Source organism: Acinetobacter sp. AOR34_HL (assembly GCF_027854795.1).
Classification (GTDB): Bacteria; Pseudomonadota; Gammaproteobacteria; order Pseudomonadales; family Moraxellaceae; genus Acinetobacter; species Acinetobacter junii.
The window spans coordinates 1-57,326 of record NZ_JAKTID010000047.1 but is presented as its reverse complement, the minus strand read 5'-3'; the positions used below and the strand labels follow the sequence as shown (position 1 = coordinate 57,326).

Sequence of the window (57,326 nt, the reverse complement as noted above, 5' to 3'; positions counted from 1 at the left end):
GGTGGTGTTTCAAAAAGTATGCTGGCGTTAAACAAATCCGTTATTAAGGTAAAAGAAAGTCAAATCAAAGGCTTTAAAATGATTTTCGAGCTTTTTAGAAAAGTTGCAACTTCTCCTAAATCCACGCCTGATTCGATGACGAATTCTACAGTTGTTACCTTCAATACCGACGGTAAAAAACTTACCGATCACTTGCTTGCAACATTGAAATGCTGTGATAAAACTATCCCAGGGATCACTCGCAATTCGAGCATATTGAACCCCAAGCTTTTTAAGTCTAGCTTTAAGACGTTGAACCGTTGCTAAATCCCGCTTACCCCAAACATAAGCAACAATTTCTCCAGATTCTCGATGGTAGGCATAAATAAGCCATTGTTTATTTTTCTTATTCCCTACAAAAGTCCAGAGTTCATCGACTTCAAGACATTCGTAGTTGCTTTGTTTAGGCTGAATCTGATAGATCGATTCACTTAAGGTTCGTAATACCTTGCCAATGCTGATACGCTCGACTTCAGCAATATCTCTTACACCGTTTCCTCTGACCATTAAATGTAATATCTTGCCGGTAATACCTGAGTTACACCCTTGATAGCTTAATGCATGATCACCAATAAACTGACGTTTGCAATCTTTGCATTGATGGTTTTGTTTCCCATCTACTTTGATGCCATTTCTCTTTATATTGTTACTTAGACAGGTAGGACATTTGATTTGTAGCGTTATTTTCATACCTCTATTTTATCAAAAGCCATATTGTTTTTTTCAGCATACTTTTTGAAACACCACCGACTTTTTTACCTTTGCACTGCTCGCTCCGGGTTTCGCCTGCCTGTGTATCGTATTAACACAAGGGCCTATTCACTGGTGGTTTGATAGCCCTTGGTTAGCCTATACCTTGATCGTCGGTTTTTGTTTAATTGTGTTTGGTTTGACTTATGAACATTATCGTCGCAATCCACTGATCATGACACGTTGGTTGGCGACAGGCGATCTTTTGAGTTTCATCGTCAGTGCCTTTGCGCTCAGACTATTAATGTCTGAACAAAGCTACGCTGCGGTCAATTTTCTAAAAACTGTTGGTATGGGTCCTGATCAATTTGTTCCGCTTTATGTGGTTATTTTCTGTGGAACGATTGCAGGTTCGGTATTTAGTGCGCTGACATTTCATCGTGAGCGTTTAATTTTAAATTTATTTCTGGCTGAAGTTTTAATTCTGATCGCCTGTGCTTTGGATTATCACCTGACCAGTGATGTACGACCTGCAAACTTTTATCGAAGCCAGTTCTTGGTGAGTTTTGCAGGGGGCGTATTTATTGGTCCACTGCTATTGATGGGTTTTATGCGTACCTTACAACGTGGTCCTCAATATGTCGTGACCTTTATTGTATTGTTCTCAGCTACGCAAAACTTTGGTGGTTTAGTCGGTTCATCATTTTTCAATACCTATCAGCAACGCCACACTTATGATTATAAAGTTGAGATTAGTAGAAATCTCGATCCTACCGATCCCCTTGTCGCACAGCGTTTGCAAAGTTATCAACATAGTTCAATGCTCACAACGAATGACCCTGTTTTACAAAACAATCAAGCCCTACAGAATTTAAATAAGGTGGTGACTCGTGAAGCTCAGGTTCGTGCCTATAACGATGTGATTGCCTTAAATGGCATCTTTGCCGTTATTTTGCTGCTTTGGGGCTTATTTAAATATGCTCGTAATAAGTACAAAACCCATAGAAGCTTGCAAACAGCAAATTAATTTTATTGTATTTGATTGAGAAAAAATTATGTCTGAACAAGAGAAACCTGAAAGTTCCAAGATCGAAAACGCTGAGCAGAATAATCATGCTCAGTCTGACAAAGCAGTTGAGTCCGTGCCAAAAATGCCACCACCACCGCCACCTACAACCAGTAAATTGATTAAAACCAAACGCTCTACCTTATGGTGGATGCTTTTAGTATTAATTGTGGGGATTACCATTATTTTATGGGCGTGGCGAATTGGTCCATTTCATACGGCGATTGAGCAAACTGACAACAGCTATGTGAAAGGCAAAACTACCATTCTTTCCTCACAGATTAATGGCTATATCAAGGATGTATTGGTCAAGGACTTTGATCAGGTCAAACAAGGTCAAGTGTTGATGCATATTGATGCAACCACCTATGATCAAAAAGTCACGCAGGCTGTCTCAGGTGTAGAACAAGCAGAAAATAGTCTAGCCAATCAAACTCAAGCCATCGCCCAACGCCAAGCTGATGTGGTTGCAGCGCAAGCCAAACTTGATCAAGTCAAAGCGCAATACGACTTATCCATCGCACAACTTAAACGCTATCAACAACTTGGAGATAGCGGTGCAGCATCAAAATCTGAACAAGATAAAGCGGCTGCGGATGTACAAAATAATCTAGCTTTGCTCAAACAAGCGCAGGCGAATATCCTCGTTGCACAAGAAGCATTAAAAACAGCACAAGTCGCGCAAGCTGGACTAAGAGCACAAGTGAATAGTGCTCAAGCGCAATTGGATCAAGCCAATACCACAAAGGATTACAGCACGATTGTTGCACCATTAGATGGTCAACTCGGTGAGGTCAATCCACGAGTAGGTCAATACGTGGCAGCAGGAACACAATTATTGTATTTAATCCCGAAACAAACATGGGTGATTGCGAACTTTAAAGAAACGCAAATTGCCAATATGAAAATTGGGCAAAAAGCGTATTTTACTGTGGATGCCATGAATCATCAGAAATTCACAGGACATGTAGAGCAAATTTCCCCTGCGGCTGGTTCCGAATTTAGCGTACTAAAACCTGATAATGCCACAGGTAACTTTACTAAAGTGGTGCAACGGATTGCAGTGCGTATTGCGATAGATCCAAACCAAAAAGGCATCGAAAATTTACGTCCTGGTATGTCCGTGATGAGCTCTGTAGATACCGACTCTTAATGCAGCACTGACATTCTCAATCAAATACATTTACAATGTGATCAAATCCAATTTTTGTTTATTCCAATGTTTGATCAAATTGCTTTTCCAACCCCTTATCAAACATTAGACCTTCCCTTTCCTGTGCAATTGACGGTGAAGCGTCTTGATCTCATTCACCCTCAGATTTCAGGGAATAAATTTTTCAAACTGAAATACAATCTACTCGAAGCTAAGCAACAAAATTTAAATCAAGTACTGACCTTTGGCGGGGCCTACTCCAACCACATCGCTGCAACAGCTTATGCAGCACATTATTTTGGTTTTCAAAGTATTGGCATTATTCGTGGTGAGGAGTTAGCTAAACAAGCGTTCAATCCAACCCTGCAAACCGCACAAGATTTTGGTATGCAACTGCATTTTGTCAGTCGAGCTGAATACCGACTTCGCCATGAAGTTGAGTATTTACAACAATTAAAACAGCGTTATCCAAATACTTTGATTATTCCAGAAGGCGGGACTAATCAACTTGCGATACAAGGCACGAAAGAAATTCTGTCTGCTGATGATCGAGAAAATTATGATGTGATTGGTTGTGCTGTCGGTACAGGTGGCACGATTGCAGGGATCATCGAAAGTAGTTCAGATCAGCAACATATTTTAGGCTTTTCGGCACTTAAAGGTGATTTTCTCAAGCACGATATTCAACAATGGACCAATAAAACCAACTGGTCTTTAACAGATAAATATTGTTGTGGTGGTTATGCCAAAACCAATTCTGAACTGCTGCAATTTATGCAGCAATTCGAACAACAATATGCTGTTCCACTAGAGCAGGTCTACACAGCTAAAATGATGATGGGATTATTTGATTTAATTCAACAAGGGAACTTCCCTGTGAATACGAGAATCTTAGCGATTCATACAGGTGGACTACAAGGACGCATGAAATAAAAGTCACCCTGAAGTGACTTTTGATCTACTGATTCTAACGGCTTAAAACCATCCATCACCGATTGGTTTATTATCCATAAACACCACAAGACCTTTTACGATGCGATAAATAAACCAAATCGACACCGCAAACAAGATTGGAATGCCGATGAGGACAAATGACAATACGAAACCAATCACAGCACCAATGAGCGTGAACCAAAAGGTTTTGATTTGCCATTCAAAATGGCTCGCCAACCACGTACCTTGTACTTCATTTCGTTTCATATAGTTCATGATGACAGCTGCAATACTGGTCAAACCCACAAAAATACTGGCTGCATATAAACCATAGGCAATTAAAGTATATTGTCTTAGTTGATCTTGGTTGTTGGGCTGAATATCGTTTAAAAATATTTTATCGTTCATTATTTTTACCCCTCTATAGAATTCAACTTTATAGCATGCCTTGATTTTAAAGGCATATTTTTTAATCAAACAATCGACGTACTCAAAAGGCTTTAAATCTTCTATAATTGCCCGCTTTTCGTATTCTATCGAGTAATGCTCATGGTTCATCAAGTTGATGTGGTTGTTTTAGGTGCAGGTGCATCGGGCTTGATGTTAGCTGCTGAGGCAGGCAAACGTGGACGTTCAGTCGTCGTACTTGAAAAAGCCAATAAAGTCGGTAAAAAAATTCTGATGTCAGGTGGTGGTAAATGCAACTTCACCAATTTAGAGGTAGAGCCTTCCAACTATCTTTCAGAAAACCCGCATTTTGTGATTTCAGCCTTAACCCGTTATACCAATTGGGATTTTATTGGTTTGGTCTGTGAATACGGCATTGAATACGAAGAACGTAAACATGGTCAGCTCTTCACGTTGAAAGGCTCTAAAGAAATTCTTGAATTGTTACTTTCAGAATGTAGCAAATCAAAGCACGTTGAAATTCAAACACACTGCGAAGTTGAACAGGTAAAAAATAAAGCAGATTCAGGTTTTATTATTGAAACCAATCAAGGCACTTATCACTGTGAGTCGTTAGTAGTTGCCACTGGTGGTTTATCGATTCCAACATTAGGCGGTTCAGGTTTTGGCTATGAACTGGCAAAGCAGTTCGGACATCATGTATTTCCAACCCGTGCTGGTCTTGTTCCCTTTACTTTTTCAGATCAGTTTAAAGAAGTAACCACTCGCTTGAGTGGTAATGCATTAGATGCAACCTTGATCAACGATCGTCATCAATTTACTGAAGCACTTTTATTTACCCATCGCGGTTTAAGTGGTCCAAGCTCCTTGCAACTATCCAATTATTGGCATGTTGGAGAAAGTTTTAAAATAGACTTTTTCCCAAGCCAAGATTTATTAGATTTTTTCAAAGCCAAGAAAAAATCACAACCTAAAGTTCTACTCAGAACTTTACTCAATGAGTTCACTGCAAAAAGTATTGTTATTGAGTTACAACAACTCATTTGGGCGGATCACAGTGAAACTGCGATTGGCAATATCAGCGATGCTCAACTTGAGCACATTGCGGCACAATTACATGCTTTTACTGTCAAACCATCAGGAACAGAAGGTTATCGAACTGCAGAAGTGACTCTCGGTGGCGTAGATACCAGCGAGGTATCCTCCAAAACCATGGAAAGTAAAAAACAAAAAGGCTTGTACTTTATTGGAGAGGTTCTCGATGTAACAGGTCATCTTGGGGGATATAACTTCCAATGGGCGTGGTCATCAGCACAAGCCGCTGCTCAATTCGTCTAGAAAATTCAAATTGAGCAGATCATTTGATGAACTAAGAGTGATGCTCAGGAGAATTCGCTGCTTCAACAGAAGAGGATTGCGAGCTATTTGATGTTGATTTTTCTTTGCTCGTGCCAGACTTTGCAATCACGAATTTATATGCACTTGCCAAAAATCCTACAGTGATTCCAGCAATAATAATCGGTGCAAATACGCGGTTAGGCTTCTTCATTTAATTCTCCTATAGACTTTTTATTTATTGAAAAAACAAAACGACCACCCTGTTAAGAGTGGTCGAATTGATCAAAAAAATCAAAGATTATTTTTTCTATTCATCTGAATATGGAGATGAAGGAGGAGTTGGATTGTTATTGGTACTGATTGTAGGTTGATTTTGATGAATTGGATTTGGTTGCTTAGCTTCGGTTTTTGCTTTATCCAATAAATCTGTCAATAAACGTTCAGCGGGTTGACGACCGCCTAAACCAAATGCCAATGCAAAAGCAACTGCAACAGAACCCAACGTCAAACCAAATGCCAAGTTAACGATCGAATCGGCAATACCCATTGCTTTTAGACCCATCGCAATGACTAAGCCCATGATCAAAATGCGAACTAGATTACCTAACCAACGTGAGCTGTTGTATTCACCACGTTGCACGACATTCGCAACCACATTTGCAAGCCAAAAACCGATGACCAAGATCACAGCACCGAGTAAAATGTCTGCACCGAATTGGATAAACATGGCAATCAAGCCACTCACCTGTTCTAAACCTAAGCGATTCGCTGCTTCAGAAACAGCAAATAACATAGTAAAGAACACGATCAAATAGCCAACGATATCAGAAACACGTGTTTGTCCAAGAAAACGTTGTACATCCAGTTTCATCGGAACTTCGTCAACACCAGCACCTGATATTAATTCAGCGACCAAACGTCCAACAAATCTCGATACCACATAAGCCACGATTAAAATCAATCCAGCCGCGATAATTTGTGGAATTGCATGCATAATTTCATTCAACATCGCTGTTGCTGGTTGTGAAATTGCTTCAACACCCAATGCTTCAAATGCCACAATTAATGCTGTGATGATAATAATTGCAAATACAAATGAACCTAAGAATTTAGAAACACTTGAATTTTTAAATAATCCGATCTTTGCTGCTTGAGCCTGTAAACCTAAGCTATTGGTTAAGCCCTCAACAATACCACGAACGATTTTCGCTAAAATATAACCAACAAAAATGATTACGCCTGTAATGAATAGATTCGGTAAGAATGCAATTGCTTCATTTACCATATTCTGCACAGGAACAAGTAGCCCAGTTAAACCGAGAATAGATAAAACAATCGGCAAGAATAATAATAAAACTAACCAATAAAAGATCTCAGCAATATTACCGCTCAGTGAACTAACACCAACTTCACTACTTAACTTATCGTCTAACTGAGTTTTGGATAATACATTGGTCAAGCCTAGACGCACCAAACGTGCAACAATCCAACCAATAAATCCGACGGCAACAGCAGCTAACAGATTTGGAATATAAGCCAGTACACGACCAACCATATTGCTAAATGGATCGCTTACACCACTAATATTTAAGACATTTAATGCACCAACAACGGCCAAAATCATCACAAACCAAAATACAAGTTTGGAGATGAGACTTTCTATATTGGGCGCTCTACCAGTCGCCGATGACAATTTATGATTGGTATCAAATTTTTGTAATAACTTTTTCACGCCTGCTGCAATCACTAGGGCAATAATCCAACCCACCAGTAGAATAACAATTGCGGCTAATATTGGCTGAAATTGATCCCAATAATACATTGCATCAAATCTCCCTCTTTGGGATGGATCACTAAAAATTTCATTCATGTCATGTTATCCTTTTATGTGTTTTTTAAGTCAAATACAGCTACCCAAACTCATTCTGTTAAGAGAACATCACGAATGGATATCTAGACCATAATTTTTGTTTAATTCTCAATCAACGAACAGCATCACTAATACAACAAAAATTACGCATAATTTTGCAAAAAAAGCCCATTAGTTCACACCAATGAGCTCGTTAAATCGATTAGGTTTGGTCTAAGATAGATTGCTTACGCATTTAAAAGGACCGAATGCAACTGTGAAATGATCACTTGTGCAGTAGGTTTATTCGAATGGTCTGCAACCATAAAAATTAATAATGCTAGCAAGAACAGCCCTACGATAATGAGCATATAGACTGGTAATTTCCTTTTCCTTGCTATTTCTTCTTTACTGGCCACATGAGGCTGTGGCTTACTAAAATCATGCATCATAGTTTGCCCTCATCCTTTTATTGCTTAGACCTTTATATTAGCAATGGACTGTGTTGCATTGTGTGACAAAGCTTCGCACTATCGTTGTTTTATTTGCATAACTCTACTTTTTATTATTTGCATTCTTGTATAAAATATAGGCGGTTTAGAAAATTATAAAAATAAGCTATAATCCTCTGTCACGTTTCTGTTCTGTTTTTAATTACTGTATGTCCTATAGCCAACAAAGTGTTTCTCTAGATTTAGACACTGATGTCACACATCAATGTTTTTTACATCACACACGCGATGAACATTTGATTGGTATTATCGAGTTCAATAAACCAAGCTATATTTTAAAGTGGGGTGATCTAGAATATTTCCGTCGACGTACTGAAGAATTCTCGGTTATGCCCTTACCTGATTGCATTAATGCAATGATTATCGATATTCGGAATGTACAACCATTTCTCGATAATGAAGTTCCGATTTTACCTTGGCGCTTACTTGAAGAAGATTGCCCAGTTCGACTGGTTGTTCCCCATGATCGCTTAGAGCACTACACTGGACTTTTTGAGCCAACATGGCTGAATACAGATGTTGATACCGCAATTCAAGAAATCCGCGAATTTATGGATATGTTTGTTCACTAATAACATATCCATGCGTACCTATTACCAATAGTTCTCTACAGCAATATTTCCCTCACCACGACGATTCATCGTCAGTCCACGTTGTTTTAATGCATCCTTGGTATCTTCTACCATTTGTGGATTACCACATAACATCACATGGCTAGTAGCAGGATTGAGTGATAGGCCAACCACTTTTTCTAGCTCACCATTTTCAATCAAAATAGGTAAACGATCATGTAGGGTCGCATTTGGATCACGGGTAATAATTGGTACAAATTTGAACCCTGTATGCCCTTCACCAAAGCTCTCAGCAAGCTCTTGTATACGATCTACATAAGCCAGTTCAGCTGTAGATCTCACACTATATATAAGATGAATATGCTGATATTTCGTCCACGTTTCAAAATCTTGGAGCATAGATAAAAAAGGAGCCAATCCAGTACCCGTGGCTAGTAACCATAAATCATGAGCTAAAGGCAATTGATAGCGAGCTAAAGTTAAATACCCATACGCAGTTTTGTCTAGATATAACTCATCATCGACTTCAAGATGTTGAAGGTTTGAAGTAAACGCACCATCAGGTACAACGATAGAAAAGAATTCCAGATTTTCATCAAAAGGTGAAGAAACGACTGAATATGCACGAACCACCAATTCACCATTTACCATCAACCCAATACGAGCAAATTGACCTGCTGTAAATTTAAAATGGGCGGGTCTCGTCATCGTGAAACTAAAAAGATTGTGAGCCCAACGATGTACAGATAAAACCTTTTCTACGGTAAATTTTTCAATTGACATGATTTGAACGTGGCACGAAACAGTATGCTCATGTTAGCATGATCGAATATTTGATGGATACTCAAAACATTAAGGCTATATAACATGCGAATGACCTTACGCCAATTGGCTGTTTTTGTGGCGGTCGCTCAGGAAGGAACCGTAACCAAAGCCAGTGATGCTGTTAGACTTACTCAAAGTGCAGCAAGTATGGCTTTAGCTGATTTAGAAGATGGTCTTGGTGCGCCATTGTTCGATCGACTCGGCAAGCGTTTACAGCTTAATGATTTGGGACGCTTTTTATTGCCACAAGCATTAGAAATATTAGGTCGCTGTGAATCTTTTGAGCAAGCAGCCAAAGGTGAATTACAAAGTATTGACCTTAGATTGGGAGCAACGCTCACAATCAGCGACTACTTGATGCCTGATTTAATGGCTGATTTCTTACAAAAACACCCACAGGCACACTTACAATTACAAGTGGGTAATACTCGTCAAATGATTGAAGCAGTCAATCAATTCCAACTGGATTTAGCTTTAATTGAAGGTTCTTGTCATTTGCCACAATTACAGTGTATTCACTGGCGTGATGATGAATTAGCCGTTTGCTGTGCACCTTCACATCCTCTTGCTCAAATTCAACGTGCATTAAGCCCTGCTGACTTTCTAAATGTTGAATGGATTTTACGTGAAGAAGGCTCTGGTACACGTGAAGTTTTTGACAATGCAATTTTACAAGATGTTCCTGATGCGAATATTCGTTTGACCTTAGGTCATAACGAAGCAATTTTAAAAATTGTAGCGGGTGGGCTTGGGATGTCCTGTGTATCAAGATTAGCGATTGAGCCTTTAGCTGAAAAAGGTCAATTGGTCATCCTTGACACACCGTTCTGGCAACTGACAAGACCACTTTATATGCTGGTACACCGCCAAAAATATCAGGGGCCAGGATTAAAAGCCTTTCTACAATTTTGTGAAGATCAGATTTAAATCTGATCTTTTTAATTTACCATCTCGAATCATTCTCACACGGTTCACCATCATTATCACCATCCATTTTGGTATTAGGACAATTGCGCACAAAGAACTCTGCTTCTTCACGTGATCTCATTTGCGAACAATGTTGGCGTCCATCACATTTAAATTGAGTCTGATTCGCTGTCGATTGTTGTGATTGTTTATTCATGACAGGAACAGATGTTGAGGCTTGCAGAGCGTTTTCTGTCTTTTGAGATAATTTAATTTCCGGCAGCTCACCCAAAGCATCTCGTTGCTGTTGCACAATTTTCTTCTGCTCTGCAATCAGCTGTGCTGTTTTTAATTCTTTTGATTCTGCATACGACTGATATTTTTTGAAAACTAATCCTCCTAAAATTGCAATCACAATCAAGCCAATAATCATAAAAGTCATACCTTTATGATTTGCATGTTTTTGCTGTGAGACCGATTTATTTTGAGTAGATGAGTTGTTGGCATAGTTTGGATAATCAATATATGCTTGTTTTTGATCTAAGCGCACAATATTTGCAGCTTTAAACTTTCCATTATTATCTTCAACGATCAAAAATTTTAGTTTTTCACCAATTTTAGGTTCACCAGATGCTTTTGGAAAATCTTTGATATGGAAGAAAACATCAGTTTGATGACCATCTACCTTAATAAAGCCAAAACCTCTTTCTGTATCGTATTTTTTTATTTTTCCTTCAACAAACATTTTGCACTCAATTTTTCATGTTTTGGTTATTCTAATAAAAAAGAGACCGTAAAGCCTCTTTTCTCATGATATTTCAATCAAAGATTACTGTAAGGATCAACGTCTTAAGTTTGATAACAATTCATTGGTAATCGACTTATTGTGATCCATGATTTTGTTTTTCTTAGTTTTAGCGGGGTTAGGATCAACGCGCTCAATTTTAATTGCTTTATATTTACCTTGATTTTCTACAACTGAAAATTTCACTTTTTCATTGCGCTTAGGTTCACCTTCAGCTGCAGGGTAATCTGAGATATGAAAAAAGATATCTTCACCATTCGATGCAATAAAACCAAATCCTTTCTCAGGATTATATTGCTTAATTTTCCCGTGGTAGAGCTCTTGCTTCATGACATTTATCCTACTTTACGATGATGCTCATCATACTATATAGATAATAAAAAAGAGACTTGCTATTTCCCTTTCAAATCACAGAAATAAAAAGTCTCTTTTCATATTTTAAAATTAATCTTTTTGCACACTACCAAAGATTTTATCGCCTGCATCACCCAAACCAGGCACGATATAACCTTCTTCATTCAGGCCTTGATCAATTGAAGCCGTATAAATACGAACATCAGGGTGTGCAGCTTCAACTTTTGCAATCCCTTCAGGAGCAGCAACCAAAATCATCACTCGAATATCTTTACAGCCACTAGCTTTCAATACATCAATTGCAGCAATCAATGAATTACCCGTTGCAAGCATAGGATCAATAATCATCGCCAAACGATTAGCGACATCTGGTACTAGCTTTTTATAGTAAGTGCGAACTTCTAAAGTTGCTTCGTCACGCTCTAAACCTAAAACACTCACCTTTGCACTTGGAATCAGGTTAAGTACACCTTCTAGCATTCCAATTCCTGCACGAAGAATCGGAACAATCGTGATTTTTTTCCCTGCAATACGTTGAGTTGTTACTTTCCCTGCCCACCCATCAATTTCGTGATCCACAACAGATAAGTCCTTTGTTGCTTCATACGTCAATAGCATCGTAACTTCTTGCGCTAATTCACGGAAGTTCTTAGTACTAATGTCAGAGCGACGAAGTAAACCAAGTTTATGGCGAATAAGCGGATGACGAATTTCTTGAATCGACACGAGTAAGTACCTAGCTAATATAAATATTCGCTTATTATAAAGTGTTTTTTTACTATTCAATAAAAAAGCCCCCAGTTTTGGAGGCTTTTTTGTACAAATCAGATTATCGGATGATTACTGTTGCTGAGATAACATGAAATGTAATGGAGAAAGAATCTCTGATTTTAATGCTAAATTGATCATTGGATCTGGATAGATACCTAAGAACAATACCAACAATGCAGCACCTAGTACCATGATCCCACCAACTTTAGTTCCCCAATGCGCATCAGCATCAATACGAGGAGTATCTGGTGAAGTCATGTACATCACAACCATGACACGCAAATAGTAGTACAAACCGATACCACTACCCACAACGATCATTGCAGCTAAGAACCAGTGTTGAGTTGTTACTGCAGCCATAACCACAAGGAACTTACCAATAAAGCCCGCTGTTAATGGGATACCAGCTAGCGATAACATCATCACAGTTAATGTTGCAGTCAAAATCGGACGGCGCCAGAACAAACCACGGTAGTCAGCAAGACTTTGTGCTTCATCCACGTTGTTATAAGGGCTCGACATTAACGTAACTGCACCAAACGCACCGATTGTTGTAAGTACATAAGTAATCACATAGACCGTCACGCTACCAAGGCTCGCATAAGTCATGCTAATTAAAGCAATTAACAAATAACCAAAGTGAGCAATCGATGAATAACCAAGAATACGTTTCAAGTTTACTTGGCGTACTGCAAGTAAGTTACCTACTAAAATTGACAATACAGCAATAATTGTAAGCACTGTTACCAGCGATTCAACTAGGATTGCACCTGATGCCAATAAGTAACGTACAAACAAACCGATCGTTGCTACTTTCGCAGCTGTCGCCAAGAATGTTGCCATCGGTGCTGGAGCACCTGCATACACATCTGGTGTCCATTTGTGGAATGGAGCAAGTGACAGTTTAAACGCAACAGCAAAGATGATTAAGCCTAAGCCCAATAACACCATTGGCTGTTTGATTGCAGTGAATAACGCTTGTACAGAATCATAGAATGATAATGAACCTGTATAAGCATAAATATACGCCATACCCATTAACAACATTGCAGATGCCGTCGCTGAAAGCACAAGATATTTAATCCCTGCTTCCAAAGATTGGCTGCGCTGATGGGTATATGCCAACATACCATATACTGGAATTGACATTAATTCTAAGCTGATAAAGAACGAAGCATAATGAGAGCTAGCAACCATCAACATCGCACCTGCTACTGAACACAGTAGCAAGATGTACAACTCTTCGCGATTGTCTTTATATGTCTCAATATAAGCATGTGACAAAGTACAACATGCCAAAGCTGCGATCAAAATCATGAATTGATAGAGCATGGTAAATGGATCAACCATAAACATGCCCATCACGTTTACAGGTGCATAGTGACCTGTATACGCAGTGTATGCGATAAAAATTGCAGCGAGGTTAAGCCCCACAACTGAAGTTGTTGCGATTAAATTATGATTACGTTTAATCGAAATCAATAACATCACAACAATTGCAGTCAACGCCACAATCATCACAGGGACGAGCGGCATAAGTTCAGAAAAAGAAAGTGTGAAGTTCATGGTTTATTGCATCTCCACATGCTCAAGTTGAGTTGTTGTCTGCTGAACAGTTTCAACAACTTCTTGTACTGGCATATAACTATTTACTAACCATTGCATGCTTGAATGAGATACATCCAAGAATGTTTGTGGGTAAATACCTAACCAAACCAAACCGATCACACAGATCATCAAGATAGTAACTTCACGTGCTGATAAATCTTTTAATGGGCTTGTATAGTGCTGCTGTTGCTCTGGATTTGGTGTACCAAACAATGCTTTATGAATCAAAATCAAGCCATAAAGACCAGCAAACACCAAGCTTACTGCCGCAATAATCGTGAATACAGGATAAGCTTTGAATGAACCCATCAAGATCAGGAATTCACCAATAAAGTTACCTAAACCTGGTACACCAACAAGTGCAGCTACAAAGAACATTAAGAAAAATGGAAGGTACTGCAACTGACCGCGTAAACCACCCATTAAGCGTAAGTCACGTGTATGTAAACGCTCATAAACCTGACCAGACATGATAAATAATGCAGCAGATGACAAGCCATGTGCCAACATCATGATCATAAGACCCTGGAATGTCAGGATATTACCTGCGTAAATAGCAAGTAAGATGAAACCCATGTGCGAAATAGACGTATACGCAAGCAAACGTTTCATATCTGTTTGCTGATACGCTAAGAATGCACCGTAGAAAATACCAATCAAACCAAGAATGATCGCAATATCAGCAAATTGTGCTGATGCTGCTGGGAAGAATGGGATAACGAAACGAAGTAAACCATAGGCTGCTGTTTTAATCAAAATACCAGCTAAGTCCACAGAACCTGCAGTTGGTGCTTGTGCATGTGCATCAGGTAACCAACCATGTAATGGGAACACAGGTAATTTCACAGCAAAACCGATGAAGAAACATAGCATAAATGCATAAGCAACTTCAGGCGGTAAGTGGTTCGCCACAGCCAATAGATAGTTGTAATCGAAGCCAATCATACCTGTCATCATGTATCCATAAACCACAAGGCCTAAGATACCGATCAACATGATCAAACCAGCAATTTGCGTGTATAAGAAGAACTTGGTTGCAGCATAAACACGTGAACGACCATTCGAGCCTTTATGACCCCATAACGCAATCAAGAAGTAGATTGGTACGAGCATCATCTCCCAGAAGAAGAAAAACAGGAATAAGTCAATCGCTAAGAATACACCGATAACACCACCTAAACTCCACAGGAGGTTTAAGTGGAAGAAACCAACATTCTTTTGGATCTCACCCCATGAACAACCAACCGCAAGTACACCAAGTAATGCAGTCAGTAATACCATGAGTAAAGATAAACCATCCACTGCCAAGTGAATGCTAATGCCTAGTGTCTGAATCCAAGGTAAATGAAACTCAGCCGCCCAAGTTGGGACTTTACCACCCAGCTCGTAACTAAATGTACCACTCTGCCAAAGTGCAATGCCTAAACCAAAGGTAATAAGCATACCAATTAAGGCAATCCAACGCGGTAATTGTTGGTCGAATTTATCAACCAACCAACAAATAAAACCAGCAATGAAAGGAACTAAAATCAGTGCGGGTAAAATTAAATTGTTTTCCATTTTATTTCCCCACAACCTGAATCACGATCAAGATCATCAATAGCACCACTACACCGAGTGACATGCTTGATGCGTATTCACGTAATGAACCTGTTTGACGCGAGCTAGTAAAGGTATTACCACCTTTTACAATCGCAGGTAGTACTAGCCATAAACCATCAACTGGATCACGGCCTAAGATTTTCGCAATCAATAAATAAGGTTTGACGAATACGATGTCATACAAAGCATCAAAACCAAATGCGGTACGGCAAATATGTGCTAAACCAGCGCCCAATGATGTTTGAGCAAATGATTTAACAGCACCATATGCAAAGGCAAATAGGAAGATACCTACTGCTAAACCAGCAAGTGCAATACCACTCGCCAAATGTTCTGCATGTACAACAGCTTCATGTAAAGCTTCAGGGATAACAAAACTTGGAATGCTTGCAGCAGTCAATAAATTTGCAACTGGTGCTTGCAAGAAGTAACCAATTCCTGTGGATAACACAGCAAGAATCGCAAGTGGTGCCCAATATGTCACACCATGAATTGCATGCGCATGTGTTTTTTCTTCACCGAAGAATACGACCCAAATTAGACGGAACGTATAAATAGAAGTTAAGAAAGCACCCGCTACACCAACCCAATACAATGTATTGTAAAGTGGAATGTTTGCAATTGTAGACTGTGCATATACTGCACCTAAGATGGCATCTTTAGAGAAGAAACCAACAGTTACGATTGGAAGTGCAGCCAATGCACCACCACCGATGACGAAACACCAAAATACGAATGGAATCTTTTTACGTAATCCACCCATTTTGAAAATATTTTGTTCGTGATGACATGCAAGAATTACAGCACCTGAAGAAAGGAACAATAATGCTTTGAAGAATGCATGAGCCAACATGTGGAACAAACCAGCTTGGTAAGCTTCAGCACCTACAGCCATAAACATATAACCTAACTGACTCATAGTTGAGTAAGCCAAGATACGTTTGATGTCGGTTTGAACTAGCGCTGCAAAACCAGCCACAAGCAATGTCACAGCACCTGTAATCGAGATGAACTGCATCACTTCTGGTGCCATTTCCATCACGGAGAACATACGGCAGCATAGGTACACACCTGCTGTAACCATTGTCGCAGCATGGATCAATGCAGATACTGGTGTCGGACCTGCCATCGCATCAGCTAACCATGTTTGTAATGGAATTTGCGCTGATTTACCTGCTGCACCCAAGAACAACATTAATGCTGTCCAAATTGACAATGATGAGCTTTGCGTCATTACAGTCGCTGCATTTTCAACGATGTACTGAGTATTCAAAGTACCAAATTGTTGATAAAGCAAGAACAATGCGATGAGTAGGAATACGTCACCGACACGTGTTACTGTAAATGCTTTGATTGCTGCCCAACCATTTGCAGGATTAGAGTAATAGAAACCAATCAGTAAGTAAGAGCACAGCCCCACGCCTTCCCAACCTAAGAACAATAACGCTAAGTTATCACCAAGTACCAACAACAACATGCTGGCAACGAATAGGTTGAAATAAGAGAAGAAACGCGCGTAATCTTCTTCACCACGCATGTACCATGATGCAAAGATATGAATCAGAAAACCTACACCTGTGATCATGCCCGTCATTAATAATGACAAGCCGTCAAGATGTAAGCTAATACCTGGCTCAAAACCGCCAACACTGAACCAAGTCCATAAATGTTGAACAAAAACGGTTTGACCACTGCTCGTAAAAGCAAGACCAGCAATTAAAGCAAATAGAGCAGATAAACCAACTGAACCAACACCAATGATGGCAGCTACATTTTCAGAAAGTTTATTGCGCCCTGCCGCTAAAAGGATAAAACCAATGAGCGGGAATAAAACGGTTAAATATAATGTACTCATCCGCGCATCTCACTAGCAGCATCAACATCCAAGTGATGGAAGCGATGATAAAACTGAAGGACGATCGCAAGACCGATACACGCCTCGGCAGCAGCAAGTGTCAAAATTAAAATAAACATCACTTGACCATCTGGCTGAGACCAAACGCTACCTGCTAGGACAAATGCTAATGCAGCAGCATTCATCATGATTTCAAGGCTCATTAGCATAAATAATAGGTTGCGACGCACCATTACACCGTAAAAACCCAGTGCAAAAAGGATGGTTGCGACAATCAAACCATGTTCTAAAGGGATGTGTCCCATTATTCTTTATCCTCTTCTGCACTTGGTTCACGTTTGCCTAAGTGATATGCAGCAACTAGGGCTGCAAGCAACAACATCGCGGCAACTTCTACCAATAATAGATAGTGAGTAAATAACGCTTGACCTACGGCTTTAGGACCAACGATTTCTAAGCCCATTGGTGCAGAAATCGTGGTGTATTCACCATTTAACATCCAAACAAGTGTCAAACCTAAGATAAAACTCAACATTGCAGGATATGCCCATGCATCTGAGGTTAACCATTTACTTTCTTGTTCAACTGTTTCTTGACCTAGGTTGAGCATCATCACAACGAAGACAAACAAAACCATGATCGCGCCTGCATAGACAATGATTTCAAGTGCAGCCGCAAACGGTGCACCCACAATCATGAAAATACCAGCAACAGCGAGCAATGAAACAATCAAGCTTAATAACGCATGTACAGGGTTCGTGTTAGTTACAACACGAACTGTCGAAACAATGGCCACAAGTGCCATCAAATAAAATGGCCACATCATGGTAATAAGCTCCGTACATCAACTGGTGCACTTTCTTTTTGTGCTTGGCCTTTGTCTTTACCTGTTACAGCCATACCTGTTACACGGTAGAAGTTATAATCAGGATATTTACCAGGACCTGAGATGAGTAAGTTTTCTTTCTCATAAACCAAATCTTGACGAACGTATTCAGCAAGCTCGAAATCAGGCGTCATTTGAATAGCAGTTGTAGGACATGCTTCTTCACACATACCGCAGAAAATGCAACGTGAGAAGTTAATACGGAAAAATTCTGGATACCAACGCCCATCTTCTTTTTCCGCTTTTTGCAATGAAATACAGCCTACTGGGCAAGCAACCGCACAAAGGTTACATGCTACGCAACGCTCTTCACCATCAGGATCACGCGTCAAGATAATACGACCACGAAAGCGTGGAGGTACAATTTGTTCAGCTGGTACTTCTGGATATAAAATCGTGTCACGTTTACGCGTGGCATGGCTAAACACCATCCACAACGAACGTACAATCGATCCAAATCCAGCTAGAATTTTATACATTTTGTACTCCCTGCTGTCCTAGGCCTGATTCATCAGAATCACAGCACCAGTCACTAACAAGTTGACCAACGCCAATGGCAAACAAACTTTCCAACCAAAATTCATGACTTGGTCATAACGTGGACGCATTAAAGATCCACGCGCCAAGACAAACATCATTACAAAGAATGCTGTTTTAATTACGAACCAGAAAACTGGTGGAACAAATGGAATTTCTAAGTTAAATGGAGCTAACCATCCACCGAAGAATAAAGTGACGATCAAAGCTGAGATTAATACCACGTTGACATACTCTGCAACGAAGAACATCCCCCACTTCATACCACCATATTCAACATGGTAACCTTCAGCTAACTCTTGTTCAGCTTCTGGTTGGTCAAATGGATGACGGTGAGTCACTGCTACACCTGCGACCACGAAGATCAAGAAACCAATAAATTGTGGAATGATGAACCACATATCACGTTGAGCTTCAACAATCTCACGAAGGTTAAAAGATCCCGCAATCGCAACCACACCCATTAATGAGATACCCAAGAACACTTCATAAGAAATGGTTTGAGCAGCAGAACGAAGACCACCAAGCAATGAGTATTTGTTGTTAGATGCCCAACCACCAAATAACACTGCATAAACTGCGATACCCGCCATTGCCATAAAGAACAACAGACCGATGCTCATATCAGCAACGCCCAAATATGGACTTACTGGGATAACCATAAATGAAAGTACCGCAGTTGCCATTGCAACTGCTGGTGCTAGACGGAAAGTCAATTTATCAGCAAACTTTGGTGTCCAGTCTTCCTTAAACATGATCTTAAGCATGTCAGCGACGATCTGGAACATACCTCCAGGACCGACACGGTTAGGACCATAACGATCTTGCCACAATGCCAAGAGACGACGTTCGATAAATGACATCAATGCAGCGATAAGAACCACAACCAACAAGATCACGATCGCTTGAATCACTGAATAAGCGATTGGCCAGTTCTCAGCCCAAAGTGGCGTTTGACGTATAATTTCTTGATTCATGAATTACACTCCTACCGCCACAGACACAGGCTCAGCCAATGAAACTGTTGGTGCTAAACCAATTGGATAACCAATATAGCCTGTTGGTAAATATTCAATCACTTGTACAGGTAAACTAATGCTTGTTTCGCCTGCTTGTACTGTAATACGTTGACCGTCTTGAACATTTAAACGTGTTGCATCTTGTTCACCAACAGCAAACATCGCTTCAGGAATACGAGATTCCATTGCAGGTGTTTTAATCGTAAATTCACCAGAACCAAAGATATGGTGCATTGGTACAAGACGGAAACTTTCAGGGTTCACAACAACAGCAGTTGGTGCCACATAGCTACGTGCAGGACGTTTAGCTAAACGATCAAATAAACGCACACCTGAATCACCGCCTTTTAAGTGACCACCCACTTCATCTTGGTATTTATTCCAAGCTTGTGGTGAGTTCCAACCTGCAGACCATGCGAAAGGTACTAGCGAAGAAGCTGTCTGATTACCGACATAACCTTCCATAGAGAATGTTAATGCTGAATCTAGATCAGTTGGCTGTTTAGGTTCATGAACAGATAATGGCGCGCGCATTGCTGTACGACCAGAATAACGACGTGGTTCACGCGCAATCTTCAAGCCATGGATACGATATCCTGCATCAGGTGCAACATCTTGAATGGCTTCAAGCACAGGAACATTCTTCACGATGTCATCAATCACATCATCAAGCAGTGTCCAATCTACAGCTTTGCCTTTGAGACCAGTCTCAACGGCATGTAACCAACGCCAAGATTCTTTGATTGCATATTCAGGCTTGTAATAGCTTGGGTCATATACTTGATAGAAACGTTGCGCACGACCTTCTTGGCTCACAACAGTACCATCACCCTCTGCAAAACTTGCAGCAGAAAGAACGATATCTGCTAGTTTCAGAGTTTCTGTTTCACTATGATCCAATACAATTACAGCTTCAGCTTTCTCAAGTGCAGCTTTGACTTGTGCAACTGGTAAACGACGAGTTAAGTCATTTTCAACCACAACAACAGCATCATACTCTTGAGCAAATGCCTGTTCTAAGCTTAAACCACCGAATAATGCTAGACCCATTGAGTTCACTTCAGGAACCGTCAAAGATAAACCAGCATTTTCACCAAGATTCTGTGCAACTTGTGCAGCAGCTTCCATAATCGCTGAGTCTTGCAAGCTTGTACCAGAGATAATCAATGGTTTTTTCGCCGCTTTTAAAGTGTCAGCAATCGTTTGTGCAAATGCTTTTGCATCATCGTCAAGACCAGATACTGTTTCACCTTTTATAGCAGCAGCGACAGCAAAACCTAAACGTGCAATATCGTTTGGAGAAGCAACAACTTCACCTGTTGCAACATCCGCTAAACGCGTTTGTGTTGCAGCAAGAATATAAATCGGTGATTTTGCTTTTTGGCCAATACGTTGCACAGGCTCTGCTAACCAGTCAGGAGTACGCGTTTTCGCAGCCATTTCTTTCGCTTTATTTTTCGCAGCTTGGCGAACTGATAAAGCCATACGTGGTGCTGTTTGCGTTAAGTCTTCACCCAAGATTAGAACTGCATCATAGCTCTCAATTTCACGCATGTTCGGGTTATAGATACCCTGTGTTTGCATGATTGAAGCAGCTAACTCAACCAAGTTCTGCTCTTTTTGAGACATACCTGTTGAATAGTTGGCTTGACCAACAAGTTGGCGAAGTGCGTAGTTTGATTCCAAGCTTGCACGAGGAGAACCGATACCTAGAACTTTCTTACCTTTAAGCTGTGCAATGACTTGATCAAGTGCCTGATCAACACTCACAGTTGCAACAGTTTCACCGTTACGGAATTGAGGTTGGCGTGGTCGATCTTCACGATTGACATAACCCGTACCGAAACGACCTTTATCGCAAAGGAAGTATTGGTTTACTGAACCATTAAAACGGTTTTCGACACGACGGATTTCACCATAACGCTCACCTGGAGAGATGTTACAGCCCGAAGAACAGCCATGACATACGCTCGGAGCATACTGCATATCCCATTTACGGTTATAACGTGCAGAGTGTGTTTTATCGGTAAATACACCTGTTGGGCAGACTTCAGTCAAGTTACCAGAGAATTCAGATTCTAATGTACCTGATTCTGGACGACCGAAATAAACACGTGATGCATTCGCATAAACACCAAAGTCGGTACCACCCGCATAGTCTTTATAGTAACGAACACAACGGTAACAAGCGATACAACGGTTCATTTCATGTGCAATAAAAGAACCTAACTCTTGGTTATGATGTGTACGTTTCGTAAAGCGATAGCGACGACGATCGTGCTGAGTCATGACCGTCATATCTTGTAAATGACAGTGACCACCTTCTTCACAGACTGGACAGTCATGTGGGTGATTCGTCATCAAGAATTCAACAATCGATGCACGAAACTCTGTTGCTTCTTTGTCTTCAATCGAAATGTAAGTATTGTCAGCGGCTGGTGTCATACAAGACATTACCAAACGCCCACGTGTGTCCTCAGGATTCGCGTATTGAGTTACCGCACATTGACGACAAGAACCAACAGAACCTAAGGATGGGTGCCAACAAAAATACGGGATATCGATGCCAAGGCTTAAACATGCTTGTAGCAAGTTCTCTGAGCCATTGACTTCATACGATTTTCCATCGACATGAATTGTAGCCATAGTCGAATTCCTTAAACCTGTTCTACATCGCGAGTAGCGGCATGGGTTTTAACCTTTGCCTCAAACTCATGACGGAAATATTTTAATGCGCCCATCAGTGGCTCCATCGCACCTGGTGCGTGGGCACAGAAAGTCTTACCAATCCACAACTTTTTAGTGAGTTCAGATAGATGTTGAATATCTTCCATCTTACCTTCACCACTTTCGAGTGCTTTCAGTGCTTTAACAGCCCATGGCAAACCATCACGGCATGGCGTACACCAGCCACACGATTCACGCGCAAAGAATTCTTCTAAATTACGGGTCGCTGAAACCATACATTGGGTTTCATCTACGACCATCAACAAACATGTTCCTAAACGTGAACCTGCCTTCATGATGCTTTCAGCATCCATTGGTAAGTCAATATGTTCAGCAGCTAAAAAGTCTGTTGATGCCCCACCCGGCAACCATGCTTTCAGTGTTAAACCATCACGCATACCACCTGCATGATCTTCAATCACTTCACGTGCAGTTGTACCAAATGGCAACTCCCAAAGACCAGGGAATTTCACCTTACCTGATGCACCGTAGATCTTCGTACCAGGATCTTTAGACTTATGTGCAGAAAGGTTGATATACCATTCTGGACCACGCAACATAATCGCTGGCAAGTTATTGTAGGTTTCTACGTTATTTACAATCGTTGGACGACCCCATGCACCCGCAACTTGTGGGAATGGTGGTTTAGTACGTGGATTGGCACGACGACCTTCAAGCGAGTTGATTAATGCAGTTTCTTCACCGCAGATATAACGACCTGCACCTGTATGAACATACATTTCGAAGTTCCAGCCACTACCTAGGATGTTTTCACCTAGATAACCTTTGGCACGAATTTGCTCTAATGCTTCATTCAAGTATTGAGCAGCTTCGATATATTCACCACGAATGAAGATATAACCATGAGTTGCCTCTAGGGTATAACCAGCAATCAACATACCTTCGATCAATTGATGTGGAAGCTTTTCCATCAACAAACGGTCTTTGAATGTTCCAGGTTCCATTTCATCAGCATTACAGATCAAATATCGTGGACCACCATCATTTGGTGCCATCAATGACCATTTAATACCTGCTGGGAAACCTGCACCACCACGACCTTTAACCGTTGCAGCTTTAATGACGTCGAGTACATCTTTTGGAGGCATACTAAGTGCTTTTTTAAAGCCTGCATAACCTTCTAAAGCTTCGTATTCATCAGCATTGCGTACTGCATCTTGCTTACTCAAACGCCAAGTTAGCGGATGAGTTTCTGGATTACCGTCGCCATAAATTGGTTTTGGTTCAGTATTCATACATACTTCTCCAATAACTGTTTAACTGATGATACATCCACTAAACCGTGAGTATCTTCATCAATCATTAACGTTGGACCTTTGTCACAATTGCCTAAACAGCAAATTGGAAGCAAGGTGAAACGACCATCTGCTGTAGTTTGTCCGTATTGAATGCCTAACTCGCGCTGAAATGCTTCTGCTAAAGTTTCTGCACCCATTAAGAAGCAAGCAATCGAATCACATAATAAAATTACGTGACGACCTACAGGTTGGCGATAAATACGATTGTAGAACGTTGCTACACCCTCTAAATCAGCCACACTGATAGTCAGCAATTGCGCAATTGCATTCATTTGAGCGTCATCTACCCAACCATTACGGCGTTGTACACACTTTAAAGCATCCAAAGAAGCTGCGCGTGGATACGGATAGTGACCAATGTGATGTTCAATCTCATGGATTTCGTCAGCAGTCAAAATCCCTTCAACATTCACACGTGGTTTTTTATCAGTCAAAATCATCATAATCGTTTACCCCTAGCGATCCACGTCAGCCATAACTACGTCAATGGTCGCCAAATAAATGATCAAGTCAGATACTAAGCTGCCGTTAATAACAGAAGGCATTTGCTGTAAATGAGTGAATGTTGGCGTACGAATACGAGTACGGTAGCTCATTGTTGACTTATCAGAAGTGAGGTAATACGTACTCGCACCTTTCACTACTTCAGTCATGAATGAAGACTCACCAGCAGGCATAACAGGACCCCATGACACGCTCAAGAAGTGCGTAATCAAGGTTTCAATATCTTGTAATGTCTTATCTTTCGGTGGTGGAACTGCCAATGGATGATCCGCTTTATATGGACCAGAAGGCATATTATCCAAGCACTGTTGAATGATTTTTAGTGATTCAGTAATTTCACGGAAATGCACTAAAACACGCGCATATGCATCGCCTTCATATTCCACTGGAACATCAAAGTCGAAGTTCTCATAACCACTGTATGGACGATATTTACGGACATCAAAATCAATACCCGTTGCACGTAAACCAGTACCTGTCACACCCCAAGCTAACGCAGACTTAGCATCGTATTGCGCTACGTTACGCGTACGACCGATAAATACTGAGTTTTTAAGTGCAGCTGTGTAGTACTCGTTCAAACGTTTCGGCATCCACTCTAGCAACTCTCTAACAAGTTTTTGCCAGTTGTTTGGAAGGTCATGCGCCGTACCACCGATACGGAACCATGCTGGATGCATACGGTAGCCCGTAATCGCTTCAACGATGTCATAGACTTTCTGACGGTCTGCGAACATATAGAATACAGGCGTCATACCACCGGCATCCTGAATCGCTGTACCACAGAATAATAAGTGGTTATTGATACGGAACAATTCGTTCAACATCACACGAATCACTTGCGCACGCTCAGGCACTTTAATCCCTGCGAGTTGCTCAACTGCCATTACATATGGCATGTTTTGCGCACAACCACCTAAGTAGTCAACACGATCCGTATAAGGGATGAATGAATGCCAAGTTTGACGTTCAGCCATCTTTTCCACACCACGGTGGTGATAACCGATATCAGGCACACAGTCTTTGACTTCTTCACCGTCCAACTGTAAAACCACACGGAAAGCACCATGTGCAGATGGATGGTTAGGACCTAAGTTGAGGAACATGAAGTCTTCATCAGCGTTACCGCGTTTTAGACCCCAGTCTTCTGGTACGAAACGTAAGTGTTCTTGTTCGAAATCTTGTTTCGCTTGATCTTGCATATATGGCGTATATTCTGTCGCACGCGCAGAATATTCTTTACGCAACGGATGACCTTCCCAATAAGTCGGCAACAAGATACGACGGAGCATTGGATGCCCTTCGAAATTGATCCCGAACATATCGTAAGCTTCACGTTCGTACCAGTTGGCATTTGGCCAAATATTGGTTGCCGTTGGAATGTTTAAATCATTTTCATTCAACGCAACTTTGATACGGATATCACTATTACGCTCAAGCGATAATAGATGATAGAACACTGTGAAGTCAGATGGAGGCAACCCATCACGGTGAACACGTAAACGCTCATCAACCGCAGACAAGTCAAACAGCATCACATAAGGACGTTCCACTTTGCGGAGGAACATGAGGACTTCTTGCACGCGTGCGCGCTCAACCCAGACAGTTGGAAACTCTTCACAAGTCGCCTGCACGTAGAAGTTCTCACCAAATTTGGTTTTGAGCTCTTCCACAATTGCAAATGCTGGGCGTGAATCAACCTGAGTCGATTCTGGCATAGCAATGTCAGTTTCAGCCATTGGCTTGGCTTCCTATTTAATACAAATTCTGTCAATTTCCACGATGACCATATCCAATAAGCGATATGTCAAAAACTCATCGTTTAAATTATTTAATTTCATCCATAGAGCGTAGGTTTTTCACCGCAATACGATCAGCATTTTTACGGTCACGTTCTGGCATCATCTTTGGCTTATAAACAGGCTGAAGATCATCACCAATAACCGCTGAAAGTGGACGGCGCTCTAGTTGAATTTGGTCTTGAAGTAACATCAATGCTTGGATTAATGCTTCTGGACGCGGTGGACAGCCTGGGATGTACACATCAACAGGAATAATCTTGTCTACACCTTGCACCACAGAATAGATGTCGTACATACCACCAGAGTTTGCACAAGCACCCATTGAAATCACCCATTTTGGCTCCAACATTTGTTCATACAAACGTTGAATTACAGGTGCCATTTTGACAAAGCAAGTTCCTGCAACGATCATCAAATCCGCTTGACGAGGTGAAGCACGAATAACCTCTGCACCAAAACGTGATAAATCATGAACGCCAGTTAATGTAGTTGCATATTCAACGTAGCAGCATGATGTACCAAAGTTGAATGGCCACAAGGAGTTCTTACGCCCCCAGTTCACAGCTGTATGCAACACATCTTCAAGACGTGTCATCATCACACTTTTATTAACTTCTTCCTCTAATGGATCAGTTACGATCTGACGATCTTGCAATGGATATTGATCGGCATCTGGATTCGCACGGGTTAAAGTATATTTCATCCCGACTTACTCCTGTTTAAATGATGATGTAGTCGGTGTTTTAGATTTAACACGACCAGAAGACTGTGCTGGAATATGACCTGTAGGATCGACAACCAATTCTTCAATGTTATTGAATCGAGTGATCTCAGCAATATTCATATTTGGCGAACCAATTTTCATTGCAACACCTGCAGATTTACGACGATCTACTGGCGCCCAGTTCAACGCACCAACAGAAATGGCATAAATCAAGGCAATCAAGAGATCAACCACAAAAATCACAACCGTGGTAAATCCAAACCACCCTACTTCACGCACAGATGTAGACCACGCGTAGAGATAGAGAGCTTCAAGATCAAAAACAACAAAGAAAATGGCAACGAGATAGAATTTGGCTGACAAGCGAATACGAGCACCGCCCGCACCTACTACGCCTGATTCAAACTGCTCTTGCTTGGCACGCCCCCATGCTTTACCCCCAAGGAGTAAAGGGACTGTCAGCATAAAAACGCAAAGAAATGTAACGCCGATCACGAAAGCGATAATCGCCCAATCGTATGGAGTAATGGCACTCATGCGGGGATAACTCCTGGCAGGCCTATTTTTAACAAAGAATGTATGTATTGGCCTTCAAATACACCAAACACAAAATTAATCCCGCCAATTGTACCTGATTTCTAATTTCTCATGCTAGTTGAAGCGCTTTAGTCTTTTGGATGATTTTGTTCATAAATTTACTGATATATATAAGATCAGTGTTAATTCACCCTCAAAAATCGATTAATCAAATCACGTATAAGTTATTAATCATTTTTTTCTATATTTATGCGCCAAAAACATTCTTCTTTTACAAGCCATGCGCAAAAATATAACAACATGAACCAAATGATTGTATAAGCATAAATTTATGGTGAAATTTTAAACAAAATTTATATAATAGCGCCACTCAAAAGCCATCAGGAACAGCGTTAGAATGCCCTCACTTAAAGTCGCATCAAAATCTCTTTCGCTTTCCCAATTATTTCTATTGTTTAGTGCAGTTATCTTGCTCTGCTGCTTACTTGGCATCGTAACACGCCAACTTACATTTTTAGCTTCATTTTGGCCAGCGAACTCCGTTCTTTTAGGTATCCTGATTCGCTTCCCTAAAACACGCCACCCCGTCAGTTTTATTGGCGCTATAGCTGGGTATTTAATTGCAGATTCAATGCAAGACACCCCTTTTTTTGCTGAATGTATGTTTAACCTCAGCCAATTTACTTTATGTCATCACCACATTGGCATTTTACATTAAATTTAAAAATTACATTCGCTCATTACATCAAGGTTACTTTTATCTATTTTTATTTAGCTTTTGCTGTATTGGGGCTTTATCTAGTTCATTATTCGCTGCGATTTCACTCCCCTATTTTAATACTAAATTTGCTTTGGGTACGTTTTGGATCGATTTTGGCTATTGGTTTACTGCTGAAATCCAAAATGCCCTCTTACTTCTTCCTGCACTACTTAGTGCACCAAACTTTAAAGAGTTAAAACAACAATTTATAGAATTTAAAACTCAAACTGTTCAACAGAGTTTTCCGCTATTTGCAGTTCTTATTTCAATTGTGATTGCATATTACGATACAGGACCAGGTTCGCTACTTTACCCAATTGCACCCTTGATTTGGTGTGCGCTTGCTTATCGACATTTTTCTGTTGTGATCATTACTTCGATAACCTGTGCTTTTATCATTCATCATGTTTCAGAAAATTATTTACAACTCTATCCACATGAATATTTAAACAATACCATCTCTATTCGATTTGGCTTGATTATGATGACGATTGCACCTCTTACTGTGTCCAATATCAATATGGTAAGGTCAAAGCTCATTCAAGAATTACAACACATCATTGCACATGATGAACTCACCTCTAGTTTAACTCGACGGCAATTCCTCCAGTCAGTACAACTACTACATGCACAAGCTCAAAAAGCACAACAAACCACTGCATTTTTGATGCTCGATCTCGACCACTTTAAAAAAGTGAATGATACCTATGGTCATCAAATGGGAGACAAAGCACTGAAATATTGCGTACAGGTGATTCATTCATTACTCAGACCAAATGATTTACTTGGACGTTTAGGTGGTGAAGAATTCGCAATTTTTATGAGTGACATCGACCCTGATACAGCTTTTCAATATGCTGAAAATATACGTTTAAACATCAGCAAGATGCCTATTCCACTCAATGATCGGCAGCAGTTTTACATACAAGTCAGCATTGGGATCTGTTTGTGTACTCCTGAAAATCAACAATCTATTGATGCACTATTTAAACAGGCTGACGATGCGTTGTATCAAGCCAAACATCAAGGGCGAAACCAAGTTGTGATATCGACATAATATGTTTCAATTCAGCTACATGCTTTAATTAAGTTTATACACTCTTGTCTTCATTCATCGGTATTCTAGAGTTATAAAACAAGGAGAAAAATATGCAGCTAGAATACACACATGACACAGACTATTTCTTTTTCTCACAACTCTTAATGCGTCATATCGAAACTTATATTCAAAAACATCCTGACGCAGACAATGCGATTTTTGACCTAAGAGATATTTATGAAGTTTTTAGAGAGGATTTTGCTGCGACCACAACAAATCTAGAAGGTATTCTAAATATTGCTGATACATATAAAGTCGAAACACTTGATGGAGATAAACCACTCATTCGAAATTATAAGATTGATGTAAAAAACAACTCTTTATTAATTGATTTTAATGCTGATGCATTACAGCGTTTAAAGTCGGGGTATCCACTCATCGAACCAGATGCTTCTGTGCAAGAATAATTAATTGTGACAAAGAGAAACCTCAGATATCTGAGGTTTATTTTTTTGCAGGCTGTTTATAACGTTTTGCAGGCCATGTCATGATAAAACGCGCCCCACCGAGATTTGGGCTTTGATCGACTTGTATATCACCACCAAACCAATATGCGATACGGCTTACAATTGACAACCCCAATCCATAACCACCTGAGGCACGAGTACGACTATCATCTAAGCGTGCAAACGCTTCGAAAATACGTGAGCGCTCTTGCTCTGGAATACCAGGACCATCATCTTCGACGCAGACATAGGCTTTACCATCCGCACGAACACCACCACTAATTCGCACTTTATTGTCACAATAGCGAACCGCATTCCCCACAAGATTTTGTACGACTCGATGTAAATAGCGTCTTTCAGCCTCGACACGAAGCGCTAAAGGAGGTGCAATGAGTTCGATCTCTTTTTGTGTTTTCAGTGCCTCTGTTTCCATCGCCACTTGATCCAACACTTCAACTAGCACGACATCTTCAAAATCTAATGATGGTGTACCCTGCTCCAATTTGGCATAAGTCATAATCTCATCAATCAAGGTATTCAGCGCTTCAATGTCTTTATCAATCATATCCACTTGCTGAATCCGATAATTATAATCATCTTCTTCGGCAAGCATTTCCATCCCAAAGCGTATACGAGCAACAGGTGTGCGCAACTCATGAGAAACCGCACGCATCAACTCACGTTGTGCCTCGATTAAACGCTGAATATGATCGGACATATTGTTATAACTGGATGCCAAGTTTGCCATTTCATCGCTTCCCTCGATCGTGACACGCAATGACAGATCACCAGATTTCATTTTGTTTAAGGCATGACGAACCTGACGAATCTTTCGTTCTAAAGGTAAAATCAATCCATATACGCCTAAACTCAACAAGAATAAGCTAAATAGAGTAATCCCTGCTGCAAGCTGGAATGGCATCCAATTGAACATTGGGACTGGACCTAAGACCAAAACTTGTGCTGGATGATTCGGCATTGGTGAAACAATCGAAATAGTTGTACCTCGAACAGTCGCACTGTCCTTATATAACAGGACACTTTGATCTTGGCGTAAACGACCAATTTGCTCTGAATCGAGATTAATCTCACGAATATCTAAAATATCAATCGGATAATAGAAGTGCTTTTTAATTTTTTCTAAGTATTCACGCTCTTGTCCAGGATAGAAAATTAAATAATCCAAGACAAATATAGGCAACGCCTTCATCTGACGTTCGCCAATTTTATCTACTTTAATATAGATAAAATGCTTCGGGTCATCTTTTAGACCAATAATAATATAACCAACCCCGTTGTTTGCATCGTAGCGCACAACAGATTTTTGCTCAGAAATTCTTCTTTTCTCAGTTCGAGATAATTCAACACGCGCAGCATCAACATAATATATTGGAAGCTCTAACAAATCAGAAGCATCAGAAATCCAATCTAGCTTTTGCTGCTTGGCAGGCTGACGAGATACCCCTTCACTAATTACGAATGAAATCCCATCCGTAAGTGATTCACGATATTCTTGCGCACGTTGGTAGTTAATGATTTGAACCAGCAAATAACAAAATGCGGCAACCACAACCACTAAAACGACCAAACCAGCATAGATACGCAAGAATATGCTGTTTTTGAGTACTCGACTTACCATAAGGTCAATAATTCCAAACTAATTAAAGTCCCTCCTGAGCAGTAAACTGCACAAGTCCCTTTATTCAAGGGAGTCATCCCCCTTTCATGAAAAAGAGGGATTCGGAGGATTTAGACCCCGTTGGTTTCTTTTACAAATAAATAACCTTTACTACGTACTGTTTTAATACGTTTAGGGTTTTCTGGATCATCACCGATTTTTGGACGAATACGTGAGATACGCACGTCAATCGAACGATCTTGTCCATCGTATTCAATACCACGTAAGCGCTCAAAAATGTCTTCACGCGATAAAATGCGACCAGCATTAGATGCTAATAACCATAATAAGTCATATTCAGCGCTAGTGAAGTCTACTAATTCGCCATTTAAAGTGACTGAGCGACCACCATTATCAATCACAAGATCATCGAATTCGATACGTTGAGCAACTTCATCTTCTACTGTTTTGTCAGTACGACGTAAAAGTGCGCGAATACGAGCCAACAACACACGTGGCTGTACAGGTTTAGCGACATAATCGTCCGCACCCATTTCTAAACCAAGTACCTGATCCATATCTTCAGTACGCGCTGTCAACATCAAGATCGGTTGATGGTAATGTGGGCGAACTTCACGACAAACTGTTAAGCCATCTGCGCCTGGTAACATCACATCAAGTACAACTAAATCTGGTTGTTCGCTAATAATACGACGAATGGCACGGTTACCGTCTGTTTCAACACCAACTTCTAACCCATTACGGATTAAATACTCTTGTGTTAAACGCGCTAATCGTTCGTCATCTTCAACAATCAAAATCTTCGGTAACTTTTCTTCTTGGCTCATATGTTTGCCCCTACAATCAGAGAGAATCTATCTTTAAAAATCTGACAGATACATTGGTTTATGTTTTGCAATATACACACGTTTACATTGTAAACAAGTAGTCGTTCACCAAACTGATACACGGCAATATAGTTTTGTTATATTTTTATTAAAATTATGAATTTTAATAGGTTTTTAAATTTCAAGCTCAGTTTAAGAGCAGAATGAATTTTGAGTATAGATTTTGTACCAGTGTTAAACAATTTGTTTCTTAACTGATCGATACTGATTTAAGTGTTTGTTTTTTGAGTTATCCACAGAGTTATCTATAAGCCTTTTTAGGCGGCTTTGTTATGCTATGTGCCTGTGAATTCAGCAGTTAAGACATGAAAAAAAATTTACTAAAATGTCAAGGATTGATCTGCTGTTAAAAATCCCGTATCTTGTGTTGAAAATAAACTTTAACCACTAAGTATTGTGTTTATCCCTCAAACATCGTGGCATACTTTTTGCTCGATTCAAACGGTCCATGAACATAAAAATAGATGATAATGGAGCTATGCAGACATGAGCATCATCACTTCTACTCCTGGCCAACTTCAGGTTATTAAGCGCACTGGCGAAATTGCGACTTTTAATGCTGAGAAAATCTCTGTTGCGATTGGGAAAGCATTTTTAGCTGTTGAAGGTCAACAAGGAGCAGACTCAAGTCGCATCCATGACCGTATTTCTCAACTAACTGAAATGGTAATGAACACGTTTAAACGTCGTTTACCATCTGGCGGTACGATTCACATCGAAGAAATTCAAGATCAAGTTGAATTGGCACTCATGCGTACAGGCGAGCAAAAAGTTGCTCGTGCTTATGTGATTTATCGTGAACAACGTGCAACTGCTCGTCAGCAAACAGGTGCAAATCACCATCCAACATTGCAAATCACCGATCACAACGGTCAGCTCCAACCGTTGGATTTAGATGCGCTTACAGCAACGATTGAAACTGCAAGCGAAGGCTTGGAAGGAATTGACGTTCAAGCGATTGTCGATGAAACCGTTAAAAACCTTTATAACGGCGTAAAAGAAAGTGACATCGCAACAACGATGATGATGGCGACTCGTACGCGTATCGAACAAGAGCCAAACTATACTTATGTGACTGCACGCTTGTTATGTAATGAGCTTGTCGGCACTGGATTAGAATTCTTAGGTTTATCAACAGATACATCTGAGAATGATGCTTTAGAACCTTTCTTGAAGAAAGGGATCGAGCTTGATCTTTTATCTCCTGATCTTCTTAATTTTGACCTTGCTAAATTATCAGCAGCGATTCAACCTGAACGCTCAAATCAATTTACCTATCTAGGTCTACAAACTTTATTCGATCGTTACTTCATTCATTCAAATGGTGTACGTTTTGAATTACCACAATTATTCTTTATGCGTGTTTCAATGGGTCTCGCACTCAATGAAGAAAATAAAGAAGAGCGTGCAATCGAGTTTTATAACTTATTATCTAGCTTCGATTACATGGCATCTACGCCAACGCTATTTAACTCAGGTACATTACGCCCACAACTATCAAGCTGTTATTTAACAACAATTGGTGATGACCTATATGACATTTATGGTGCGATGCGTGACAACGCAATGCTTTCTAAATGGGCTGGTGGTTTAGGTAATGACTGGACACCTGTACGTGCTTTGAACTCATATATCAAAGGTACAAATGGTAAGTCTCAAGGTGTTGTTCCATTCCTTAAAGTAGCGAATGATACCGCAGTTGCTGTTAACCAAGGTGGTAAGCGTAAAGGTGCAGTTTGTGCGTACTTAGAAACTTGGCACTTAGATGTTGAAGAATTCCTAGAATTACGTAAAAACACAGGTGATGATCGTCGTCGTACTCACGACATGAATACAGCGAACTGGGTTCCTGATTTATTTATGCAACGTGTATTTGAAGATGCTGAATGGACATTATTTACACCTTCAGAAACGCCTGATCTACACGATCTAACAGGTGCTGAGTTTGCTGAACGTTATACGCATTACGAAGCAGTAGCAAAAGAACAAAACATGCTACACAAGAAAGTACGTGCCAAAGACTTATGGCGCAAAATGCTTTCGATGTTATTTGAAACAGGTCATCCGTGGATCACTTTCAAAGACGTATGTAACTTACGTTCACCACAACAACACGTTGGCGTGGTGCACTCATCAAACTTGTGTACTGAAATTACATTGAATACAAGCCAAGATGAAATCGCAGTTTGTAACTTGGGTTCGATTAACCTTGTACAACACGTTCAAGGTGGTGTGTTAGATCGTGAGAAATTAGCTCGCACGATTAAAACTGCGGTACGTATGCTCGACAACGTAATCGACATTAACTATTACGCTGTACCACAAGCGAAAAACTCGAACTTAAAGCACCGCCCTGTCGGTATGGGTATCATGGGCTTCCAAGATGCACTATATGAAATGGGTATTGCTTACGGTTCAGATGCAGCAGTTGATTTTGCTGATGAATCTATGGAAGTAATCAGTTACTACGCGATTCAAACATCAAGCGATCTTGCGCTAGAGCGTGGTGCTTACTCAACATTTAAAGGTTCATTGTGGGATCAAGGCATTCTACCAATCGACTCTTTAGAGTTAGTTGCTAAATCACGTCCTGAACGTATGTTCGAAGTTGATCGTACTCAACGTTTGGATTGGGATAGCTTACGTGCCAAAGTTCAAAAAGATGGTATGCGTAACTCAAATGTAATGGCGATTGCACCGACTGCAACGATTTCAAACATTTGTGGTGTGTCTCAGTCGATTGAGCCAACATTCCAAAACTTGTATGTGAAATCTAACCTTTCAGGTGAATTCACAGTGATCAACCCTTACCTTGTTCGTGCATTAAAAGAACGTGGTCTATGGGATACCGTGATGGTAAATGATCTGAAACACTTTGAAGGTTCAGTTCAGAAGATTGCGCGTATTCCTGAGGAATTGAAAGCAATCTTCGCGACAGCTTTTGAAGTGGAAACTCGTTGGATCGTTGATGCTGCATCACGTCGTCAAAAATGGATTGATCAAGCACAGTCGCTGAACCTTTACATCGCTGGTGCAAACGGTAAGAAACTTGACATTACCTATAAGATGGCATGGTTACGTGGTCTTAAAACGACTTATTACCTCCGTGCTTTGGGTGCAACTTCTGCTGAGAAATCAACAATCAATACGGGTGCATTGAACGCAGTTAAACCAGCATCAGTTGAGGCTCCTGTCGTTGCAGCTCAAGCGGTTGAAGATAAGAAACCAGAAGCTCAAGTTGAAGAAGATGGTTTCACTACAGCAGCTCCAGTTCCAATGGCATGTTCAATTGACAATCCAGACTGTGAAGCTTGTCAGTAATTTAATCCAATAAAGCACCCTTCTTTATAGCAAGAAGGGTTCTAAAGATTAAGGCAAAGAGTATGATGACTATGACTCATAACTATATGTTGGGATTAGCTGTTCTGATCTTTGCCTTTATTTTCTTTTATGTACCGATGGTTTATGCATTTTTAGCCATTCGGAAACAACAGCGTAAGCAAGATCAATAAAGTGCTTTATTGGGAAGTAGAACTATGCTTCAAACTGATTTAGAACGATATGCTAATGCTCCTGCTGTTTTAGTACAGATTTATGTCGATCGGATAGTACTTCATTATCCATCTTCTACAGAATATCTAACTGAATGTGCACAGTTTTCACATCCACGTTCGTTATTAGGTGATTTTAGTATCGCTGAAACTACATTAACGCAGTTACTCAAACGTGGTGGTGGCGGTTTTAAGTATTTAGCTCCTTATATGTTTATTCAAGCAATGGAGCGAATGGAATTTGGTTTAACACAAGTAGAAATACGAGCATTACAAGAGCTAGGGCTAAGTAGCGGGGCAAGAGCGATTGCCATTTATGATGAAACAGGCAAATTATTAACGCCAAACTCACTTCCCGCAACTATCAATCTCAAACGTTTAGCGATGATGGGATTGATTATTACCCTTTTTGTTTTGCTGTGTTTCTTATGCGCCATTTTCATTTTTTAAAACTGCAATGTAAATAAATTAAGATTATAGTGAGATTAAATATGTCTATCCTTAGCTGGGACGATTTTGAAGATGATTCGCAAAAACCGACTGCACCTGAACACAAGTCTGCGTCCCTCGACTCGCAAAAAACGGTTAATACGCAGGTGGTATCTGATTCAGAGCAATCATCGCCGAGCATGGCAGCTGCACAACCCACTGGAGCCAGTGCCAACCGAGCAACAAATCCAACCGATTCGTTGGCTAGAGCATCTGCAGCCCTAGATCATTTGGACGTTGCACCGGGCTTAGAAGAGCTTGAAATGGGTGCTCAGCGTGTACAAGTTGACGACAAAGCCATGATCAACTGTCGTGCGGATTTAAACCAACTTGTTCCATTCAAATATGAGTGGGCTTGGCAAAAATACTTGGATGGGTGTGCAAACCACTGGATGCCACAAGAAGTTAACATGAACCACGATATCGCACTTTGGAAGTCTGAAAATGGCTTAACCGAAGATGAGCGTACTATCGTTATGCGTTCTTTAGGTTTCTTCTCAACAGCAGACTCATTGGTTGCGAACAACTTGGTTTTGGCGATTTATCGTCATATTACAAACCCTGAATGCCGCCAATACATCTTGCGTCAAGCATTTGAAGAAGCGATTCACACGCATGCTTACCAATACTGTATCGAATCTTTAGGTATGGACGAAGGCGAAGTCTTCAACATGTACCGTGAGATTCCAAGTGTTGCACGTAAAGCATCATGGGGTTTGAAATATACTCAATCTTTAAGTGATCCTACATTCCACACAGGTACGCCTGAAAACGATCAACGTTTACTTCGTAACTTGATTGCATTCTACTGTGTATTAGAAGGTATTTTCTTCTACTGTGGTTTTACTCAAATCTTGAGTATGGGTCGTCGCAACAAGATGAATGGTGTTGCTGAGCAATTCCAATACATCCTACGTGATGAATCAATGCACTTGAACTTTGGTATCGATATGATCAACCAAATCAAGATTGAGAACCCTCACCTTTGGACTGCTGAATTCCAACAAGAAGTGATTCAAATGATTCTTGAAGGTACGATGCTTGAGATCGAATATGCACGTGACACTATGCCACGCGGTGTATTGGGTATGAACGCAAGCATGATGGAAGAATATTTGAAGTTCATCTGTAACCGTCGTTTATCGCAACTTGGTTTACCAGAGCAATTCGCTGGTGTAACAAACCCATTTGCATGGATGTCTGAGATGATGGACTTGCGTAAAGAGAAGAATTTCTTCGAGACGCGCGTAACAGATTACCAAACAGGTGGTGCTTTGAGCTGGTAAGTATTTGCTCATCAATTCACCTATATAAGAAAGCTGTCTCAAAGACGGCTTTTTTTATAGCTATTAAAATGTCAGTTTTTATCAAATAAAATCAAACAAAGTAAATATAATTTCTTTTTTAACAATAAGCTAAATAAACCACTATCCAAGTGATCTTGAATCTTACATTTTTAAACATTTGGTAAACAAAAACACTGCCTAAATTAAAGTAAAATTCACAAACTTTTTCTCTCGCATCAGTAAGGCAACCCCTGCACTGATGTGCATTTGCGCTCACTCATCATTTAAATCTTTTCTCTCTATATCATCCATATAGGGGGTCATTTAATTTTTAAGGTAAATTGAATGAAAAAATTTTGGAAGTACTTATTAGTACTACTTCTAGTACTCATAGTTATTGCAATTGCCTTTCTTTTTAGACCTGTTACGTCTAAGGCAATTAAAACGAAAAACGACGAACCTGTGGTTGATGTTGTACTTATCGGTGGCGGTATCATGAGTGCCACGCTCGGTACATATCTCAACGAGTTACAACCTGACTGGAACATCCGTATGTACGAACGTCTTGATGCAGTTGCTCAAGAAAGTTCAAACGGCTTTAACAATGCAGGTACTGGTCACTCTGGCTTTATGGAAATGAATTATACCGAAGAGAAAGACGGTAAAATGGACATTTCTAAAGCTGTCAAAGTTGCTGGTCAATTCGAAATTGCTAAACAGTTTTGGGCATATCAAGTTCAGAAAGGTGTGTTAAATACGCCAAATACCTTTATCAATCCTGTTCCACACATTGCATTTGTATGGGGCGATAATGTGAACTTCATGGAAAAGCGTTATGCAGCCATGATTCAAGATCCATTATTTGCTGGCATGAAAATGACAGAAAACCCATCTGAAATTAAGCAATGGGCACCATTAGTCATGAATGGTCGTGATCCACAGCAAAAAGTTGCTGCGACACGTATGGATGTAGGTTCGGATGTGAACTACGGGGCAATTACAATTCAATTGGTAAGCCATCTTGAGAAGAGCCCAAATTTCCAACTCAGAACGTCAACAGAAGTTACTGGTATTAGCCGTAATGATGACAACACTTGGTCAGTTGCATTCAAAGATTTAAAATCTGGCGAAACGAATCACGTCAAAACACGTTTTGTATTTATCGGTGCAGGCGGTGCTGCAATTAAGTTGTTGCAAATGACAGGGCTTCCAGAAGCACAACAATATGCAGGCTTCCCTGTGGGTGGTGAGTTCTTGGTGACTGATAATCCTGCGATTACAGCTCAACATACAGCAAAAGTATATGGTCGTGCAGATCTAGGTGCGCCGCCAATGTCAGTTCCACATATTGATACGCGTTATATTGATGGCAAAAAATATGTCTTATTTGGTCCATTTGCAACTTATTCAAACAAGTTCCTAAAACAAGGTTCACAGCTTGATTTGTTAGCATCAACCAATAAAAACAACGTATTGCCAATGGCAGCGATTGGTCTACAAAATGCGGATCTAGTCCAATATTTAGTAAGCCAAGTGTTGATGTCAGACGAAGACCGCTTCAACGAGTTGAAAAAATACTATCCAGAAGCAGATCCGAAAGACTGGCATTTACGTCAGGGTGGTCAACGTGTTCAGATCATTAAGAAAGAACCAGGTAAACCTGCGAAATTGCAATTCGGTACGGAAATCTTTGCATCGCAAGATAAATCTGTAACTGCGTTGCTTGGTGCATCTCCTGGTGCTTCAACGTCTCCTTACATTATGCTCAACTTGCTTGAAAAAGCCTTCCCTGAGCAAACTCAAGGTGTTTGGAATACCAAACTGCATGAGATTGTACGTTCTTATGGTCAGGATTTATCAGAAAATCCTGCATTGTTGGATCAAGTGCGCCAGTATACGAGTTCAACTTTAGGTTTGAACTATACAACGCCTAAAAACTTGGTACCTACAAAACAAGTTGCAAAAGTCGAAGCTGCTGCACATTAAGCACGCTTAAACTGAAACAGAAAGGGATGAGTTTCGACTCTTCCCTTTTTTATTTTCTCATTTTTGAATTATGTCCACTGATTGTTCTCATTCTGCCTTTGCGGTATTTCGTTGTCGTGATTTTTCATTTTTAACGATAAATCAAGCTTGTTTGACATTTGCTGTGTTGATACAAGAGATTGTTATCGCCTTTCAACTGTATCAAATTACCAAGAATCCATTGATGCTTGGCTTGGTAGGTCTAATGGATTTTATTCCATTTTTGGTATTGTCCTTGTGGGGTGGTTATATTGCAGATCGTTTCAATCGTCAGCGGATTTTACAGCTTAGTTTTAGTCTAGCAATTCCATTATCAATCGCACTTTGGATTTGTTTTGATCTATTTGAGCATGATCATATCAATGCCAACATTCTACTGATTTCTACCTTTGGTATTTTATTCTTATTTGGATGTATTCGTGGAATTTACAGCCCTTGTTTCAATTCACTGCGCCCTTTTATTGTCCAAGAACATTTATATGCCCGCGCAGCCACTTGGACCAGCATGTGCTGGCAAGTATGTGGCATTCTAGCACCAGTCATTGGAGGATTAATGCTTGCACATTTGCGCTTATCCATAGTGTTTAGTGTTATTACAAGCTTATTCCTCATAGGTAGCTTAGCTTTATGGGCTCTAACAAGTAGAACTTTTCCTGAGATGCAATCTGAATCTGCCTTACTCAGTATCAAAGAAGCATTTCTCTATATTCGTAAAACTAAAATTATTTTTTGGGCAATGTTTCTTGATTTAAGTTCAGTATTTTTTGGAGGGGTAATTGCCCTATTGCCTATTTTCGCCAGTGATATTTTGCATGTCGGAGCAACAGGTTTTGGAATATTACGCTCGGCACCAGCCTTCGGTGCTTTATTGACTATGCTGATTTTGGTTCGATATCCCCCAAAATATCAGCCATGGAAAATCATGTTGCTCAGCCTTACTGGTTTTTCATTATGTACTTTGTTATTTGCTGTTACTAGATATTACTTTTTATCTGTCGTGTTTCTCATTATTATAGGTTCGTGTGATAGTGTTAACATTATTATCCGCCAAACTTTACTGCAACTCATTCCCCCACGAGACATGCTTGGTCGTATCGCAGCGATTAATGGCATCTTTGTGACATCAAGTAATGAGCTTGGTGCTTTGCACTCAACGCTAATGACACGTTTCCTCACGGTTGTGCCAGCAGTTCTGATTGGTGGCTCACTTTCTTTAGCTTGTGTTGTTTTAGCAAAATTTAAGACCAAAGACCTCATGCGGTTTCACTTTTAGCTTTGCTTGACTAAGCTTTCAAATCGTTTATGTGATATGAAACATTCTTTGCCCGCTTCTTCTGAGTCGTCTAAATTTATTATTTCTTCCATTTTTATATGGCTGACTTTGTTATGGTTACAAGCAACCTATATTGTGATTATTGGCGGCAATAGTTATCTGTTTTGGACAGCACTAGGTTTATTAGTACTCACCGCATTAAGTTTCCGTCCAAGTTCTTTAAAAAATAGAATTGCTCTTGTACTGACACTGGTATTACTGGGCAATTTAGTTTTCCACTCCCTGTTCTGCACTTATTTAATCTTAGCTTTTTATTGTATTTTTTATTTATATTCAGGGCATTATAAATACAAAAGATTTATGAAACTCTTCTGCCTATTCTTCATTATGATTTTATTTGCACTGTATCAAACGCAGTCTTTGCAAGAATTAAAAAGCCATTATGCTCCCTATGAAACAGGTGAAACATGGCAAAAATATGGTGCGCTATAGACCATAACATTTATGTTTGTTGTGGTTTTGATCAAATCATTTTTGTCTATATGTATCCATAAACTGAAGTGTATCCTTCAGAGTGAGTTGGGCCGGTTTGGTGTCCAACAGAAATTGATATTCATGAGCTGTAGGATCAGTTTTCTGATCAAAATATCGTGATTTGGTTGCTACACCAACTTTCTGCAATTGTTTTTCTAGTTGGCGAGCTTGTTGTTCAAATGAAGCGGTATTGCCATCTGTTAAATAAATTGGTGGAAGTGCTGCGTTTAGATATTCGGACACCACTAATCCTTTATCCTCAGTACGAGTAAGCCAGTCTTTGTCCTCTAAATATGCCCAACCAATACGTCCAAATGCAAATCGGGTAATCGCAGAGTTTGCCTGTAGAACCATATTTTTCAAATCATAAGGACCACAATACAATAAACCACCTCGGATGTCGGATAGATTTAAGGTCTTCTGAATATTGAGCAAGTCTGCATATTGAGGGTTGGATTGAATGAGTAAAAATTGCAAAGCGATCTGTGCTCCAGCGGAGTCCCCTGCAATAAATATATTCGCCATATTTAAATTATGTTGTTTAGCAAAGCTCGTTTTTATATAACGAATGGCTTCCGAAACTTGGATGACAGGTTCAGGATATTTTGCGGTCGGCACAAGTTCATAATTAAGCACAAAGACAGAGTAACCTTGTGAAGCTAATTCAGTTGCATAAGCTTTCACTTCAAGCTTATCTCCACCGACAAATCCGCCACCATGCACTCAAATTACTACGGGCTGATGAGCTAAAGGCACTTTAGTCTTGTAGAAGTCAAATGTATTTCTTTGAAACTTTGATGGATAGGTTAAGTTTGTCGATACAATCACGTTCGGCTCTTGGTACTGAGCAGGTCGTGAATCTTTTGGAATGCTAAATAAACTGTGCTGCAATAACCAAATTGTCGGCTTAGGACTGACAAATAATACAGATATAAAGATCACAACCATGAGAGCACAAAACATCATTATTTTTTTCATTTGAAGTTCCTTCTAGTCTCATATTTGCGAGTTATCAGTTTATAAAGTATTGATTCTTCTCTGTTGGCTGTTCGATTATGATCATTCGAACTACAAGATAAGCCAACACTTAATAATAAAAAATAAGCTAGATTATGAAGCAAATTATACTTTGTAAAATCTTCACGATTAAAAAAAACCCCACAGAAATGTGAGGTCTTGTAATTAGTCTTGTGAGTCAGGATAAAGAGGACGATTTCCTGGACTAATTCGGTTGATATGTAAGAAAGTCATATGACGCTCATACTTATCTAAAATGTCATTAATGACCTGCTCTTTGGTATATCCAACCAAGTCATTGTCTTGAGAACCTTCATACAAGAATGTTTCCAAACGATAATAATATTGCTTACCACGTTTGCCTCGTTCACTAAATGTCGGAGCGATATAGCGTACAGGCCAAATTTGATAGACAAAATTATGCTCATCTTCAATGAAAATCGTTAAGTCTAGGTGATACAACTTATCGTGGTATTCAGATTCGCCTTGATTAACCTCAACGTTCATCCCTCGTTTAATCAGTTCATCAGCAACGGTTTGCACTGCAGGTCTACATACATTATCGAGCATACGCAATGTTTCATGGCTACCAGGATGATGCATGACACGTGAAAGGCGTTGTTTCCAATTTAGAATATCGACATTACCGACTACAGGTGCAGCATTTAAGCTACGACTAGCTTTACGATAATCTTCTAAACGGAGAGATTTATAGAGTCCAGCCATCACAAGCAGCATTACAAAGCTAAACGGTAATCCCATGATTACGGTTGCACTTTGTAAAGCAGTAATACCATTTGCCATCAACATCGCGATGGTCAATAAACCAATCGCAATCGCCCAAAACACACGTAACCAACGTGGCGCATCATTATCGACATTAGAAAACTTCGTGGTGAAATTTCCTAGAACTAATGCCCCAGAATCAGCAGAGGTCACATAGAACAGAAGCCCTGTAATGGTTGCTACACCAGCAACAAATCCAAACCACGGATACTGTGCCAATAAGTCATAAAACCCATGTGCAGGATCTGTCAAAACAGTTTGGGCCAAAGCTGTATTGCCATCAAAGATAACGTTGTACAAGGCACTGTTACCAAAGATTGATAACCATGTGATCGTGAATAGTAGAGGAATAATCAAAGTTCCACAGACAAACTCACGAATGGTACGACCACGTGAAATACGTGCCAAAAACAAACCTACAAATGGAGACCAAGCCACCCACCATGCCCAAAAGAATAATGTCCAACTGTTCATCCACTCTTTTGGTTGTTCAAATGCAAAACTATCTAAAGCTAAGCTTGGAAAGCGGCTGATATAGTCACCAAAATTTTGTACCAAGGCATTTAATAAGAACTCTGTATTCCCTAAAAACAGCACAAATAGCATTAAACCAATAGCGGCATAAATATTGATTTCGGAAAGTACTTTAATGCCTTTATTGACACCTGCTGTTACCGAAATAATCGTCACAATCACAGCAACTAAAATCAGTCCTGATTGAACCCATAAACCTTCAGGCCAATCAAATAAAACATGCAAGCCATAATTGATTTGAACAACTGCAATACCACAAGTCGTTGCGATACCGAAAATCGTCCCAATCACGGCGGCGGTATCTACGGTATGACCAATCGGACCATCAATTTTTTTACCAAAAATCGGATAAAGCGCAGAACGAATGGTCAGAGGTAAGTTATAGCGATAACTAAAATATCCCAAAGCCATCCCGACTAAGGCATACATGCCCCAGCCTGTTAGACCATAATGAAATAAAGTCCATACCATCCCTTGACGAGCGGCTTCATAAGTTTGCCCCTCACCCACTGGTGGATTCATATAATGTGACAGTGGTTCAGCCACCGAGAAAAACATTAGATCTGTGCCGATACCTGCGGCGAACAGCATTGCCGACCAACTCAGCAGGCTAAACTCAGGTTTGGAATGTTTAGGACCTAGCTTTATATCGCCATAACGAGAACAAGCGATAAAAACCACAAAGATGAGGTAAAGCGTTGCGGCAAGTAAGTAATACCAACTGAATTTATCACTCACCCAAGCCAGTACAACATTGAGCAAATGATTCGAAAAATCATTAAATAAAATCGTCGTCAGTGAAAATATTAAAATTATGAGCGCTGAAACATAAAAGACCACGCGATTTAACTGATCTTTTGTTTGAATAGATGAATCATCAACTGCTCTTGGATTATCTGTCACCATACAATCCTCAAGGAAAATTTAAATTTTGAAAGTTGTTTTTCTCAATAACTCGACCACGATTTATTGACGAAAACAACGAGAAGACACAGCATTTAAAAGATATTGAAAACAACACCAATCATTGCATAAGCTGCATTTTTGTAATTACCTGTGTGGATGCAAAGAAGCATTTTTAAGAGTAACTGAGCTTAGACCCAACCACTAAAAATCCATTCAATAAATCAACACTTTTGATACTTTAACAGGGATCTCCGATAACACGATTAAGAGTTATGTAAAGCATCCTTGTTGCAAATACTATACTTTTAATTGATTGAACATTCAATCAATTAAAAGTATCATGATGTTGTGTTATCATTTTCTGCATCCAGATTTTAATCTAACGCCTTAATAATTTTAGGCATTTATGGCAACTACACATGACCAAACGCAGAGTTAAACCTGAACACGAACGCCGTGAAGAGATCGTTAATGCCGCATTTGAAGTGATTTATGAAGTGGGTTTATCACAAACCACCATTTCACAAATTGCAAAAAAAGCGGGAGTCTCAACAGGTATCGTCAGCCATTATTTTGGTGATAAGCAAGGGTTAATGATCAACTGTATGCGGGAGATGCTCAAGAGATTGCATCTCACCTCTCTGCAATACAAAGCCAATACAGCAGATCAACAACCTGAAAACCAAATTAAGGCAATCATTGATTCAAACTTTGATAGTAGTCAGGTCAATAAAACCGCTATGCGCGTTTGGTTAGATTTTTGGTCAGCCAGTATGCATAGCCCAGAGCTTGCACGTTTACAGCGCATTAATGATCGACGCTTGTATTCGAACTTAAAACATCACTTTTTAAAACTGATGCCAAGTGAAAGAGCAAGTACTGCTGCGAGTGGCTTAGCAGCACTGATCGATGGGTTATGGCTACGAGGTGGACTCGTGGGGAATGATCATTTCGATCGGCAGAATGCAAGACGAGTTGCCTATGACTATTTAGACATGCAACTTCAACTGGCTAAACCCTTATTTCAGGAGAGACAAAATGAATGATGTGCAAACTCATCCATTGTATATCCACGGTCAATATGTCAATGCCACAAGTGGTGTAAGTTTTGACAGTATCAATCCAGCCAATGGCAACGTAATTGCCCATATCCAACAAGCCTCTCAACAAGATATTGAAAAAGCTGTTCAAAGTGCTCAACAAGGTCAAAAAGTTTGGGCGACAATCACAGCAGTTGAGCGTTCTCGTATTTTACGTCGAGCTGTAGATATTTTACGTGAACGCAATGATGAACTAGCAAAACTTGAAACCTTAGATACAGGTAAAGCTTATAGCGAAACATCGACTGTCGATATTGTGACAGGTGCTGATGTGCTCGAATATTACGCAGGTTTATCGACAGCCATCCAAGGTGAACAAGTTCCATTACGCGAAAGTAGTTTCTTCTATACTCGCCGTGAACCTTTAGGTGTCGTTGCAGGCATCGGTGCTTGGAACTATCCGATTCAAATTGCTTTATGGAAATCCGCTCCTGCGCTCGCTGCGGGCAATGCCATGATTTTCAAACCAAGTGAAATCACCCCACTTAGCGCATTTAAACTTGCTGAAATTTATACCGAAGCAGGTGTACCTGATGGTGTATTCAACGTCGTACAAGGGGCTGGTCGTGATATCGGTCAATGGCTGACAGAACATCCTGTCATTGAAAAAATTTCGTTTACTGGCGGTGTTGAAACTGGAAAAAAAGTGATGGCAAGCGCTGCTGCTTCAAGCTTAAAAGAAGTGACGATGGAACTTGGTGGTAAATCACCACTGATCATCTGTGAAGATGCAGATATGAATAAAGCCGCAGATATTGCGGTGATGGCGAACTTCTTTAGTTCTGGTCAAGTCTGTACCAATGGTACGCGTGTCTTTATTCCAGCATCATTAAAAACAGAATTTGAAAATGCAGTATTAGAACGTGTGCAACGTATTCGTATCGGCGACCCAATGAATGCAGATACCAATTTTGGTCCATTAACCAGTTTCCCGCATATGGAAAAAGTTCTTTCCTACATCAATACTGGTAAACAACAAGGCGCCAAATTACTGATCGGTGGTGATCGAGCAACGGGTGAATTGGCTGACGGTGCATATGTATTACCGACAGTATTTACAGACTGTACTGATGATATGCGAATCGTGCAGGACGAAATCTTTGGTCCAGTCATGAGCATCTTGAGCTACCAAACTGAAGATGAAGTCATTCGTCGTGCCAATAACACCACTTTTGGTCTAGCAGCAGGTGTGGTGACACCAGACATTAACAAAGCACATCGCATTATTCACCAAATCGAAGCTGGTATTTGTTGGATCAATACTTGGGGCGAATCCCCTGCTGAAATGCCAGTCGGTGGTTATAAACAATCTGGTGTAGGTCGTGAAAATGGGATCTCGACCCTATCTCACTACACACGCATTAAATCCGTTCAAGTTGAGCTTGGTGATTACCAAAGCATTTTCTAAAAGCATTGCGCTTTATCTTATCTTGATCAACTGAGTCACATGTATTCAGTTGATCTTGCAACAAATAAAGGCAGATTATGAATAAGCAAGAATACGATTATATTATTATTGGTGCAGGCTCAGCAGGTAACGTCCTCGCTGCACGTTTAACTGAAGATGCAGATATCTCAGTATTATTATTAGAAGCAGGCGGTCCAGATTATCGGCTTGATTTCCGCACGCAAATGCCAGCCGCTTTGGCGTTTCCACTACAAGGCCGTCGCTACAATTGGGCATATTTGACCGACCCTGAACCACATATGAACAATCGCCGTATGGAGTGTGGTCGTGGTAAAGGTCTAGGTGGCTCATCACTCATTAATGGTATGTGCTACATCCGTGGTAACGCGATGGATTTAGACCAATGGTCAACGCATCAAGGGCTTGAAGATTGGAGATATGCGGATTGTTTACCATATTACCGAAAATCAGAAACACGCGACATTGGTGCTAACGATTATCACGGCGGTGAAGGTCCTGTTTCAGTCACAACCCCAAAACAAGGCAATAATGAACTGTTTCATGCCATGATCGAAGCAGGTGTACAGGCAGGTTATCCTCGTACAGATGATTTAAACGGTTATCAGCAAGAAGGCTTCGGTCCGATGGATCGAACGGTGACACCGCAAGGGCGTCGTTCGAGTACTGCTCGCGGTTATTTAGATATGGCAAAAGGTCGTCCCAATTTGACGATTGTCACCCACGCCATGACCAATAAAATCTTATTTAGTCATAAACAAGCAATTGGTGTCGAATACATTATTGGTTTAGATCAAGCCAACATGAAACAAGCACATGCCAAACGTGAAGTCTTGTTATGTGCAGGGGCAATTGCATCACCGCAAATTTTACAGCGCTCAGGTGTTGGACAAAGCACTTTCCTCAAATCGATGGATATTGAAGTTATTCAAGACTTACCTGGTGTGGGTGAAAATCTGCAAGATCATTTGGAAATGTATTTACAATACAAATGTAAAAAACCAGTTTCACTTTACCCAGCATTGAAATGGTACAACCAACCTGCGATTGGTGCAGAGTGGTTATTCCTGGGCAAAGGGATTGGCGCAAGCAATCAGTTTGAAGCTGGTGGATTCATTCGTTCATCTGATGAATTTGAATGGCCAAATATTCAGTATCACTTCTTACCTGTCGCAATTAACTACAACGGTAGTAATGCCGTGAATGAGCATGGCTTTCAAGCTCATGTTGGTTCAATGCGTTCACCGTCACGTGGTCGGATCAAACTCAAATCCAAAGATCCATTTGAACATCCAAGTATCTTATTTAATTACATGTCCACCGAACAAGATTGGCGTGAATTCAGAGATGGGATTCGTATCACGCGTGAAATCATGCATCAACCTGCACTTGACCCTTATCGTGGCGAAGAAATCAGCCCAAGTATGCAGTTAAAAACCGATGCTGAACTAGACTCTTTTGTTCGAGAACATGCCGAGACAGCCTACCATCCATCATGCAGTTGCAAAATGGGTGAAGATGAAATGGCTGTTGTCGATGGTCAAGGTCGTGTTCACGGCGTACGCGGGCTACGTGTAATTGATGCCTCTATCATGCCAATCATTATCACAGGCAACTTAAATGCCACCACGATTATGATGGCAGAAAAAATTGCTGATCAAATTCGTGGGCAAAAATTACCACCTTCGCAAGCACCTTATTTCAAAGCAGGATCAAGCCCTGTTCGTCAGACTCCTTTACGTCCATTTGCATAACCTAGTCCAGTTATGTTCAGCACCTTATGACACTAAGGTGCTGCCAACCATTAGGAAAATTCAAATGAAAAGAATTTTACTTCTAGTCCCTTTGGGCTTCTTCTTGCACACTGCTCATGCCACTGAAGCAAGCACAGAAATAGCATCACCTTTTAGCGCTAATCTAACACTCGCAAGTCAATATGTATCACGTGGTTTTCAACAAACTTGGGGCAAACCTGCAATTCAAGGTGGAATAGACTATAACCATGATAATGGTTTTTATGCTGGAACTTGGGCATCGACTGTGAGTGATCATTTTATTCGTGATGCATCAGTAGAGTGGGATGTTTATACGGGTTACAGCCGTAGTTTTGGAGATCTAACTCTAGGCACTAAAGTCGCTTACTACTATTATCCTGGCGCCAAAACTACAGCAGAAACAGGAAATACTCGCTTTGATTACGGTGAAATAATCCCAGAAATCAGTTATGGACCATTAAGTGTTAAATATTCCATTACCTACACCCAAGATTACTTCGGGAATAACTCGGATACTTTAGGTATTGGTACTAATAAACATTCTCGTGGTTCAGGTTATCTTGATGTCAGTTGGCATCAACCTTTAGGGCAAGGCTGGTCGGCAGATGCTCACTATGGTCATCAGCGAATCAAAAACTTCTCTGATGCAAACTTTCAAGACGTCAGCTTTGCCATTAATAAAGAACTCCCGTACAACCTTTTGGGAAGTTTAAGTTACAGCAAAGCATGGGATAAAGATGATTACTACAAGCAATATAGCAATGGCAATCCTAATGCCAAAGTCTCAAATCCAATTGATTCCACTGTGGCTGTCTCACTGACAAAAAGTTTTTAATCAGCACAATAAAAAAAGCTGCAATCAATGCAGCTTTTTATTCAATATGATTTAAGCATTGATCAACTCAATATCTGATCCTGCTCGTTTTGGATCGATCAGAATTTTTGCATGTTGCTCTGGATCACGTAAGGCATCAAAGGCATTCCCTACACCTTCCAGACCAACCACACCCGTAATCAGCGGTGAGACATCAATTTTACCTTCAGCAATCATATGCAGGGTGTCACGGAACTCAAGTGGTGTATAACCCAATACATATTGGATTTCCAATTCTTTATTGATCGCCAATGCAGGTTCGATCTTATCACTTTGCATACAGACACCTACGCCCACAATACGTGAGAACAATGGTGCACCCTCCAAGATTTGCTGCATGATGCCAGAGACACCTACGCATTCAAAAATCACAGGACGTTTCGGTAATAGACCAAGCTTATCCCCGACGCGCATAGCATTAACCCACGGCAAAGAGAAAGTCTGAACTTTATCAAAAATACCCATCCCCATATTGATTGCTTCAGAAACATTGCCGAGTAGACCAAGCTCTTTCCAACTACTAAATGGAGATTGTTGTTTAGGATCAATCAAGACATCTGCACCGCACAGTTCAGCGAGTCTACGACGATTTGGTGAAAAATCACTAGCAACTACCGTTTTAACTCCCGCGGCTTTGAGCATAATAATTACGCCTAAACCAACAGGACCACAGCCAATTACAATCGCTGGTTCATTTTTCTTAATCCGACTACGACGAACTGCATGTAAAGCAACAGCCATCGGTTCAGTTAACGCTGCGCTGTCGGCATCTAAGCCATTTGGCACTTCAAACATTAAACTTGATTGGACCAAGATTTGCTCAGCATAACCACCCGAAGCACTCGGCGATAGACCAGTTGGGACATAACCTTTTGGATCAATATTTAATAGCGGCATCGCACAAACTAGTGTGTCGGCTTTTAATTTACGGCGCGTTTTTGGACCATAATCTAACACTTTACCGCAGAACTCATGACCAAAAACCAGCTTATCTGAGGATTTTGCTACCCCATTAAACCCCACACGTGCTGCCAAATCATGCATATGATCACAGTGATGTTGCATGTGTAAATCAGAACCACAGATTCCACAACGTACCACTTCAAGTAACACCTGTCCTTTAGCAGGAACTAATTGAAGACTATCTTCAAGCTTCAATTCAGCGTTATGACAAACTAGAGATTTCATAGGATGCTTTCCTTATTGTTTTATTGCATGTGTTAACTGTTTTAATTTTTTCATTAAAACAGTTTAGCTCACTTATTTCATTTTTAATTTTGACATACAGTATTGTCAGAACATATGACTTAAAGATCAATACCCCTATCAAATAAGATCAGCTTTATAAATCACTCGATAATGCAGTTTAAAAATCATTCTCTTTTAACTTCAAATAGATGAATCTTTTTTTCTAAATTACTCCCTATTTTTATTAAAAAAGATCGAATTTAATACTTGCTTTTAATAGTGTCTTTATGCCAATATATATTTACTGGCTTTAAGCCACTATAAAAGAGAAATTAAAAATGACGATCCAACTTATGACAGCTCAAGCGAATGTTCCCATCGAGTTTTTGCAGTTTTCAGGTGGCGAACGTCATATTCAACTACAACCAGAGTTATTGAACCAATTACAAGCACACGCTCAGATCACAGCCTCACTGAATCACAGTACAGATGTAATGGACTATCTATTACTGGAAAATGTGTTGTTAGAACAAGGCTCGCGCCTTTCGGTGGAAATCCCTTATTTTCCTTACGCACGTCAAGATCGTATCTGTGCACAAGGTCAGGCCTTCTCATTAGATTTAATGACCAAGTTATTGAATAGCAATAGCGAAAAATTTGCAGGACAACGTCAGAAAATTGTGGTGTGGGATTGTCATAGTCCAAAGACCATAGAGCTGTTACGCAAAAATACCAACTTCCAAGAGGTAATCAATATCGAACCGATTGAGATTATCCAGCAAAGCTCAACATTGATGCAGATCTTAAGCGCAGATAATACCGTGTTGATCTGTCCTGATGCAGGTGCAATACAACGCACCCAAGCGATTGCCAACGGCATCAATTCGCAACGCCAACAGGCGATTGACATCATTCACTGTGAAAAACAACGTGATCCAAACACTGGAAAAATTAGAGCAATAGCGGTGAATAGCCCTGATTTGACAGGAAAAACAGCCGTGATCACCGATGATATTTGTGACGGTGGTGCAACCTTTATTGGTATTGCCAAACAACTACGCAGCCTAAACTGCCAAAACATTATCTTGTATGTCACACACGGCATTTTTAGTAAGGGGCTGGCGGTATTTGATGGCTTGGTCGATCAGGTGTTTACCAGTAATAGCCTGCCACAAGCAAAAGCAAACAAACTCAACATTATCAATTTTCAATACTAAGCTCTTAAGTAAGAGGCCTATAAAATGACTATTAAAATAAATCCACTCAATGCAATTGATTTCTACAAAGCCGATCACCGTCGTCAGTATCCAGTGGGGACTGAATACGTCTATGCTAACTTCACCCCTCGCTCATCACGTTTAGCCAAAATGCTGCCTGATTTTGATGACAAGATTGTGTTCTTCGGTTTACAAGGTTTTATCAAACATTTTTTAATTGAAACTTGGAACGAGGGCTTCTTTAATCAACCTAAAGCCAAAGTGGTCACAGCCTATAAACGTCGCATGGACAATTCTCTAGGTGAAGGTGCTGTTCCCGTTGAACACATCGAAGCATTGCACGATCTTGGCTATTTACCTTTAAAGATTAAAGCACTAGAAGAAGGTAGTCGAGTCAATATCAAAGTGCCTGTATTGACAATTATCAATACTGATCCGAATTTCTTTTGGTTAACCAACTATATTGAAACTGTGCTCAGTGCCGAATTATGGAAAAGTTGCACCACTTCAACAATTGCTTATGAATACAAACGCTTGTTAACTCAATATGCAGAAAAAACAGGTGTACCTTTAGACTTTGTTGCTGTTCAAGGCCATGATTTTAGTAGCCGTGGGATGAGTGGGATCTATGATGCAGCTCAATCAGGCGTGGGGCACTTGACCAGTTTTATCGGTACCGATTCAGTTGCATCAATTGACTATGCTGAAGAATATTATAACGCCACTGGTGTCGTCGGTGTTTCGGTGCCTGCAACAGAACACAGTGTGATGTGTCTGGGCAGTGAAGAGAGTGAAATCGAGACCTTTAGACGTCTGATCTGTGAACTCTATCCGAGTGGCGTGGTCAGTATCGTTTCAGATACTTGGGATTTTTGGCGTGTGATTACAGAGTTTAGCGTGAAATTAAAATCAGAGATCCTAAATCGCCAACCGAATGCGCTCGGACTCGCCAAAGTGGTGTTTCGCCCTGACTCTGGTGATCCTGTGAAAATTATCTGTGGCGATCCTGGATGCAGAGCGAGATAGTCCAGCTTATAAAGGTGCAGTGCAATGTTTATGGGAAATTTTTGGCGGCACAGAAACAGCTCAAGGCTATAAAGTACTCAACGAGCGTGTTGGTTTAATCTATGGTGACTCGATTACTCTAGAACGTGCCCAAAATATCCTAAAAGGCTTAGAAGCCAAAGGCTTTGCCTCGAATAATCTAGTCTTTGGTATTGGCAGCTATGCCTATAACTATTTAACTCGCGACACTTTTGGCTTTGCCGTAAAAGCCACTTGGGGTCAAGTCAACGGCGTAGGTCGTGAACTGTTTAAAGACCCTGTGACAGACTCAGGTGTTAAAAAATCAGCCAAAGGATTATTAAGGGTTGAACAGACTAATAATGGCTTTGAGTTATTTGATCAACAAAGCTTTGAACAGGAAAATATGGGCGCACTGCAAACTGTATTTGAAAATGGTCAATTATTAAGAGAATGCTCTCTTGACCAAATTCGGGAGAGATTGGTCTAGGCAAAACTCTCTATGATTAAAACACATCCAGTGATTAGATACTCGGAAAAGTCATCCGCAACCTGAACAAGCCAAAGCGACTAAAGCATTGGCTTAGTGCAAGATAAATGAAATGAATAGTTAAGTGCTTAAGCAAAGCTTTCGCCTTACGGTACGGCAAAGATTATCAATCTTTGCCGTACCTCAGATTTTGCCTACTTTTGCCAAAACATTTACGAAGCTTTAAACGCTTCTCAGGTCGAGCCTGAACAAACTAAAGTTATTAGCTTTAGTGAAGTGTAAGACGTAGTGGCTTATCCTAAAATATGATGAGAACCCAATAAGACTCCGCTATGATGTTACTTTATTCCGATTTCTTAATATTTCTATGAGTAAGGAAACTATCCATACGTCCGAACAGGCATACCTTGCCCACTATCAAAAAACAGACTATGACACCCCACTGTTTACGGTTGATATGGCAATTTTTTCTGTGGCAAAAGGTCAATTACAGGTTTTAATGATTCAACGCTCTAACTTTCCCGAAAAAGGGAAATGGGCGCTTCCAGGTGGTTTTATTGATTTAAAAACCGATCCAGATTTAATGGCAACAGCTCACCGTAAACTGCTTGAAAAAACAGGGATTCACTCCCCTTATCTAGAACAAGTTGAAACCATCGGCAATCAGCATCGTGATCCGCGCGGTTGGTCGATTACATCACTGTATTTTGCACTGATTGATTTTAGTAAATTTGAAATTAAAAAGACTTCAACAACTGAAATGAGTAAATGGATTTCTATAGAAGAAGCCTTGCAACTAGAATTAGCTTTTGACCATCAGAAATTACTAAAATTAGCATTTGATCGCTTGTGCAATAAAACCCGCTATACCGCACTCCCAGCTAGTCTCATGCCTGAATTATTTACCCTGACCGAATTACAAACAATCTATGAAATTATTTTAGGCCAAACCCTAGAAAAAAAATCATTTAGACGACGCATGCAGGAGGCGGGAGCAGTTGAGGAAACAGGGCAACAAAAAATTGTCGGTAAACGCCCTGCTCAATTATTTCGTTATGCACTAGATGATTTTAATTTCACCTTTCCGCGTATGTTGGAAACACCACGTAACTCAGATAATAAAGAAGAGAGCTAAGGCAAAACCTTAGCTCCATATACTCACTTCCAAGTTTCGCGAATCATGTCTACTGCTTTTTTAGCAATCATGATCGCAGGTGCGTTGGTATTACCATTTACCACTGTTGGCATAATCGACGCATCAATCACACGCAAGCCTTGAATACCATATACTTTCAGCTCAGGATCAACCACAGCCATCTCATCTACACCCATTTTGCAACTACCAACTGGGTGATACACCGTATCGACACGTTGGCGTAAAATCTCACGAATCTCATCATCAGATTGCACGTTTGCAGTAAACATATCTTCTTTAATTTTTTCACTCAAAGCAGGTGCTTGCATTAACTTTTGCGTGACTTTAAATCCATCAACCATATCTTGAAGGTCTTGCTCATCCTCAAGGAATTTAAAGTCAATTAATAGCGGATCATCTACATTTTTGCCACTGAGTTTGACCGAACCACGCGCACGAGGATTGAGCAAACATACGTGGCATGAAATACCGTGTCCTGTATGCATGGTTCGAGCATGATTATCTACTACAGCAATGACGAAATGCAGTTGTAGATTCGGTTTATCTAACTCAGGATGGCTCTTTAAGAAACCACCACACTCTGCATAATTGGTCGTAATTAAGCCTCGACGCTCCTTACGATAACGCCCAATTTGTTTGATTAAATCTAAACTACCACCAACAGAAACACCGAAAGTTCCATCTATTTGTTTAGTCTTATAAGCAAAAATAAAGTCAGGATGGTCATGTAGATTTTCACCAACTCCAGCTAAATCTTTAACCACAGGAATACCGTGTTTTTCTAATTCTTGACGAGGACCAATCCCCGAAAGCATCAAAACTTGTGGTGATTGGAAAGCCCCTGCAGAGAGTAAAACTTCTTTATTTGCACGAACAACTGTGACTTGTCCTTTATGCTTAAATTCCACGCCTACAGCACGACCATTTTCGATCACAATTCGCGATACCATCGCTTGTGTGATCACATGTAAATTTGGACGCTTACCGATATAAGGCAATAAATACCCACGTGCAGCACTCCAACGTTCACCATTCTTCTGGGTAACTTGATAGACACCTACGCCTTCTTGCTCTGCGCCATTAAAATCATCATTCAGTGGATAGCCTACTTGTTTAGCTGCTTCAATAAAGGTTTTTTGGTATGGATTATCTGAATGTAGTTCACTTACATTGAGTGGACCATGCTGTCCATGATACTCATTTTTAATTCTTTCGTTATGTTCTGATTTTTTAAAATATGGTAACACTTCATCATAGGACCAACCGGTATTTCCTAAAGCTGCCCAATGATCATAATCATCTCGATGCCCGCGAATATACACGATTGCATTGATCGCTGAACTACCCCCCAAGCATCTGCCACGTGGTTGATATCCTTTACGTCCATTTAAACCTTTTTGCGGTATGGTTTCTAGCGCCCAGTTATTCAGTTTCGTTGGGATGCTAATCACCGCAGCTGCTGGTGTATTCACCAACCAGCTATTGCCGTCTCCACCCGCTTCCAATAAACATACTGAAATATTTGGATTCTCCGAGAGTCTACCTGCAAGCACACTACCCGCCGAACCACCACCTATTACTACAAAGTCAAATGCTGTTTGTGTCATTGCTATCCCTGTTATTTTCATTCTTTCAAAATGCGAAAAGATTATGCTCAAATGCACATCTAAATATTCGTTTACTTGTCTAACAGACTTGATTATTCCTCATAAAAAGTAACTGGATATAGGGCAAAGTACAATAGCCAAATCTGGCAATACGATTGAGTTAAATCATCAATTTCTACAGTCACTTATACAGTGGATTTCTTTTCTATTTGCTTTTGCTTTAAATGCTCAACATGCAATCGATTTGTCTTCCAAGAAGGCTCTAATACTTCTTTTTCAATTCGATATTTAATTCTTTTGAGCTTCATAGGACTAATCACCTGTTGATCAAAACGTTTTACGTATTCAATCCAAGCTTTACTACGAAAGACATTTTCAGGCATATCTGTTTTAAATTCGCTTCGAGCTGTAAATACAACAATAGAATGCAAATACTGCGGATCAACAACATCACTTAGAACCATTTCCAATACTTTAATATGCTTATAGTTTTGGTGTAACGGATTCTGAAATTTATAACTTTTCTTATAAATTTTTTGTGTCCACTGCTTCTGGCGAGCATTTCCAAAAATCCATCCCGTATAGTTTTTAGTTTCAACAATAAAAACACCATAAGGGCTTATTAAAATATGATCAATTTGAGTCGTCCCGTCTTTCTGATCAGGTAAAGTACAATTATTAAGCAATATATATTCAGCACTTAAATACTTAGCAACATGCTCAGAAACCATAAACTCACCAACTTTCCCCTTGAAATTCGGTGATTTGAGATATGTAACTACAGCAAGCATAAGAAGAATTAAAATAATTAGGACTTACGCACTATTATTTATAGATTCTCTGTGGTAGCAGATGATTTTTATCGAGAATAAAGTCATCAATGAAGTTTTTGATCAT

At 40.2% G+C, this 57,326-nt stretch carries 49 protein-coding genes and 3 pseudogenes; 22 read left to right on the top strand and 30 right to left on the bottom strand.

Annotated elements, in window-relative coordinates; genetic code table 11:
- Positions 1-27: 27 nt before the first annotated feature.
- Positions 28-729: an IS1 family transposase gene (locus tag MKL32_RS08385; RefSeq protein WP_262579462.1), complete on the bottom strand. Its 702-nt coding sequence runs from the start codon at positions 727-729 to the stop codon at positions 28-30.
- A gap of 58 nt (positions 730-787) precedes the next feature.
- Between MKL32_RS08385 and MKL32_RS08380 the strand changes: the two are divergent.
- From MKL32_RS08380 to MKL32_RS08370, 3 genes and pseudogenes are all read left to right on the top strand, one after another.
- Positions 788-1,756: pseudogene (locus MKL32_RS08380) on the top strand (MFS transporter); the annotation flags it as partial.
- 124 nt (positions 1,757-1,880) lie between these two features.
- Positions 1,881-2,948 (top strand): HlyD family secretion protein, encoded by a 1,068-nt coding sequence (locus MKL32_RS08375; RefSeq protein ID WP_270900389.1) that lies wholly within the window; start codon positions 1,881-1,883, stop codon positions 2,946-2,948.
- A 66-nt stretch (positions 2,949-3,014) separates the two neighbouring features.
- Positions 3,015-3,881: a 1-aminocyclopropane-1-carboxylate deaminase/D-cysteine desulfhydrase gene (locus MKL32_RS08370; protein ID WP_125271968.1), complete on the top strand. Its 867-nt coding sequence runs from the start codon at positions 3,015-3,017 to the stop codon at positions 3,879-3,881.
- Positions 3,882-3,923: 42 nt separating this feature from the next.
- On the opposite strand, the gene MKL32_RS08365 is transcribed toward MKL32_RS08370, so the two are convergent.
- Positions 3,924-4,289, bottom strand: coding sequence for a DUF4870 family protein (locus MKL32_RS08365; protein ID WP_004952481.1), 366 nt, complete (start codon positions 4,287-4,289; stop codon positions 3,924-3,926).
- 141 nt (positions 4,290-4,430) lie between these two features.
- Between MKL32_RS08365 and MKL32_RS08360 the strand changes: the two genes are divergently transcribed.
- Positions 4,431-5,627 carry an NAD(P)/FAD-dependent oxidoreductase gene (locus MKL32_RS08360; protein ID WP_125271969.1) on the top strand — a complete coding sequence of 399 codons (1,197 nt, stop codon included), beginning with the start codon at positions 4,431-4,433 and terminating at the stop codon, positions 5,625-5,627.
- A 31-nt stretch (positions 5,628-5,658) separates the two neighbouring features.
- Here the strand turns inward: MKL32_RS08360 and MKL32_RS08355 are convergent, their stop codons facing one another.
- The 3 genes from MKL32_RS08355 to MKL32_RS08345 form a co-directional block, all read right to left on the bottom strand.
- The gene (locus tag MKL32_RS08355) at positions 5,659-5,838 is read right to left on the bottom strand and encodes a hypothetical protein (RefSeq protein WP_004914255.1); all 180 of its coding nucleotides are present in this window, start codon (positions 5,836-5,838) and stop codon (positions 5,659-5,661) included.
- Positions 5,839-5,934: 96 nt separating this feature from the next.
- Positions 5,935-7,497: a mechanosensitive ion channel gene (locus MKL32_RS08350; protein WP_204379192.1), complete on the bottom strand. Its 1,563-nt coding sequence runs from the start codon at positions 7,495-7,497 to the stop codon at positions 5,935-5,937.
- A gap of 227 nt (positions 7,498-7,724) precedes the next feature.
- Positions 7,725-7,925 carry a hypothetical protein gene (locus MKL32_RS08345; RefSeq protein WP_125272000.1) on the bottom strand — a complete coding sequence of 67 codons (201 nt, stop codon included), beginning with the start codon at positions 7,923-7,925 and terminating at the stop codon, positions 7,725-7,727.
- A 212-nt stretch (positions 7,926-8,137) separates the two neighbouring features.
- Between MKL32_RS08345 and MKL32_RS08340 the strand changes: the two genes are divergently transcribed.
- Positions 8,138-8,560: a hypothetical protein gene (locus MKL32_RS08340; protein WP_005403158.1), complete on the top strand. Its 423-nt coding sequence runs from the start codon at positions 8,138-8,140 to the stop codon at positions 8,558-8,560.
- Positions 8,561-8,581: 21 nt separating this feature from the next.
- Here MKL32_RS08340 and MKL32_RS08335 read toward each other — a convergent pair whose 3' ends face one another.
- Positions 8,582-9,343 (bottom strand): ferredoxin--NADP reductase, encoded by a 762-nt coding sequence (locus MKL32_RS08335; protein WP_125271971.1) that lies wholly within the window; start codon positions 9,341-9,343, stop codon positions 8,582-8,584.
- A gap of 84 nt (positions 9,344-9,427) precedes the next feature.
- On the opposite strand from MKL32_RS08335, the gene gigC reads away from it, so the two are divergent.
- Positions 9,428-10,312 (top strand): LysR family transcriptional regulator GigC, encoded by an 885-nt coding sequence (gene gigC, locus MKL32_RS08330; RefSeq protein ID WP_004914268.1) that lies wholly within the window; start codon positions 9,428-9,430, stop codon positions 10,310-10,312.
- 16 nt (positions 10,313-10,328) lie between these two features.
- Here gigC and MKL32_RS08325 read toward each other — a convergent pair whose 3' ends face one another.
- From MKL32_RS08325 to ndhC, 16 genes are all read right to left on the bottom strand, one after another.
- Entirely contained in the window at positions 10,329-11,036 is a 708-nt protein-coding gene (locus tag MKL32_RS08325; RefSeq protein ID WP_125271972.1) for a cold shock domain-containing protein, read from the bottom strand.
- 96 nt (positions 11,037-11,132) lie between these two features.
- Positions 11,133-11,426, bottom strand: coding sequence for a cold shock domain-containing protein (locus MKL32_RS08320; protein ID WP_004914276.1), 294 nt, complete (start codon positions 11,424-11,426; stop codon positions 11,133-11,135).
- Positions 11,427-11,540: 114 nt separating this feature from the next.
- Positions 11,541-12,176, bottom strand: coding sequence for a uracil phosphoribosyltransferase (upp, locus tag MKL32_RS08315; RefSeq protein ID WP_004914278.1), 636 nt, complete (start codon positions 12,174-12,176; stop codon positions 11,541-11,543).
- Positions 12,177-12,290: 114 nt separating this feature from the next.
- Entirely contained in the window at positions 12,291-13,787 is a 1,497-nt protein-coding gene (nuoN, locus tag MKL32_RS08310) for an NADH-quinone oxidoreductase subunit NuoN (protein ID WP_004914279.1), read from the bottom strand.
- Between the two features lie 3 nt (positions 13,788-13,790).
- Entirely contained in the window at positions 13,791-15,389 is a 1,599-nt protein-coding gene (gene nuoM / locus MKL32_RS08305; protein WP_004960309.1) for an NADH-quinone oxidoreductase subunit M, read from the bottom strand.
- Between the two features lies 1 nt (position 15,390).
- Positions 15,391-17,286 carry an NADH-quinone oxidoreductase subunit L gene (gene nuoL / locus MKL32_RS08300; protein WP_004914283.1) on the bottom strand — a complete coding sequence of 632 codons (1,896 nt, stop codon included), beginning with the start codon at positions 17,284-17,286 and terminating at the stop codon, positions 15,391-15,393.
- Positions 17,283-17,591, bottom strand: a complete 309-nt coding sequence (gene nuoK, locus MKL32_RS08295) for an NADH-quinone oxidoreductase subunit NuoK (protein ID WP_004914285.1) — start codon at positions 17,589-17,591, stop codon at positions 17,283-17,285. Before nuoK ends, nuoL begins: the two co-directional genes overlap by 4 nt.
- Positions 17,591-18,109, bottom strand: coding sequence for an NADH-quinone oxidoreductase subunit J (gene nuoJ, locus MKL32_RS08290; RefSeq protein ID WP_171053817.1), 519 nt, complete (start codon positions 18,107-18,109; stop codon positions 17,591-17,593). The genes nuoK and nuoJ overlap by 1 nt, the downstream gene beginning before the upstream one ends.
- Positions 18,109-18,651, bottom strand: a complete 543-nt coding sequence (nuoI, locus tag MKL32_RS08285; RefSeq protein WP_004914290.1) for an NADH-quinone oxidoreductase subunit NuoI — start codon at positions 18,649-18,651, stop codon at positions 18,109-18,111. Before nuoI ends, nuoJ begins: the two co-directional genes overlap by 1 nt.
- A gap of 18 nt (positions 18,652-18,669) precedes the next feature.
- Positions 18,670-19,686 (bottom strand): NADH-quinone oxidoreductase subunit NuoH, encoded by a 1,017-nt coding sequence (gene nuoH / locus MKL32_RS08280; RefSeq protein WP_004914292.1) that lies wholly within the window; start codon positions 19,684-19,686, stop codon positions 18,670-18,672.
- Positions 19,687-19,689: 3 nt separating this feature from the next.
- Positions 19,690-22,374: an NADH-quinone oxidoreductase subunit NuoG gene (gene nuoG, locus MKL32_RS08275; protein WP_125271973.1), complete on the bottom strand. Its 2,685-nt coding sequence runs from the start codon at positions 22,372-22,374 to the stop codon at positions 19,690-19,692.
- A gap of 11 nt (positions 22,375-22,385) precedes the next feature.
- Complete coding sequence (gene nuoF, locus MKL32_RS08270; protein WP_004952448.1) at positions 22,386-23,711, bottom strand: NADH-quinone oxidoreductase subunit NuoF; 1,326 nt, start codon at positions 23,709-23,711, stop codon at positions 22,386-22,388.
- A complete protein-coding gene (nuoE, locus tag MKL32_RS08265; RefSeq protein ID WP_004638051.1) occupies positions 23,708-24,217 on the bottom strand; it encodes an NADH-quinone oxidoreductase subunit NuoE in 510 nt (169 codons plus the stop codon). Before nuoE ends, nuoF begins: the two co-directional genes overlap by 4 nt.
- A 12-nt stretch (positions 24,218-24,229) precedes the next feature.
- Positions 24,230-26,017, bottom strand: coding sequence for an NADH-quinone oxidoreductase subunit C/D (gene nuoC, locus MKL32_RS08260; protein WP_005403165.1), 1,788 nt, complete (start codon positions 26,015-26,017; stop codon positions 24,230-24,232).
- Between the two features lie 88 nt (positions 26,018-26,105).
- Positions 26,106-26,783: a NuoB/complex I 20 kDa subunit family protein gene (locus tag MKL32_RS08255; RefSeq protein WP_004881335.1), complete on the bottom strand. Its 678-nt coding sequence runs from the start codon at positions 26,781-26,783 to the stop codon at positions 26,106-26,108.
- Between the two features lie 6 nt (positions 26,784-26,789).
- On the bottom strand, positions 26,790-27,341 hold the full coding sequence (ndhC, locus tag MKL32_RS08250) for an NADH-quinone oxidoreductase subunit A (protein WP_004914305.1): 552 nt from the start codon (positions 27,339-27,341) through the stop codon (positions 26,790-26,792).
- 397 nt (positions 27,342-27,738) lie between these two features.
- Here ndhC and MKL32_RS08245 point away from each other — a divergent pair.
- Both MKL32_RS08245 and MKL32_RS08240 read left to right on the top strand, forming a co-directional pair.
- Positions 27,739-29,158 (top strand): annotated as a pseudogene (locus MKL32_RS08245) (GGDEF domain-containing protein).
- Between the two features lie 92 nt (positions 29,159-29,250).
- Positions 29,251-29,607, top strand: a complete 357-nt coding sequence (locus tag MKL32_RS08240; RefSeq protein ID WP_004914312.1) for a hypothetical protein — start codon at positions 29,251-29,253, stop codon at positions 29,605-29,607.
- A 37-nt stretch (positions 29,608-29,644) separates the two neighbouring features.
- On the opposite strand, the gene bfmS is transcribed toward MKL32_RS08240, so the two are convergent.
- Positions 29,645-31,285, bottom strand: a complete 1,641-nt coding sequence (gene bfmS, locus MKL32_RS08235; protein ID WP_270900388.1) for a sensor histidine kinase BfmS — start codon at positions 31,283-31,285, stop codon at positions 29,645-29,647.
- Positions 31,286-31,395: 110 nt separating this feature from the next.
- On the bottom strand, positions 31,396-32,112 hold the full coding sequence (gene bfmR / locus MKL32_RS08230; protein WP_004914319.1) for a response regulator transcription factor BfmR: 717 nt from the start codon (positions 32,110-32,112) through the stop codon (positions 31,396-31,398).
- Between the two features lie 546 nt (positions 32,113-32,658).
- Between bfmR and MKL32_RS08225 the strand changes: the two genes are divergently transcribed.
- From MKL32_RS08225 to MKL32_RS08195, 7 genes are all read left to right on the top strand, one after another.
- The gene (locus MKL32_RS08225; RefSeq protein ID WP_004799827.1) at positions 32,659-35,493 is read left to right on the top strand and encodes a ribonucleoside-diphosphate reductase subunit alpha; all 2,835 of its coding nucleotides are present in this window, start codon (positions 32,659-32,661) and stop codon (positions 35,491-35,493) included.
- A 62-nt stretch (positions 35,494-35,555) separates the two neighbouring features.
- Positions 35,556-35,684: a hypothetical protein gene (locus tag MKL32_RS08220; RefSeq protein WP_004799830.1), complete on the top strand. Its 129-nt coding sequence runs from the start codon at positions 35,556-35,558 to the stop codon at positions 35,682-35,684.
- 24 nt (positions 35,685-35,708) lie between these two features.
- Positions 35,709-36,173 (top strand): hypothetical protein, encoded by a 465-nt coding sequence (locus MKL32_RS08215; protein ID WP_004682967.1) that lies wholly within the window; start codon positions 35,709-35,711, stop codon positions 36,171-36,173.
- Between the two features lie 41 nt (positions 36,174-36,214).
- On the top strand, positions 36,215-37,498 hold the full coding sequence (locus MKL32_RS08210) for a ribonucleotide-diphosphate reductase subunit beta (protein WP_126132103.1): 1,284 nt from the start codon (positions 36,215-36,217) through the stop codon (positions 37,496-37,498).
- A 345-nt stretch (positions 37,499-37,843) separates the two neighbouring features.
- The gene (gene mqo, locus MKL32_RS08205; protein ID WP_039047410.1) at positions 37,844-39,484 is read left to right on the top strand and encodes a malate dehydrogenase (quinone); all 1,641 of its coding nucleotides are present in this window, start codon (positions 37,844-37,846) and stop codon (positions 39,482-39,484) included.
- A 70-nt stretch (positions 39,485-39,554) separates the two neighbouring features.
- Positions 39,555-40,796 (top strand): MFS transporter, encoded by a 1,242-nt coding sequence (locus tag MKL32_RS08200; protein WP_039047409.1) that lies wholly within the window; start codon positions 39,555-39,557, stop codon positions 40,794-40,796.
- 36 nt (positions 40,797-40,832) lie between these two features.
- Positions 40,833-41,288 (top strand): hypothetical protein, encoded by a 456-nt coding sequence (locus tag MKL32_RS08195; protein WP_004952409.1) that lies wholly within the window; start codon positions 40,833-40,835, stop codon positions 41,286-41,288.
- A gap of 36 nt (positions 41,289-41,324) precedes the next feature.
- Here the strand turns inward: MKL32_RS08195 and MKL32_RS08190 are convergent, their stop codons facing one another.
- The 3 genes from MKL32_RS08190 to MKL32_RS08180 form a co-directional block, all read right to left on the bottom strand.
- The gene (locus MKL32_RS08190) at positions 41,325-42,053 is read right to left on the bottom strand and encodes an alpha/beta hydrolase (RefSeq protein WP_125271975.1); all 729 of its coding nucleotides are present in this window, start codon (positions 42,051-42,053) and stop codon (positions 41,325-41,327) included.
- Complete coding sequence (locus tag MKL32_RS08185; RefSeq protein ID WP_125271976.1) at positions 42,054-42,308, bottom strand: hypothetical protein; 255 nt, start codon at positions 42,306-42,308, stop codon at positions 42,054-42,056. It lies immediately after the preceding gene.
- Positions 42,309-42,512: 204 nt separating this feature from the next.
- Complete coding sequence (locus MKL32_RS08180) at positions 42,513-44,573, bottom strand: choline transporter (RefSeq protein WP_004960366.1); 2,061 nt, start codon at positions 44,571-44,573, stop codon at positions 42,513-42,515.
- A 419-nt stretch (positions 44,574-44,992) separates the two neighbouring features.
- Here MKL32_RS08180 and betI point away from each other — a divergent pair, with 419 nt between their 5' ends.
- The 4 genes from betI to MKL32_RS08160 all read left to right on the top strand — a co-directional run bounded on the left by betI (position 44,993) and on the right by MKL32_RS08160 (position 49,709).
- Positions 44,993-45,619, top strand: coding sequence for a transcriptional regulator BetI (gene betI / locus MKL32_RS08175; protein ID WP_136700418.1), 627 nt, complete (start codon positions 44,993-44,995; stop codon positions 45,617-45,619).
- Entirely contained in the window at positions 45,612-47,081 is a 1,470-nt protein-coding gene (gene betB / locus MKL32_RS08170) for a betaine-aldehyde dehydrogenase (protein ID WP_270900387.1), read from the top strand. The genes betI and betB overlap by 8 nt, the downstream gene beginning before the upstream one ends.
- A gap of 77 nt (positions 47,082-47,158) precedes the next feature.
- Positions 47,159-48,853: a choline dehydrogenase gene (gene betA / locus MKL32_RS08165; RefSeq protein WP_270900386.1), complete on the top strand. Its 1,695-nt coding sequence runs from the start codon at positions 47,159-47,161 to the stop codon at positions 48,851-48,853.
- Positions 48,854-48,917: 64 nt separating this feature from the next.
- Positions 48,918-49,709 carry a TorF family putative porin gene (locus MKL32_RS08160; RefSeq protein WP_039047405.1) on the top strand — a complete coding sequence of 264 codons (792 nt, stop codon included), beginning with the start codon at positions 48,918-48,920 and terminating at the stop codon, positions 49,707-49,709.
- Positions 49,710-49,760: 51 nt separating this feature from the next.
- Here MKL32_RS08160 and MKL32_RS08155 read toward each other — a convergent pair whose 3' ends face one another.
- Complete coding sequence (locus tag MKL32_RS08155) at positions 49,761-50,936, bottom strand: zinc-binding dehydrogenase (RefSeq protein WP_039047404.1); 1,176 nt, start codon at positions 50,934-50,936, stop codon at positions 49,761-49,763.
- A gap of 338 nt (positions 50,937-51,274) precedes the next feature.
- Here MKL32_RS08155 and prs point away from each other — a divergent pair, with 338 nt between their 5' ends.
- The 3 genes and pseudogenes from prs to ntrR all read left to right on the top strand — a co-directional run bounded on the left by prs (position 51,275) and on the right by ntrR (position 54,801).
- Entirely contained in the window at positions 51,275-52,153 is an 879-nt protein-coding gene (gene prs, locus MKL32_RS08150; RefSeq protein ID WP_039047403.1) for a ribose-phosphate diphosphokinase, read from the top strand.
- 24 nt (positions 52,154-52,177) lie between these two features.
- Positions 52,178-53,666 (top strand): annotated as a pseudogene (locus tag MKL32_RS08145) (nicotinate phosphoribosyltransferase).
- Positions 53,667-54,033: 367 nt separating this feature from the next.
- On the top strand, positions 54,034-54,801 hold the full coding sequence (ntrR, locus tag MKL32_RS08140) for an ADPR responsive transcriptional repressor NtrR (protein WP_151707935.1): 768 nt from the start codon (positions 54,034-54,036) through the stop codon (positions 54,799-54,801).
- Between the two features lie 23 nt (positions 54,802-54,824).
- Here ntrR and MKL32_RS08135 read toward each other — a convergent pair whose 3' ends face one another.
- Together MKL32_RS08135 and MKL32_RS08130 are read right to left on the bottom strand one after the other, a co-directional pair.
- Positions 54,825-56,429, bottom strand: coding sequence for a GMC family oxidoreductase (locus MKL32_RS08135; protein ID WP_270900385.1), 1,605 nt, complete (start codon positions 56,427-56,429; stop codon positions 54,825-54,827).
- A gap of 185 nt (positions 56,430-56,614) precedes the next feature.
- Positions 56,615-57,220, bottom strand: a complete 606-nt coding sequence (locus tag MKL32_RS08130; protein ID WP_270900384.1) for a nuclease-related domain-containing protein — start codon at positions 57,218-57,220, stop codon at positions 56,615-56,617.
- Positions 57,221-57,326 lie beyond the last annotated feature (106 nt).

Bases quoted from the DNA above. Each gene is read 5' to 3' on its own strand.
- MKL32_RS08255 (WP_004881335.1), bottom strand. From the start codon at position 26,783: ATGAAATATACTTTAACCCGTGCGAATCCAGATGCCGATCAATATCCA.
- MKL32_RS08375 (WP_270900389.1), top strand. From the start codon at position 1,881: ATGCCACCACCACCGCCACCTACAACCAGTAAATTGATTAAAACCAAA.
- MKL32_RS08360 (WP_125271969.1), top strand. From the start codon at position 4,431: ATGGTTCATCAAGTTGATGTGGTTGTTTTAGGTGCAGGTGCATCGGGC.
- MKL32_RS08215 (WP_004682967.1), top strand. From the start codon at position 35,709: ATGCTTCAAACTGATTTAGAACGATATGCTAATGCTCCTGCTGTTTTA.
- MKL32_RS08370 (WP_125271968.1), top strand. From the start codon at position 3,015: ATGTTTGATCAAATTGCTTTTCCAACCCCTTATCAAACATTAGACCTT.
- MKL32_RS08220 (WP_004799830.1), top strand. From the start codon at position 35,556: ATGATGACTATGACTCATAACTATATGTTGGGATTAGCTGTTCTGATC.
- MKL32_RS08340 (WP_005403158.1), top strand. From the start codon at position 8,138: ATGTCCTATAGCCAACAAAGTGTTTCTCTAGATTTAGACACTGATGTC.
- MKL32_RS08325 (WP_125271972.1), bottom strand. From the start codon at position 11,036: ATGTTTGTTGAAGGAAAAATAAAAAAATACGATACAGAAAGAGGTTTT.
- nuoL (WP_004914283.1), bottom strand. From the start codon at position 17,286: ATGAGTACATTATATTTAACCGTTTTATTCCCGCTCATTGGTTTTATC.
- MKL32_RS08345 (WP_125272000.1), bottom strand. From the start codon at position 7,925: ATGCATGATTTTAGTAAGCCACAGCCTCATGTGGCCAGTAAAGAAGAA.
- nuoK (WP_004914285.1), bottom strand. From the start codon at position 17,591: ATGGGACACATCCCTTTAGAACATGGTTTGATTGTCGCAACCATCCTT.
- MKL32_RS08185 (WP_125271976.1), bottom strand. From the start codon at position 42,308: ATGAAAAAAATAATGATGTTTTGTGCTCTCATGGTTGTGATCTTTATA.
- nuoM (WP_004960309.1), bottom strand. From the start codon at position 15,389: ATGGAAAACAATTTAATTTTACCCGCACTGATTTTAGTTCCTTTCATT.
- bfmS (WP_270900388.1), bottom strand. From the start codon at position 31,285: ATGGTAAGTCGAGTACTCAAAAACAGCATATTCTTGCGTATCTATGCT.
- MKL32_RS08195 (WP_004952409.1), top strand. From the start codon at position 40,833: ATGAAACATTCTTTGCCCGCTTCTTCTGAGTCGTCTAAATTTATTATT.
- nuoN (WP_004914279.1), bottom strand. From the start codon at position 13,787: ATGAACTTCACACTTTCTTTTTCTGAACTTATGCCGCTCGTCCCTGTG.
- betB (WP_270900387.1), top strand. From the start codon at position 45,612: ATGAATGATGTGCAAACTCATCCATTGTATATCCACGGTCAATATGTC.
- betA (WP_270900386.1), top strand. From the start codon at position 47,159: ATGAATAAGCAAGAATACGATTATATTATTATTGGTGCAGGCTCAGCA.
- MKL32_RS08200 (WP_039047409.1), top strand. From the start codon at position 39,555: ATGTCCACTGATTGTTCTCATTCTGCCTTTGCGGTATTTCGTTGTCGT.
- nuoC (WP_005403165.1), bottom strand. From the start codon at position 26,017: ATGGCTGAAACTGACATTGCTATGCCAGAATCGACTCAGGTTGATTCA.
- nuoI (WP_004914290.1), bottom strand. From the start codon at position 18,651: ATGTATAAAATTCTAGCTGGATTTGGATCGATTGTACGTTCGTTGTGG.
- MKL32_RS08225 (WP_004799827.1), top strand. From the start codon at position 32,659: ATGAGCATCATCACTTCTACTCCTGGCCAACTTCAGGTTATTAAGCGC.
- MKL32_RS08320 (WP_004914276.1), bottom strand. From the start codon at position 11,426: ATGAAGCAAGAGCTCTACCACGGGAAAATTAAGCAATATAATCCTGAG.
- bfmR (WP_004914319.1), bottom strand. From the start codon at position 32,112: ATGAGCCAAGAAGAAAAGTTACCGAAGATTTTGATTGTTGAAGATGAC.
- ntrR (WP_151707935.1), top strand. From the start codon at position 54,034: ATGAGTAAGGAAACTATCCATACGTCCGAACAGGCATACCTTGCCCAC.
- MKL32_RS08130 (WP_270900384.1), bottom strand. From the start codon at position 57,220: ATGCTTGCTGTAGTTACATATCTCAAATCACCGAATTTCAAGGGGAAA.
- mqo (WP_039047410.1), top strand. From the start codon at position 37,844: ATGAAAAAATTTTGGAAGTACTTATTAGTACTACTTCTAGTACTCATA.
- MKL32_RS08385 (WP_262579462.1), bottom strand. From the start codon at position 729: ATGAAAATAACGCTACAAATCAAATGTCCTACCTGTCTAAGTAACAAT.
- MKL32_RS08210 (WP_126132103.1), top strand. From the start codon at position 36,215: ATGTCTATCCTTAGCTGGGACGATTTTGAAGATGATTCGCAAAAACCG.
- gigC (WP_004914268.1), top strand. From the start codon at position 9,428: ATGCGAATGACCTTACGCCAATTGGCTGTTTTTGTGGCGGTCGCTCAG.
- nuoH (WP_004914292.1), bottom strand. From the start codon at position 19,686: ATGAATCAAGAAATTATACGTCAAACGCCACTTTGGGCTGAGAACTGG.
- MKL32_RS08155 (WP_039047404.1), bottom strand. From the start codon at position 50,936: ATGAAATCTCTAGTTTGTCATAACGCTGAATTGAAGCTTGAAGATAGT.
- MKL32_RS08365 (WP_004952481.1), bottom strand. From the start codon at position 4,289: ATGAACGATAAAATATTTTTAAACGATATTCAGCCCAACAACCAAGAT.
- MKL32_RS08350 (WP_204379192.1), bottom strand. From the start codon at position 7,497: ATGAATGAAATTTTTAGTGATCCATCCCAAAGAGGGAGATTTGATGCA.
- MKL32_RS08335 (WP_125271971.1), bottom strand. From the start codon at position 9,343: ATGTCAATTGAAAAATTTACCGTAGAAAAGGTTTTATCTGTACATCGT.
- nuoE (WP_004638051.1), bottom strand. From the start codon at position 24,217: ATGATGATTTTGACTGATAAAAAACCACGTGTGAATGTTGAAGGGATT.
- nuoF (WP_004952448.1), bottom strand. From the start codon at position 23,711: ATGAATACTGAACCAAAACCAATTTATGGCGACGGTAATCCAGAAACT.
- MKL32_RS08135 (WP_270900385.1), bottom strand. From the start codon at position 56,429: ATGACACAAACAGCATTTGACTTTGTAGTAATAGGTGGTGGTTCGGCG.
- MKL32_RS08240 (WP_004914312.1), top strand. From the start codon at position 29,251: ATGCAGCTAGAATACACACATGACACAGACTATTTCTTTTTCTCACAA.
- MKL32_RS08180 (WP_004960366.1), bottom strand. From the start codon at position 44,573: ATGGTGACAGATAATCCAAGAGCAGTTGATGATTCATCTATTCAAACA.
- nuoG (WP_125271973.1), bottom strand. From the start codon at position 22,374: ATGGCTACAATTCATGTCGATGGAAAATCGTATGAAGTCAATGGCTCA.
- nuoJ (WP_171053817.1), bottom strand. From the start codon at position 18,109: ATGTGGCCATTTTATTTGATGGCACTTGTGGCCATTGTTTCGACAGTT.
- betI (WP_136700418.1), top strand. From the start codon at position 44,993: ATGACCAAACGCAGAGTTAAACCTGAACACGAACGCCGTGAAGAGATC.
- MKL32_RS08160 (WP_039047405.1), top strand. From the start codon at position 48,918: ATGAAAAGAATTTTACTTCTAGTCCCTTTGGGCTTCTTCTTGCACACT.
- prs (WP_039047403.1), top strand. From the start codon at position 51,275: ATGACGATCCAACTTATGACAGCTCAAGCGAATGTTCCCATCGAGTTT.
- ndhC (WP_004914305.1), bottom strand. From the start codon at position 27,341: ATGAGTGCCATTACTCCATACGATTGGGCGATTATCGCTTTCGTGATC.
- MKL32_RS08355 (WP_004914255.1), bottom strand. From the start codon at position 5,838: ATGAAGAAGCCTAACCGCGTATTTGCACCGATTATTATTGCTGGAATC.